General features: G+C 72.9%; 51 protein-coding genes, 1 tRNA gene and 6 pseudogenes (1 of these 58 only partly in view). 31 read left to right on the forward strand and 27 right to left on the reverse strand.

The window, feature by feature from the left end:
• Window positions 1-39: 39 nt before the first annotated feature.
• The gene (locus ACIQKA_RS26335) at window positions 40-417 is read right to left on the reverse strand and encodes an STAS domain-containing protein (RefSeq protein ID WP_383150376.1); all 378 of its coding nucleotides are present in this window, start codon (window positions 415-417) and stop codon (window positions 40-42) included.
• 176 nt (window positions 418-593) lie between these two features.
• Here ACIQKA_RS26335 and ACIQKA_RS26340 point away from each other — a divergent pair, with 176 nt between their 5' ends.
• Together ACIQKA_RS26340 and ACIQKA_RS26345 are read left to right on the forward strand one after the other, a co-directional pair.
• Window positions 594-1,043 carry an ATP-binding protein gene (locus ACIQKA_RS26340; RefSeq protein ID WP_402542633.1) on the forward strand — a complete coding sequence of 150 codons (450 nt, stop codon included), beginning with the start codon at window positions 594-596 and terminating at the stop codon, window positions 1,041-1,043.
• A gap of 151 nt (window positions 1,044-1,194) precedes the next feature.
• Window positions 1,195-1,491, forward strand: a complete 297-nt coding sequence (locus tag ACIQKA_RS26345; protein ID WP_402542570.1) for a hypothetical protein — start codon at window positions 1,195-1,197, stop codon at window positions 1,489-1,491.
• Between the two features lie 70 nt (window positions 1,492-1,561).
• On the opposite strand, the gene ACIQKA_RS26350 is transcribed toward ACIQKA_RS26345, so the two are convergent.
• The gene (locus ACIQKA_RS26350) at window positions 1,562-3,568 is read right to left on the reverse strand and encodes an ATP-binding protein (protein WP_402542572.1); all 2,007 of its coding nucleotides are present in this window, start codon (window positions 3,566-3,568) and stop codon (window positions 1,562-1,564) included.
• Window positions 3,569-3,824: 256 nt separating this feature from the next.
• Between ACIQKA_RS26350 and ACIQKA_RS26355 the strand changes: the two genes are divergently transcribed.
• On the forward strand, window positions 3,825-4,742 hold the full coding sequence (locus tag ACIQKA_RS26355) for an NADP-dependent oxidoreductase (protein WP_383150594.1): 918 nt from the start codon (window positions 3,825-3,827) through the stop codon (window positions 4,740-4,742).
• Window positions 4,743-4,818: 76 nt separating this feature from the next.
• Here ACIQKA_RS26355 and ACIQKA_RS26360 read toward each other — a convergent pair.
• A pseudogene (locus ACIQKA_RS26360) lies at window positions 4,819-5,946 on the reverse strand (YoaK family protein).
• On the opposite strand from ACIQKA_RS26360, the gene ACIQKA_RS26365 reads away from it, so the two are divergent.
• Window positions 5,872-6,429, forward strand: coding sequence for a hypothetical protein (locus tag ACIQKA_RS26365; RefSeq protein WP_383429587.1), 558 nt, complete (start codon window positions 5,872-5,874; stop codon window positions 6,427-6,429). The pseudogene ACIQKA_RS26360 and the gene ACIQKA_RS26365 sit on opposite strands and share 75 nt — an antisense overlap.
• Window positions 6,430-6,574: 145 nt before the next feature.
• Here the strand turns inward: ACIQKA_RS26365 and ACIQKA_RS26370 are convergent, their stop codons facing one another.
• The gene (locus ACIQKA_RS26370; RefSeq protein WP_402542574.1) at window positions 6,575-7,387 is read right to left on the reverse strand and encodes a hypothetical protein; all 813 of its coding nucleotides are present in this window, start codon (window positions 7,385-7,387) and stop codon (window positions 6,575-6,577) included.
• Window positions 7,388-7,720: 333 nt separating this feature from the next.
• Here ACIQKA_RS26370 and ACIQKA_RS26375 point away from each other — a divergent pair, with 333 nt between their 5' ends.
• The 5 genes from ACIQKA_RS26375 to ACIQKA_RS26395 all read left to right on the forward strand — a co-directional run bounded on the left by ACIQKA_RS26375 (window position 7,721) and on the right by ACIQKA_RS26395 (window position 9,204).
• Entirely contained in the window at window positions 7,721-8,002 is a 282-nt protein-coding gene (locus tag ACIQKA_RS26375) for an HU family DNA-binding protein (RefSeq protein WP_383150389.1), read from the forward strand.
• A 159-nt stretch (window positions 8,003-8,161) separates the two neighbouring features.
• Complete coding sequence (locus ACIQKA_RS26380) at window positions 8,162-8,362, forward strand: cold-shock protein (RefSeq protein WP_383150391.1); 201 nt, start codon at window positions 8,162-8,164, stop codon at window positions 8,360-8,362.
• A 65-nt stretch (window positions 8,363-8,427) separates the two neighbouring features.
• Window positions 8,428-8,501: transfer RNA gene (locus ACIQKA_RS26385), tRNA-Met, on the forward strand.
• An 86-nt stretch (window positions 8,502-8,587) separates the two neighbouring features.
• Window positions 8,588-8,827, forward strand: a complete 240-nt coding sequence (locus ACIQKA_RS26390; RefSeq protein ID WP_383150393.1) for a hypothetical protein — start codon at window positions 8,588-8,590, stop codon at window positions 8,825-8,827.
• Window positions 8,827-9,204, forward strand: a complete 378-nt coding sequence (locus ACIQKA_RS26395) for a fic family toxin-antitoxin system, toxin component (RefSeq protein WP_383150394.1) — start codon at window positions 8,827-8,829, stop codon at window positions 9,202-9,204. The genes ACIQKA_RS26390 and ACIQKA_RS26395 overlap by 1 nt, the downstream gene beginning before the upstream one ends.
• A gap of 425 nt (window positions 9,205-9,629) precedes the next feature.
• On the opposite strand, the gene ACIQKA_RS26400 is transcribed toward ACIQKA_RS26395, so the two are convergent.
• From ACIQKA_RS26400 to ACIQKA_RS26430, 7 genes and pseudogenes are all read right to left on the reverse strand, one after another.
• Window positions 9,630-11,399 carry an ABC transporter ATP-binding protein gene (locus ACIQKA_RS26400; protein ID WP_402542576.1) on the reverse strand — a complete coding sequence of 590 codons (1,770 nt, stop codon included), beginning with the start codon at window positions 11,397-11,399 and terminating at the stop codon, window positions 9,630-9,632.
• Window positions 11,400-11,575: 176 nt separating this feature from the next.
• Window positions 11,576-12,157, reverse strand: coding sequence for a snapalysin family zinc-dependent metalloprotease (locus ACIQKA_RS26405; RefSeq protein ID WP_390109109.1), 582 nt, complete (start codon window positions 12,155-12,157; stop codon window positions 11,576-11,578).
• Window positions 12,158-12,419: 262 nt separating this feature from the next.
• The gene (locus ACIQKA_RS26410; RefSeq protein WP_402542578.1) at window positions 12,420-14,342 is read right to left on the reverse strand and encodes a ricin-type beta-trefoil lectin domain protein; all 1,923 of its coding nucleotides are present in this window, start codon (window positions 14,340-14,342) and stop codon (window positions 12,420-12,422) included.
• Between the two features lie 243 nt (window positions 14,343-14,585).
• Window positions 14,586-15,989, reverse strand: a complete 1,404-nt coding sequence (locus ACIQKA_RS26415) for a hypothetical protein (protein WP_402542580.1) — start codon at window positions 15,987-15,989, stop codon at window positions 14,586-14,588.
• Window positions 15,990-16,203: 214 nt separating this feature from the next.
• Entirely contained in the window at window positions 16,204-17,562 is a 1,359-nt protein-coding gene (locus ACIQKA_RS26420) for a serine hydrolase domain-containing protein (RefSeq protein ID WP_402542582.1), read from the reverse strand.
• A 118-nt stretch (window positions 17,563-17,680) separates the two neighbouring features.
• Window positions 17,681-18,384: pseudogene (locus tag ACIQKA_RS26425) on the reverse strand (alpha/beta hydrolase); the annotation flags it as partial.
• Window positions 18,385-18,404: 20 nt separating this feature from the next.
• The gene (locus tag ACIQKA_RS26430) at window positions 18,405-19,946 is read right to left on the reverse strand and encodes an aldehyde dehydrogenase (NADP(+)) (RefSeq protein WP_402542635.1); all 1,542 of its coding nucleotides are present in this window, start codon (window positions 19,944-19,946) and stop codon (window positions 18,405-18,407) included.
• A 494-nt stretch (window positions 19,947-20,440) separates the two neighbouring features.
• Between ACIQKA_RS26430 and ACIQKA_RS26435 the strand changes: the two genes are divergently transcribed.
• The 6 genes from ACIQKA_RS26435 to ACIQKA_RS26460 all read left to right on the forward strand — a co-directional run bounded on the left by ACIQKA_RS26435 (window position 20,441) and on the right by ACIQKA_RS26460 (window position 29,355).
• Window positions 20,441-22,195, forward strand: coding sequence for an ABC transporter substrate-binding protein (locus ACIQKA_RS26435; RefSeq protein WP_402542584.1), 1,755 nt, complete (start codon window positions 20,441-20,443; stop codon window positions 22,193-22,195).
• 20 nt (window positions 22,196-22,215) lie between these two features.
• Complete coding sequence (locus ACIQKA_RS26440) at window positions 22,216-23,292, forward strand: ABC transporter permease (RefSeq protein ID WP_402542585.1); 1,077 nt, start codon at window positions 22,216-22,218, stop codon at window positions 23,290-23,292.
• The gene (locus ACIQKA_RS26445) at window positions 23,289-24,278 is read left to right on the forward strand and encodes an ABC transporter permease subunit (RefSeq protein WP_391096405.1); all 990 of its coding nucleotides are present in this window, start codon (window positions 23,289-23,291) and stop codon (window positions 24,276-24,278) included. The genes ACIQKA_RS26440 and ACIQKA_RS26445 overlap by 4 nt, the downstream gene beginning before the upstream one ends.
• Window positions 24,275-25,393: an ABC transporter ATP-binding protein gene (locus tag ACIQKA_RS26450; RefSeq protein ID WP_402542587.1), complete on the forward strand. Its 1,119-nt coding sequence runs from the start codon at window positions 24,275-24,277 to the stop codon at window positions 25,391-25,393. Before ACIQKA_RS26445 ends, ACIQKA_RS26450 begins: the two co-directional genes overlap by 4 nt.
• Entirely contained in the window at window positions 25,390-26,430 is a 1,041-nt protein-coding gene (locus ACIQKA_RS26455) for an ABC transporter ATP-binding protein (protein ID WP_383150414.1), read from the forward strand. The genes ACIQKA_RS26450 and ACIQKA_RS26455 overlap by 4 nt, the downstream gene beginning before the upstream one ends.
• Before the next feature lie 369 nt (window positions 26,431-26,799).
• Window positions 26,800-29,355, forward strand: coding sequence for a collagenase (locus ACIQKA_RS26460; protein WP_402542637.1), 2,556 nt, complete (start codon window positions 26,800-26,802; stop codon window positions 29,353-29,355).
• Between the two features lie 265 nt (window positions 29,356-29,620).
• On the opposite strand, the gene ACIQKA_RS26465 is transcribed toward ACIQKA_RS26460, so the two are convergent.
• Entirely contained in the window at window positions 29,621-30,226 is a 606-nt protein-coding gene (locus ACIQKA_RS26465; RefSeq protein WP_391096408.1) for a WHG domain-containing protein, read from the reverse strand.
• A 233-nt stretch (window positions 30,227-30,459) separates the two neighbouring features.
• Between ACIQKA_RS26465 and ACIQKA_RS26470 the strand changes: the two are divergent.
• Both ACIQKA_RS26470 and gabD2 read left to right on the forward strand, forming a co-directional pair.
• A pseudogene (locus ACIQKA_RS26470) lies at window positions 30,460-30,710 on the forward strand (aldehyde dehydrogenase family protein); the annotation flags it as partial.
• Window positions 30,699-30,932: pseudogene (gene gabD2 / locus ACIQKA_RS26475) on the forward strand (succinic semialdehyde dehydrogenase); the annotation flags it as partial. The pseudogenes ACIQKA_RS26470 and gabD2, both read left to right, overlap by 12 nt.
• A gap of 153 nt (window positions 30,933-31,085) precedes the next feature.
• Here the strand turns inward: gabD2 and ACIQKA_RS26480 are convergent.
• Window positions 31,086-32,420 carry a D-arabinono-1,4-lactone oxidase gene (locus ACIQKA_RS26480; protein ID WP_402542590.1) on the reverse strand — a complete coding sequence of 445 codons (1,335 nt, stop codon included), beginning with the start codon at window positions 32,418-32,420 and terminating at the stop codon, window positions 31,086-31,088.
• Between the two features lie 158 nt (window positions 32,421-32,578).
• On the opposite strand from ACIQKA_RS26480, the gene ACIQKA_RS26485 reads away from it, so the two are divergent.
• On the forward strand, window positions 32,579-33,505 hold the full coding sequence (locus tag ACIQKA_RS26485; protein ID WP_383150419.1) for a LysR family transcriptional regulator: 927 nt from the start codon (window positions 32,579-32,581) through the stop codon (window positions 33,503-33,505).
• Between the two features lie 264 nt (window positions 33,506-33,769).
• On the opposite strand, the gene ACIQKA_RS26490 is transcribed toward ACIQKA_RS26485, so the two are convergent.
• A complete protein-coding gene (locus ACIQKA_RS26490) occupies window positions 33,770-35,230 on the reverse strand; it encodes a catalase (RefSeq protein WP_402542639.1) in 1,461 nt (486 codons plus the stop codon).
• 264 nt (window positions 35,231-35,494) lie between these two features.
• Here ACIQKA_RS26490 and ACIQKA_RS26495 point away from each other — a divergent pair, with 264 nt between their 5' ends.
• Entirely contained in the window at window positions 35,495-36,463 is a 969-nt protein-coding gene (locus ACIQKA_RS26495) for an NAD(P)H-quinone oxidoreductase (protein ID WP_383150421.1), read from the forward strand.
• Window positions 36,464-36,901: 438 nt separating this feature from the next.
• Here ACIQKA_RS26495 and ACIQKA_RS26500 read toward each other — a convergent pair whose 3' ends face one another.
• Both ACIQKA_RS26500 and ACIQKA_RS26505 read right to left on the reverse strand, forming a co-directional pair.
• Complete coding sequence (locus tag ACIQKA_RS26500) at window positions 36,902-37,771, reverse strand: alpha/beta fold hydrolase (RefSeq protein ID WP_383150423.1); 870 nt, start codon at window positions 37,769-37,771, stop codon at window positions 36,902-36,904.
• 96 nt (window positions 37,772-37,867) lie between these two features.
• A complete protein-coding gene (locus tag ACIQKA_RS26505) occupies window positions 37,868-38,818 on the reverse strand; it encodes an aldo/keto reductase family oxidoreductase (RefSeq protein WP_402542591.1) in 951 nt (316 codons plus the stop codon).
• Between the two features lie 466 nt (window positions 38,819-39,284).
• Between ACIQKA_RS26505 and ACIQKA_RS26510 the strand changes: the two genes are divergently transcribed.
• Window positions 39,285-39,581, forward strand: coding sequence for a hypothetical protein (locus ACIQKA_RS26510; protein ID WP_383150427.1), 297 nt, complete (start codon window positions 39,285-39,287; stop codon window positions 39,579-39,581).
• A gap of 227 nt (window positions 39,582-39,808) precedes the next feature.
• Here the strand turns inward: ACIQKA_RS26510 and ACIQKA_RS26515 are convergent, their stop codons facing one another.
• The 4 genes from ACIQKA_RS26515 to ACIQKA_RS26530 all read right to left on the reverse strand — a co-directional run bounded on the left by ACIQKA_RS26515 (window position 39,809) and on the right by ACIQKA_RS26530 (window position 42,171).
• Window positions 39,809-40,666, reverse strand: coding sequence for a peptidase inhibitor family I36 protein (locus ACIQKA_RS26515; protein WP_402542592.1), 858 nt, complete (start codon window positions 40,664-40,666; stop codon window positions 39,809-39,811).
• A 75-nt stretch (window positions 40,667-40,741) separates the two neighbouring features.
• The gene (locus ACIQKA_RS26520) at window positions 40,742-41,173 is read right to left on the reverse strand and encodes a hypothetical protein (protein WP_402542594.1); all 432 of its coding nucleotides are present in this window, start codon (window positions 41,171-41,173) and stop codon (window positions 40,742-40,744) included.
• Window positions 41,174-41,479: 306 nt separating this feature from the next.
• A complete protein-coding gene (locus ACIQKA_RS26525; protein ID WP_383150433.1) occupies window positions 41,480-41,872 on the reverse strand; it encodes a VOC family protein in 393 nt (130 codons plus the stop codon).
• Window positions 41,869-42,171 (reverse strand): ArsR/SmtB family transcription factor, encoded by a 303-nt coding sequence (locus tag ACIQKA_RS26530; protein WP_383150435.1) that lies wholly within the window; start codon window positions 42,169-42,171, stop codon window positions 41,869-41,871. The genes ACIQKA_RS26525 and ACIQKA_RS26530 overlap by 4 nt, the downstream gene beginning before the upstream one ends.
• A gap of 183 nt (window positions 42,172-42,354) precedes the next feature.
• On the opposite strand from ACIQKA_RS26530, the gene ACIQKA_RS26535 reads away from it, so the two are divergent.
• The 3 genes from ACIQKA_RS26535 to ACIQKA_RS26545 all read left to right on the forward strand — a co-directional run bounded on the left by ACIQKA_RS26535 (window position 42,355) and on the right by ACIQKA_RS26545 (window position 43,610).
• A complete protein-coding gene (locus tag ACIQKA_RS26535; protein WP_402542596.1) occupies window positions 42,355-42,513 on the forward strand; it encodes a hypothetical protein in 159 nt (52 codons plus the stop codon).
• Window positions 42,514-42,573: 60 nt separating this feature from the next.
• Entirely contained in the window at window positions 42,574-42,849 is a 276-nt protein-coding gene (locus ACIQKA_RS26540) for a hypothetical protein (RefSeq protein WP_383442126.1), read from the forward strand.
• 215 nt (window positions 42,850-43,064) lie between these two features.
• Complete coding sequence (locus ACIQKA_RS26545; protein WP_402542598.1) at window positions 43,065-43,610, forward strand: DUF6193 family natural product biosynthesis protein; 546 nt, start codon at window positions 43,065-43,067, stop codon at window positions 43,608-43,610.
• A gap of 152 nt (window positions 43,611-43,762) precedes the next feature.
• Here the strand turns inward: ACIQKA_RS26545 and ACIQKA_RS26550 are convergent.
• Window positions 43,763-44,431 (reverse strand): annotated as a pseudogene (locus ACIQKA_RS26550) (GlxA family transcriptional regulator); the annotation flags it as partial.
• A gap of 143 nt (window positions 44,432-44,574) precedes the next feature.
• On the opposite strand from ACIQKA_RS26550, the gene ACIQKA_RS26555 reads away from it, so the two are divergent.
• The gene (locus ACIQKA_RS26555; protein ID WP_391096420.1) at window positions 44,575-45,066 is read left to right on the forward strand and encodes a hypothetical protein; all 492 of its coding nucleotides are present in this window, start codon (window positions 44,575-44,577) and stop codon (window positions 45,064-45,066) included.
• Between the two features lie 77 nt (window positions 45,067-45,143).
• Here the strand turns inward: ACIQKA_RS26555 and ACIQKA_RS26560 are convergent, their stop codons facing one another.
• Window positions 45,144-45,689 carry a hypothetical protein gene (locus tag ACIQKA_RS26560; protein WP_402542599.1) on the reverse strand — a complete coding sequence of 182 codons (546 nt, stop codon included), beginning with the start codon at window positions 45,687-45,689 and terminating at the stop codon, window positions 45,144-45,146.
• Between the two features lie 74 nt (window positions 45,690-45,763).
• Here ACIQKA_RS26560 and ACIQKA_RS26565 point away from each other — a divergent pair, with 74 nt between their 5' ends.
• On the forward strand, window positions 45,764-46,144 hold the full coding sequence (locus ACIQKA_RS26565) for a hypothetical protein (RefSeq protein ID WP_402542601.1): 381 nt from the start codon (window positions 45,764-45,766) through the stop codon (window positions 46,142-46,144).
• 11 nt (window positions 46,145-46,155) lie between these two features.
• Here the strand turns inward: ACIQKA_RS26565 and ACIQKA_RS26570 are convergent, their stop codons facing one another.
• Window positions 46,156-46,710: a hypothetical protein gene (locus ACIQKA_RS26570; RefSeq protein ID WP_383150448.1), complete on the reverse strand. Its 555-nt coding sequence runs from the start codon at window positions 46,708-46,710 to the stop codon at window positions 46,156-46,158.
• 200 nt (window positions 46,711-46,910) lie between these two features.
• On the opposite strand from ACIQKA_RS26570, the pseudogene ACIQKA_RS26575 reads away from it, so the two are divergent.
• The 4 genes and pseudogenes from ACIQKA_RS26575 to ACIQKA_RS26590 form a co-directional block, all read left to right on the forward strand.
• Window positions 46,911-46,973, forward strand: a pseudogene (locus ACIQKA_RS26575) (hypothetical protein); the annotation flags it as partial.
• Between the two features lie 178 nt (window positions 46,974-47,151).
• Window positions 47,152-47,376, forward strand: coding sequence for an FAD-dependent monooxygenase (locus tag ACIQKA_RS26580; protein WP_390109567.1), 225 nt, complete (start codon window positions 47,152-47,154; stop codon window positions 47,374-47,376).
• 341 nt (window positions 47,377-47,717) lie between these two features.
• Window positions 47,718-48,299 carry a maltose acetyltransferase domain-containing protein gene (locus tag ACIQKA_RS26585; RefSeq protein WP_391096424.1) on the forward strand — a complete coding sequence of 194 codons (582 nt, stop codon included), beginning with the start codon at window positions 47,718-47,720 and terminating at the stop codon, window positions 48,297-48,299.
• A 14-nt stretch (window positions 48,300-48,313) separates the two neighbouring features.
• A complete protein-coding gene (locus ACIQKA_RS26590; protein WP_383150454.1) occupies window positions 48,314-48,862 on the forward strand; it encodes a TetR/AcrR family transcriptional regulator in 549 nt (182 codons plus the stop codon).
• Window positions 48,863-49,177: 315 nt separating this feature from the next.
• Here the strand turns inward: ACIQKA_RS26590 and ACIQKA_RS26595 are convergent, their stop codons facing one another.
• Complete coding sequence (locus ACIQKA_RS26595) at window positions 49,178-50,248, reverse strand: TerC/Alx family metal homeostasis membrane protein (protein WP_391096444.1); 1,071 nt, start codon at window positions 50,246-50,248, stop codon at window positions 49,178-49,180.
• A gap of 416 nt (window positions 50,249-50,664) precedes the next feature.
• On the opposite strand from ACIQKA_RS26595, the gene ACIQKA_RS26600 reads away from it, so the two are divergent.
• On the forward strand, window positions 50,665-51,684 hold the full coding sequence (locus ACIQKA_RS26600) for a hypothetical protein (RefSeq protein ID WP_402542603.1): 1,020 nt from the start codon (window positions 50,665-50,667) through the stop codon (window positions 51,682-51,684).
• Between the two features lie 378 nt (window positions 51,685-52,062).
• Here the strand turns inward: ACIQKA_RS26600 and ACIQKA_RS26605 are convergent, their stop codons facing one another.
• From ACIQKA_RS26605 to ACIQKA_RS26615, 3 genes are all read right to left on the reverse strand, one after another.
• On the reverse strand, window positions 52,063-52,515 hold the full coding sequence (locus ACIQKA_RS26605) for a YybH family protein (protein ID WP_402542605.1): 453 nt from the start codon (window positions 52,513-52,515) through the stop codon (window positions 52,063-52,065).
• A gap of 340 nt (window positions 52,516-52,855) precedes the next feature.
• Window positions 52,856-53,974 carry a fatty acid desaturase family protein gene (locus ACIQKA_RS26610; protein WP_402542607.1) on the reverse strand — a complete coding sequence of 373 codons (1,119 nt, stop codon included), beginning with the start codon at window positions 53,972-53,974 and terminating at the stop codon, window positions 52,856-52,858.
• A gap of 7 nt (window positions 53,975-53,981) precedes the next feature.
• A complete protein-coding gene (locus ACIQKA_RS26615; RefSeq protein WP_402542608.1) occupies window positions 53,982-54,992 on the reverse strand; it encodes a ferredoxin reductase in 1,011 nt (336 codons plus the stop codon).
• A 130-nt stretch (window positions 54,993-55,122) separates the two neighbouring features.
• Here ACIQKA_RS26615 and ACIQKA_RS26620 point away from each other — a divergent pair, with 130 nt between their 5' ends.
• Window positions 55,123-55,568, forward strand: partial view of a PucR family transcriptional regulator gene (locus ACIQKA_RS26620; protein ID WP_383150463.1) — the start only. Its footprint extends 721 nt past the window's final position; only the first 446 of its 1,167 coding nucleotides appear in the window; the start codon lies at window positions 55,123-55,125; its stop codon lies off the right edge, out of view.

Consider the following 55,568-nt stretch of genomic DNA (forward strand, 5'->3'; position numbering starts at 1 on the left):
CCGTCCCACCCCGCTTTCTCGTCGCAACGGCCAGGAGCGTCAGGCGTCGAGGGCCTGGGCGAGGGTTTCGTGGCAGCCGATGACGGTGTCCAGGCCGACGAGGCCGATGGTGCGCAGGACGGGGTCGGTGGTTCCGGACAGGCGGAGCCAGCCGTCGGCCTCGGTGAGGGCGTGGTGGGCGGTGATGAGGACGTTGATGCCGCTGGAGTCCATGAAGGTGACCTCCCGCATGTCGGCGACGACACGGGGGCCGGGAGTGTCGGGGACGGCCAGCGCCTGGCGGAGGGTGTCGCCGGTCGTGTGGTCGATCTCTCCGCTCAGGGCGACCACGCGGACGCCCTCGATGTCGGTGGTCGCCGCCGACAGCCGTCCGGGCTGCCCGGCGTGTCCGGTCCCCGATGTCTCTCCCCTAGTCATGCGAGTGATCCTGGCATATGCATACCCGTGTGTGTAGGGCCGTTGGGCCCGGCTTGCGGGAGGACCTCCCGCGGCGGCGGACGGGGCGAAGTGCAGGGCGTCATCCGCGGGTGTGCGGGTGGGCGTCGCCGACGGGGAACGGGGAGTGAGTGACGGCTGTGACGGAATCGGATGCGGTGAGGGACCGGGGGACGGCGTGGGCGGACCGGCCCCCGCGGATCGCGTCCGCTCTGCGCGGGGACGGCGACGACATCGCCCGGGCCCGCCGTCTGTCGGCCGACTTCCTCGCCCGCGTCCGGACCGAGCACGGTCTGGACGTCTCCCACCGCGCGGTCGACCTGACCCGGCTGGTGGTCGGCGAACTGGTCACCAACGTCCGCAAGTACGCGCCCGGCCCGGCGTCCCTGGACCTGAGGATCGTCGGCGACGCGGTCGTGATCACGGTGCGGGACCGGGATCCGGTGCTGCCCGTCGCACGGGCCGCGGACGCCGGCCGGGTGGGGCAGCACGGCCTGGAGATCGTCATGGCGGTCGCCCGCAGCTTCGAGGCGCGCCGTGAGCCGGTCGGCAAACGCATCACCGTCACCCTCGCCCTGACCGACGACCCCGGTGACGCCCCCACCTGACGCCGGCCCGCGGGGGAGAGGCGGTTCTCCCGCACGGTCACGCCCCTTCCGTGCGACGGACACGGGGGAGGGGGTCGTCACCGGCTGGCCGGAACCGCCGTCCGCACCTCCTTGTCACCTCCTTGTCAGTGGCGGTTGAGAAGCTGATCGGATGGATGGTGACGAGCAGCTGCTGCGCGGCCGGGTCTACGGCCGTGACCACGACGACCCCGATCCCGGTCCGAGAGCGGGCCGGACCTATGCCGAACTCGTCGGCGGGCCGCTGGACGGTCTCCTGCTGGACATCCACGGGTGGCCGCCGGCGGAGGTCGACGACGGGGTCGCCCTGTCCACCGAACTCTCCCGGTGGCCGGGCGGGCGCGCGCTCTACGCGCCGCGCCCCGGCGAGCCGCGCTGTCCGGGCCCGGGCGTCGCCTGCCGCTTCCACCACACCGGAGACGTCCCCTGACCCGCGTCCTCCGGTCGTCGGCCGGCTCACGTCCGTCACCGCCGCTCCCGCCGGACGCCGGGCGGCCCGCTCACTCCGACAGGATCGCCTCCAGCGCGGAGAACGGATCCGTCAGCGTGGCCAGGCGGTACGCGTCGTCGTACACGGTGTCGCCGATCTGCTTCCGGGCCGACAGCTCCGCACCGCGCCGCAACGGCTGAAGCTCGGGAGTGCCCCGCTGCGGATGCCCCACCATCCGCCAGAACACCTCACCCGTCCCGTACGCCGAGGCCGCCTCCTCGCCCCGGGACAGCGCCGACAGCGCGACCGCGAGGAGGTCGAGCCCCAGGCCGAGGCCGAAGACGTCACCTATCAGGCGCTTGCCCCGCAGCATGGCCCGGGCATGGCGGGCGGCGTCGGCCGAGCGCCGTTCCCGCAGCGCTATCACCGCCAGCTGGTACTCGCTGTAGGACCGCGTCCACTGCTCGCCCGCCGACGCCGCGTCGCGCCGCAGCTCCTCGGCCCCCGCCCGGGCCTCTTCGAGCAGGCCGGACGCCGTCAGGGCGAAGACCCGCATCACCCGGCACCGCGCCACCGCGGGCATCGCCGCGCCCCGTTCCGCCAGCGCCCGTTCCGCGACCGCCAGCGCCTCCCGGGGATCGCCCCGCAGCAGCATCACCAGACCGCGCAGGTAGCCGGCGTCGACGAGGAGCGTCGCGTCCCGCGCCCGCACCGCGCACTCGTCGGCACGGCCCGCCAGCCGGGCCGCGACGTCGTACTCGCCCCGCAGGCAGCGCACCACCCCGAGCGCCCACACCAGCTTGCCCACGACGGCCTCCGGCCCCGAGACCAGCCGCACGCACTCCTCCAGGTAGTGGGCCGCCTCGTGCAGATGGCCCGAACACGCCCAGAAGAAGCCGAGCGTCCCCGCCAGTTCCGCGGCCGCCGGGGGGTCGGTGGCCAGCAGGTGCTCCAGCGCCGCGCACAGATCGCCGTAGCAGCCGACCAGCCGCGCGTAGGAGGCCGCCTGTCCCGGCCCCCACCAGGAGTCCTCGGCGACGAGCGCCAGTTCGTGGAAGCGCCGCGCGTGGCTGTCGGCCACGCTCCGCGTCTCACCGAGCTCCGCGAGCCACATCGCCCCGTACTCGCGGACGGAGTCGAACAGGTGCAGACGGCCGCCGGACAGGGTCACGACGCTCTTGCGGACCAGCCCCTCCAGGGCCTGCTCCAAGGCGTCTCCGGTCAACGGCCCGCCGCCGCACACCCGTACCGCGTCGTCCACCGCGGCGGCCGAACGGAACACCGACAGCCGCGCCCACAACAACCGCTCCCGCGGCTCGCACAGTTCGTGACTCCACCCGATCGTGGTGCGCAGCGCACGGTGGCGCGACGGCTGGACCCGGCTCTCGGGGCCCTCGGAGAGCGACAGCCTGCCGCGCAGGAGCCGCGCCATCGCGGGCAGCGACCTCTCCCGCAACCGCGCGGCGGCCAGCTCCAGCGCCAGCGGCACGCCTTCCAGCCACCCGCACACCTCGGCGGCGGCGACGAAGTCCTCGGGGCGCGTCCAGCGGACCCCGACGGCGCCGGCCCGGTCGGCGAACAGTTCCATCGCGTCGGAGTCGATCGGCAGCGGACCGACGGGAAACAGGAACTCGTCCTCCGTTCCCAGCGGTTCACGGCTGGTCGCCAGCACGACGAGCCCCGGGCAGCGGGCGAGAAGGTCCTTCACCAGCGCCGCGCACGCCGCGACGAGGTGCTCGCAGGAATCCAGCACCAGCAGGACACGGCGTGCCCCGATCCAGTCGGCCAGCGCGTCGACGGGATCGCCGGGCGAGTGGTCCGACAGGCCGCACGCGTCGGCGACCAGCGGGACGAGCAGGGAGCCATGGGCCAGCGACCACAGCGGGGCCCAGTGGACCCGCGCGAAGACGTCCGGCCCGCCACCGCCGGCGACGTGCGAGGCGAGCCGGGACTTCCCGATCCCGCCCGTGCCCACCAGCGTCACGAGCCGCCGTTCGCCCAACAGGGACGCCAGCTCCTCGACTTCCCCGGCCCGCCCGACGAACGTCCCGCTCTCCGGCGGCATCCACGTGTCCATTCTTCGTATTCTCCGGCAGAACGAGGAACGGACCGCACGCGTTCGGCGAAGCGCGGACCTTCCGGTACCCTCCCGCCGCCGCTCGTCGAACCGGCCCGACCCGTGGCGTGCGGCCGTGGCCGGTCCGGCGGGTCTCCCTCCCCGAGGGCGACACCGCGCGCGGGCGAGCCTCCCGGGGTCTCCCGGGTCCGCCGTGCTCAGATGGGGCGGCACGACCGACCGTTCAGGGAAAGGCACAGGGATGTCCGAGGACACCATGAGGGCGATGGCGTACGAGACCTACGGCGGGACGGAGGTCCTCGGCGAGACCCGGCTGCCGCTGCCGAAGGTCGCCCCCGGTGAGGTCCTCGTCAAGGTCCGGTGCGCCGGGGTCAACCCGGTCGACTGGAAGATCATGGCGGGCGGGCTCGACGGCCTGATGGACGTCGTTCACCCGGTGGTCCCCGGCTGGGACGTCAGCGGCACCGTCGAGCGCGTCGGCATCGACGTGCCCGAGTTCGCGGCCGGCGACGAGGTGATGGCCTACGCCCGCAAGGACTACGTGCACGGCGGCACCTTCGCCGAGTACGTCAGCGTGCCCGTCCGCACCCTCGCCGCCAAGCCCGCCTCCCTGGACTGGGCGCAGGCCGCCGGACTGCCGCTGGCCGGCCTGACCGCCTACCAGCTCCTCACGCGTCTGGGCACGGGCGCCGACGACACCGTCCTCGTGCACGGCGCGGCCGGCGGCGTCGGCTCTTTCGGCGTCCAGCTCGCCCGGGCGTTCGGCGCGCGGGTCATCGGCACCGCCTCCCCGCGCAACCACGACCGGCTGCGCGGGTTCGGCTGCGAGCCCGTCGCCTACGGGGACGGACTGACCGAACGCGTCCGCGCCCTGGCCCCGGACGGCGTCACCGTCGTCGCCGACTTCGTGGGCGGTGTCCTCGACACCACCCTGGCCGTCCTGGCCGAGGGCGGGCGGCACGCCTCCATCGCCGACGACTCCGTGCTCGGAGCGGGCGGCCAGTGGATGTGGGTCCGGCCGTCCAGCGAGGACCTCACGGTGCTCGGCCGGCTCGTGGACGAGGGCAAGCTCACGGTCGACGTCGCCGAGACGTTTCCGCTCTCCGAACTCGCGGCGGCCTTCACCCTCAGTCAGGAGGGCCATGCCCCGGGGAAGATCGTCATCGAGGTCTGAAGCCGCCCCCGGCCGCCGGTCGCCGGCCCCGGCCGTGCTCGGGCAACGGCCCCTGTCCGCCGACGGGCCCGTCGTGTCACCGGTGTGCCGCCAGTACGGCGGCGAGCAGGAGGGCCAGGGCCACGGCCAGGGTTCCCTCCACACCGGTGCGGGCGTGCAGGAGACCTCCCGCGAGAGCCCCCGCCGCGAGTACGACCACCGACGCCCCGCGCCGCACGGTGCCGGGGCCCGGCCGGTCGACGGCGAACCCCGTCAGCGTCCGCGTCATCACGGTGGTGGTCAGGTCCGGCACTCCCAGGCGGTGCACGACGGCGTTCTACAACCCCATTCCGCAGGCCAGCGGCACCAGGACCGCGTACCGGCCCCAGCCGGCCGCCTGGCCGGCGAGGGCGGACGCCACCAGCAGCGCCTGGACGGCGACCAGCGGCGCGAACAGCGCTCCGGCCTCGGCTTCCCGGCGCCACGCACCGCCCGCGACGGCCCCGGCCAGGAACCCCGCGAGCGCCACGGCCGATGCCGGGGCCGACAACGGGGCCGCCCCCGACAGCGCGAACCCGAGGAAGACCACGTTGCCGGTCATGTTGGCCACGAACACCCGGCCCAGCCCGAGGAAGCTCACCGCGTCCACCAGCCCGCTGACGAACGTCAGCACGAGCAGCGGGGGAACGAACCGCGCGTAGCGGTGGCCGTCGGGGAACAACCACCGCGCGACCGCCCCTCCACGGCTCACCGCGCCCCCTCCCGGCCGGTACCGCCCCGGCTCGCGAAGGCCCGTCCGAGTGTGTGGCCGTCCCCGCCGACGGTTCGTCTCCGTGTCACCCCTCCACTGGAACAGAGGCGATGAGGAAGGGCGAGCGTCCCACGCCGTGCGGAGGCGTCCCTCCGGGTGCGGGCGTCCCCCGGCGGCCGAGCCGCCGCACGGGAGTACCGGCCCTGGTGGACGGCCCTCCTGACGAGCGGTCTCCTCCGCGGAACCGGTCCGCGGCACGGCTTGCCGAGACAGGAACCGGTCGCACCGCTTGCGAAGCCGGACACGTGGGAAGAAAACCTGTGGTCCCGATGGCCCACGGATGCCACGCAGCGGCCTCGGACCATGATCGAACAACCACTGACGAACGGATTCCTCCGCGTGACGACTGCTCCTGCCGAAACCCTGACCACGCGTGTGCCCGGGCGGGCCTGGACCGTCCGTCTGACCGGCCACAGCGACCGCACCGCGAGCGTCACCTGCACCTCGCCGTGCAAGATGCCCGCCCGCTCCCGGGACCTGGCCTCCCTGCGCGCCTTCGCCGCCCGGCACGCCGCCGCCCACGCCAAGGCCGCCACCGTCCGCCCCAACGCCGCCTGCCACTGCCGCTCCGAGCACTGCGACGCGCACCCGGGGCACAAGACGCTCTGCGCGGGCGGGGTGGTGATGATCCTGCGCCACGACCCGGTCATCGGCCAGGTCTGGATCGTGGAGGAGGTCTGCGCGGCGTGCGCGCCGCACATCCCGCACGCCCGCGTCCTGGCCCGCGCCACGGCCCCCACCAGACCCACCGCCGCCAGGCCGGCCACCCAGGCCCCCGCGTCTCCGCACCCGGCCGTGCCGAACCTGTTCTCCTCCGCCCACGCCGCCGCCGACGCCGGGGCGGACACCGTCCGACGCCCGCGCAAGCCGCACCGCCGCCCCCACCGACAAGGCTGAGCAGCGCACGGCCGCGTCGGCCCGCGACGTCCCCCGGCGCGGGGAGGCGGCCCGGACGGCCGACCGTCCACGACGGCCAGGCCCCGAGAGCGCCTTCGCACCCCGCGCTCCGCCGAAGCGCGCGAGAGCCCGGCCGTCGGACCGCTCAGACCCCGGCCGCGACCGCCTCGGCGGGCTCGGCGGGCTCGGCGGGCTCGGCGGGCGATACGGGCGCCCCGGCACCGGCATCGGCGGCGTCCGTGGCCCCGGGCTTGGTGTACAGGGCGACGCCCTGCCGTGTGTCCTTCTCGATCCGGTCCTTCTTCACCAGGCCCTCCAGCGCGTTGCGGACGACCTGGACCGAGGTCGAACGCTCGGGGTGCGCCTTCGCGAACTCCGCGTGGATCTCGCTGACCTTCAGCGGCTCGCCGGGAAACCCGTCCAGCAGACCGTCGAGAAGCGTGCCGAGCGTGGGCGCGGACTGCGCCTCCGAAAGGCTGCCGGAGGGCTTCTTCTCCGCCGCCCTGCCCGCCGTCGTTTTCTTGGGCGTGGTCTTTCCGGCCGCGGTCTTCCCGGCCGCGGGCTTTTCGGCCGGGGCCTTCGCCGTCTTCGCGGCCGTCCTCTTCGCGGCCGTCCTCTTCGCCGCCGGGGCCTTCTTGGCCGGCGTCTTACCGGCCGCTGCCTTCCTGGCGGCCGGCTTCCTGGCGGCCGGCTTCCTGGCCGGGGCCGCCTCCCGGGTCTCCCGGGGCTGGGGCACGGCCGCCTCCTGCACGGCCTTGGCCGGCTCGGTCACGCCGCTTGCCGGTGCGATGGGTCCCGGCACCGAATCCAACGTCGTGATCAGCCACTTCTCCTCCGCCTGCAACTGCTCCAGACGGGCGGCGATCGACGCCTGCTCCGCGCGGTTTCCCGCGAGGTCGGCGGCGAGCTGCTCCGCGTACCTGGTGTGAATCGAGGTGCTGTTCAGCTCGTTCGGCACGGCAGTCCACACTCCCTAAACGATGGGCATTGCTGCCGGATGTTACTCGCGACTGGCCGAATCAGGCCTGTACAGCCCGAAAAAACCCTCTTAGGAGCTGGTGCGCCCGGTGGGTGAGCGAGGTGGAATGCCCATGCGTCAAGAGCCCGTTCGAACAATGTGCGAGGAGTGGCCGGGGGCGCCGCACCGAATTCCCCCTCGGGCATGCCCCATACGGGTCATGAGGAGTGTTGGTCGCCGGGTGGTGTCAGAGGGCGATGGCAGGGTAACGGGGAGATGTCCCGACCGCGATCAGACGGCCGGGGCGATCCACAGATACGGAGTGCTCCACCGATGAACCGCAGTGAGCTGGTGGCCGCCCTGGCCGATCGCGCCGAGGTCACCCGCAAGGACGCCGACGCCGTGCTGACGGCCCTCGCCGAGACCGTCGGCGAGGTCGTCGCCAAGGGCGACGAGAAGGTCACCGTCCCCGGCTTCCTGACCTTCGAGCGCACCCACCGTGCCGCTCGCACCGCTCGTAACCCGCAGACCGGCGACCCGATCGACATCCCGGCCGGCTACGGCGTGAAGGTCTCCGCGGGCTCGAAGCTCAAGGAAGCCGCCAAGGGCGCGTAACGCCTCCTCGCACCACTCGTTCCGGCTCCGCGCCGCGCGATCGGTCGACCGATCGAACCGCGCGCGGACCGGAGCGGGTTCCGGGTGTCTTCCCGCAGGGGGAAGGCGCCCCTCTCCCCACCCCGGCCGGAATCCCCGGCTTGATCGAAGGACAGCAGCATGGCCAGCGGTACCGTGAAGTGGTTCAACGCAGAGAAGGGCTTCGGATTCATCGCCCAGGACGGCGGCCCGGACGTCTTCGCCCACTACTCCAACATCTCCGGCAACGGTTACCGCGAGCTGACGGAGGGCGAGACCGTGACCTTCGACGTCACGCAGGGTCAGAAGGGCCCCCAGGCCGAGAACATCGTCCGCGCCTGATCCGCCGGCCCGCACGAAACCCCTTTTTGCCCCGCGTCGGCCACCGTGTACGGTGGTGTCACCGACGCGGGGTGGAGCAGCTCGGTAGCTCGCTGGGCTCATAACCCAGAGGTCGCAGGTTCAAATCCTGTCCCCGCTACGAGAAGAGAAGGGGCCCGGTGTCAGCCGGGCCCCTTTTCGTGTGCGCGCCCTTCCCCGTCTGGTAACGGCTGTTACCATCGAAGGATGGCGAAGACACAGCTGGGTGCGCGCGTCGACAACGAGATCAAGCGACTGGCGGAAGCCCGTGCCAGGGACCGGGGCCTGAGCCTCGGCGACTACATCGCCGTCCTCGTGCACGAGGACACCGAAGGGCTGCGGCAGCGCGGCCTGGAGGCCGCGGAGCGGTTCCTCGCCGAGCACCAGGGCGTCTTCGACGAAGCCGAGGACGCCGACCGCCGCACCTCCGGAGCGCACGCCGCGTAATGGAGCTGCACATCGACGTTCCCTGGATCCTGCGGGTCGCCGAGATCGCGGGAGCGGGGGATCCGGCCCCCGAGGACTACGGGGTGCCGGTGGCCGCGGTCGCCGCCCACCGGGCCGAACTGCTGGACCGCCCCGTCTACGACGGCCCCTACGCCCGCGCCGCCGCCCTGATACACGTCCTCGGCCGCTGCCGATGGCTGGAACGCTCCAACATGGCCGTGGCCGCCGCGACGGGCGTGATGTACCTGGAGGCTTCCGGGATCCCGGTCGAGCCCGCCAGGCAGGACGCCATCGCCCTGCGCGATCTGCTGCGGGATCCCGCCTGCACCACCGCGAGGATCGACGCCCTGCTGCGCGGCTGGCCCGGAAGCGCCTGAATTCCGGCCGGGGCGCACCCACGTGGTGACCCGGACGAGCCCTGGTCGCGCTGGGCCCGCTCGTCTTCGGGCCGGGCCCGTTCGGCGCCCGGCGCCGCAGGGCCTCCGCCGCCCCGTAGCCCGTAGCGGGTGGGTCGACGCTCGTCGTGCCTGTGCCCGCCGTCGTGGACGGGAACCGGAGCGCCCTCCGGCGAGTTATGCCGTTCATGACACAAGGGGGAAGCACGATGGGCGAAGACCCGACGTGGGCGGAGCTTCTGCTGGGGTTCGCCCTCGCCCTGGGGATCCCCATCGCCCTCGTGGGAGTGGCGGTCTTCTCTCTCGTGGGACTGACGCTGTGGGCGACGGCGCCCGAGCGCCGGTGGAGGCGTTAGGGCGTCTCCGGCGGGTCACGGCCGGGTCCGCGGCGTCCTGTCGGGCGGGCCTCACGCCGTCGCCAGGAACTGTGTCGCCGCCAGCTCCCCGTACAGCTCGTCGCCCTCCACCAGTTCCGCGTGCGTTCCCACCGCGCGGACCCGGCCCGCCTCCATCACGACGATCCGGTCCGCGAGCGTCACCGTCGACAGCCGGTGCGCCACGACGAGGACCGTGGTCTCCCGGGCCACCTCCGCCACGACGTCCCGCAGCGCCAGCTCGTTGACCGCGTCCAGCTGAGAGGTCGCCTCGTCGAGCAGCAGCAGCCGCGGCCTGCGCAGCAGCGCCCGCGCGATGGCGATCCGCTGCCGCTCTCCGCCCGACAGCTTGGAGCCGCGGTGACCGACCACCGTCTCCAGGCCCTCCGGCAGCCGTTCCACGAGCGCGTCCAGCCGCGCCCGTACGAGCACGTGGCGGATCTCCTCCTCGTTCGAGTCCGGCGCGGCGAAGGCGAGGTTCTCGCGCAGGGTGCCGGACAGGACGGGCGCGTCCTGCTCCACGTAACCGATGGAGGCCCGCAGTTCGGCCAGTGGCCACTCCCGCACGTCCCGGCCGTCCACCAGGACCCGCCCGCCGGTCGTCTCGTAGAAGCGCTCGATCAGTCCGAACAGCGTCGTCTTTCCCGCGCCCGACGGGCCCACGAAGGCCGTCATGCCCCGTCCGGGCACCTCGAAGGACACGCCCCGGTGCACGGCCGGGAGGTCGTCCCGGTAGCGGAAGGAGACGTCGTCGAAGACCACGGACGCCGGCCCGTCGGCCTCCGCCGGTGCCGCCGTCCCGGCGCCGGTCTCCTCGACCTCCAGGGCCTCGGCCTCCAGGATCCGCGCCACCGCCGCCGATCCCACCTGGAACTGCGTGGCCGCCTCGACCAGCTTGGATATCGGCTCGATCAGGTAGAAGAGGAAGAGGAGGAAGGCGATCAGGGACGAGATCGACGTCGCCCCGGACGCGACCCGCGCGCCGCCGATGCCGAGGACCGCCAGGAACGACACCTGTACCGCCAGGCCGATCGAGGAGCCCGCGAGCGACTGCCACTTGGCCGACTTCACCCCGTGCCGCCAGGCGTCGTGCGCCGCCGCGTCCACGACGGCCGTCTCCCGTGCCTCGGCGCCCGAGGCCTTGATGGTCCGGAAGGCGCCGAAGGCGCGCTCCAGGACGGTGGAGATCCGGCCGACCGCCTCCTGCGAGCGCTTGGTCGCCGCCGCGATCCGCGGCATGAGCGCGGCGACGGCCCCGCCGATCAGCACGATGACGCCGACCGTGACGCCCAGCAGCACGGGGTCCATGAAGCCCATGAGGACCAGCGTCGCCACGAACGAGAGGCCGCCGGTCGCCGCCGACACGACGGACTGGGTGGTGACCGCTCGCAGCAGGGTGGTGTCGGAGGTGATCCGCGACATCAGATCGCCGGGCTGGGTCTTCTCCACCTCCGGCAGCCGCAGGCGCAGCAGCCTCCCGCTCAGCGAGCGCCGGGCCGCGAGCACCACCGACTCAGCGGTCCGTTCCAGGACGTACGAGCCGAGCGCCTCGACGGCCGTGCCGAAGACGACGAGCGCCGTCAGGACCAGCAGGACCGGAACGACGGGCTCGTCGTGGCCGAGCCGGTCCACCAGGGCCTTCGCGGCGAGCGGCTGGGCGAGCCCGCTCGCGGCGCCGATCAGGGCGAGCACCGCCCCGCACGCGACGGCGGCCCGGTGCGGCCGGAAGTGGGTGTGGAGGGCCGACCAGACCTTGCGGGCGGGGACGACGGGGGTGGCGGGGGTTTCGAGGGCGGTGGTCACACCGGTCAGGACGCGAGGACGCCGCGCTCGCCTGACCGGTGTGACCACTCGGACGCCGGATCCGGATCGGCCGGACGCCCGACCGGCCGCACGCCGGGCCGGTCGGGCACGGGAGGGGCCGGAAGGGTCCGTACGCCGGCCCGCGCCGTCGTGCGGACCCGCTCCGTGAGGGCGTGTCAGGGGGCGTCGACGAGGATCCGGCCGTCGGCGGGCACGAGGGCGGCGACGCCGTTCGCGTAGGCGGACTGCACGCGGGACCGCTCGGTCGCGTTCGGGACGGCGTTGGTGCAGGCCGTCCCGGCGCTCGAACCCGACATCAGCTGCGAGCACGGGCCGGGCTTGGTGTCCGGCAGGCCGAGGCTGTGGCCCAGCTCGTGAGCGGCGATCCGGGTCTTGTCGTAGCCCTGGCCCACGGCCTGGCTGCCGAGTTCGACGCGGACCTGACGGCCCGGACGGACGGGGCCGAGGGTGGCCTGCGGCCAGCCCGTGGTGGCGACGATCACGATCTCGGCCCGGGTGCCGGGCGCGGCTTCCACCAGTTTGACGTTGCTCACGTTCGCGTTCCAGGAGGCGACCCCGGCCGCGATCGCGGCCTCCCAGCCTCCGGCGCGGCTGTCGTCGTAGCGAAGGGTCACCACCGCCGCCCGAGCGGCGGACGGTTCGTACGCGGGCGCGGGGGCCGCCGTCGCGGCGCCCGCCGTGGCGAGGACGAGCGCGGCGGCGGAGGTGCCGGCCCTGAGCCATGTACCGAGGGGCATTGCTGCTCCTTCATCCGTGGGGGGATCCGGCTCCGGTGGGGAGCCGGAGGCGTGAAGGGGCGGGCGACACGGGCGTCTGGTGGGGCCAGACATGACGTCGATCACCCCTCCGATCCTTGCGATGGTAAGCCCCGGAAGGATCCCATGTAATGTACCTGTCAGTCTTGTTCTTCCGTCGCGGTTGTGCTTCCCCGGGGCGGGCGCGTCCGGCGCCCCGGCCGGAGGGGTCCCGGATCCGCCGGACACCGCCCGCCCCCGGGGGTCAGGACGCCTGATGGGTCCACTTCTGGTTGGCCGCGCCGGTGCAGGACCAGATCTGGGTCCGGGTGGCGTCGGCCGAGGAGTTGCCCGTCACGTCGAGGCACTTGTCGGCGGCGGTGTTCACCACGTCGTGCGTGGCCGCGTCGTACGTCCAGCGCTGGGCACCCGTCCCGTTGCACGTGTACAACTGCGCCTTCGTGCCGTCGGCGACGGCGCCGCCGGTGACGTCGAGGCACTTGCCGAGCGCCCGGATCGTGCCGTCGGCGGCGAGAGTCCAGCGCTGGGCGGCGGTGCCGTTGCAGGTGTACAGCTGGACGGCGGTGCCGTCGGCGTTCGCCGCGCCGGCCACGTCCAGGCACTTCCCGGCGAGACCGGTCAGCGCGCCGCCGGGGGTGCCGCCACCGCCGGGCGTGCCCGACCAGGTGAAGGTGGCGGTGGTGCGGGCCGGGAGGCTGTAGGTGAAGGACTGGCCGCCCCAGTCGACCCGGACGGACTGTGCCGAACCGCCGCCGTTGTGCGCGATGAGCGCCTTGGAGCCGTCGGGGTTGCGCCAGGCCACGTTCTGCACGGTGGCGTTGTCCGTCGAGGCGATCCGGTACGCGCCGGGCCGGACGAACTTGGTGAGGTGGCCGGTCGTGTAGTACTCGACCGTGTAGTCCACCTGCCCGGCGCGGGCGCCGCCCTCCTGCACGGTGATCAGACCGGTGCAGGTGCCGCAGCCGCCGTTGTGCGGCCCCATGTTCTGGTTCAGGGCCAGGCTCCACTTGACCAGGCTGCCGCTCCAGTTGCGGGCGTACGAGACGATGTCCTTCAGGTCCTCGTTGTGCTGGTTGCCGATCCAGGTCCCGCCCGAGTGCTCGGTGCTGAACTGGCGCACCGCCGGGTACTGGGCGTGGACCTGGCTGCCGACGGCCGGGTCGCCGGCGTAGCCGTGCCAGGCGATGCCGCCGAACAGCGGGTCGTCGCGGACGCCCGCGTCGCCGAGGATCCCGGCGCCGAAACCGGCGTAGTCGCCGTAGTTCCAGTCGTGCACCAGGACCTTGGTGGAGATCCCGGCGGCCCGGAAGGCGGGGTAGACGTGGTTCTTGGTGAACTCGACCAGCCCGGACGGGTTCCAGCTCATGCCCGGGTAGTTCATCGCGGTCGGATTCCCGGCCTGGCAGCAGTTGGGCTCGTTCTGCACCGACAGGTAGTCGACCGGGACGCCGGCCGCCCGGTAGCTCTGGACGTACTTGACCAGGTACTGGGCGTAGGTGGGGTAGTGCTCCCACTTCAGCCAGCCCATCTGGTCCATCCGGCCGTTGTCCTTCATCCAGCCGGGCGCGCTCCACGGCACGCCCTTGACCCGCAGCGCCGGGTTGAGCTGCTTGGCCTGGACGGTGAGCAGCCGGACGTCGGTGTCGTAGCCGTTGGAGCCGAAGTCGCCGAGGTCGCAGCAGGTGTCGTCGAGGGAGACGTTCCCGGGCCGTGAGAGGTCGGAGGCGCCGATGGGGTTGCGGACGAAGGAGAGCCCGATGCCCTCGGTCGGCGAGAACAGCTTGCGCATGACCGCGTCGCGGGTGGCGGCGCTGACGGCGCCGCCGCGCAGGAGGTGGGCGGTGGTGTCGGTGAGGGACGCGCCGCCGCCCTCGAACTGCTGGTAGGTGGTGGACTCGTCGACGGTGATGGTGTGGTTCGCGCCGCCGCCGGACGGGCCGAAGGAGAGCGGTGCCTGCGGGGCGAGGCCCCGGGTGACGGTGCGGCCGCCGGAGTCGGAGGTGGTGGTCAGCCAGACGTCCACCCTCTCTCCGGCGGCCTGTGCGGTGCCGGGCGAGGTGAGGGCCAGCCCGGTCGCCACCAGGGCGCCGGTCAGGAGGGCGGCGAGCGAGCGGGGGCGGGAACGCGCCCGCCCGGCTGCGGTCGCCCGCAAAGTATTGAGGTGCACCTGACAATCCTCTCTGAGGGGGCGCGCCGCGCTGCCGTACGGGACCGGTCGGCCCGGTCCCGTACGCGTCCCACAGGGCGACAAGCCTTTTATCAAGCTGTGAACTTATGGACGGGGGATGCGCCCGTCAACCCCTGTCGCGTACGACTCCCGAAGAGGACGGGCCTCTTCGGGTTCTGACGGCGGTTCTCGGAGGCGGGTTCGTTCAGGAGGTGACGCGACGACCCGGTGGAGTCCGGCGACTCAGGCGCGGGGCACGCAGGGCGCGCAGCAGGCCGGCGCGGGTTCGACGCAGACGGCGACGGAGTCGGTGTTGTTCGCCGGGTCGGGGTCTTTCTCGGCGGCGGTGACGACGGCGGTGTTGGTGACGCGCACGGGCCTGGTGGCCTTCGCCCGCAGGGTGAGGACGGCGCGGGCGCCGACGGGCATCCCGCCGACCGACCACGTGCCGGTCTCCGGCGCGTAGGTTCCGAGGTCGGTGTCGGCGGACAGGAACACGAGCCCGCCCGGAAGCCGGTCCGCGACCGTGACCCCGGTCGCCGGGCTGGGACCGGCGTTGTGGACGCTCAGGCGGTAGACCACCGTCTGCCCGACGGTGACGGTGGTCGCGTCGGCCGCCTTCGTCACGGTCAGGTCGGCGGCCGGCCTCACCTCGGTCACGGCCTCGCCGGACGTGGACGTCAGCGGCTCCGGAGCGGGCCCGAGCCGGTTCTCGTACGCGGCGGCGGCGGTGTTGGCGACGCGGGTCCCCGCCGTCTCCGGGCCGAGCCTGACCCGGTACTCGACGGTGGTGCCGCCCGGCAGGACGGCGGTGTTGGCCAGGCTGCCGCCCTGCGACGCCGAGGCGCCGGTGCCGAGCCGGAAGACGACCGTGCGGGTCCCGGCGTCGTACGCGGCCTGGTCGTCACCCGCCCGGTCGGTCTTCGCCCCCGCGTGCGGACCGTCGACGATCCGCAGCGAACCGGGCACGTACGTCGTCCCCGCGGGCAGGACGTCGGTGAGCGTGAGGCGCTCGGCGTCCCCGCCGCCCTCGTTCCTGGCGGTGATCCGGTACGTGACGACGTCGCCGACGTCCAGCGGCCCCTCCGGCACGGCGGCCTTGACGAGCACCACGTGCGGGGCGGTGCCGAAGAAGATCCCGTCCAGGAAGTTGCCGACCCCCCGGTTGCCGCCGGCGGCCGAGACGGACCTGAAGGCGAAACGGGTGAGGGTCTGCCCCGCCGGGACGGTGTAGGTGCCGGTGTAGTGGCCCCACGCCGTGTTGCCGTCGGTGAAGGTGCGCTGCTCGACCGTGCCGCCCGGAGCGCCGATGTCCAGGGCCATGGTGTCCTGCCCCTGCCGGCCGCGGTGGTGGAGCCGCCAGTACAGCGTGGTGCCGGGCGTGGTCGGCAGGTCCTGGTAGAGGGTGGAGACCTGGTTGGCGTTGAGTTCGGCGAACTGCTCGCCCTCGGCCGAGGGGATCCCGTTGAAGCCGGAGTGCCACAACTCGATCATGTGGTCGGTCGCGGTGGTGAGCCAGCCCGGAACGTACCGGGAGGCCTGGGTCTGGGAGGCGTCCGGCAGGAAGGCCATGTCGGTGACGGACGGCTGCTCGAAGCTTCCGTTGACGAGGGCGACCCGGAGCGGGACGGGAGGAGGTGTGCTCATGGTGGCGATCTCCGATCGGTCGGCGGTGCGCCGTGGGCTCCGTCCCCTCCCGGACCGCGGGCGCACCGGGAGGGGGAGGAGCCGGAACGCTCGGTAGCTCACCGCTCCCGACGGGCCGCGTACAGCGGTGGCGGGGAGGTCTCGGCCAGCGCGGATCCGCTGGTTTGCCCGGACCCGCACCGCGGATCGCGGTCCTTCCGGCCGGCGCCGGGTTTCACGGGGAGTCCCACCCGCCCTGCCCGGCGCACCACTCGCGCGCGTACCGTCCGTGTTGACCGGATGGCACCTCCGCGTGGCGCCCGTGCGCCACGCGGAAGAATGAATCTACGGCTTCGAAGTTGACGAACCTCCGTTCCGGGCGGGAGGCCTCGGCGCGGGGGCCGCCGTCCCCGGCGCCACCGGGGCGCCAGGGCCCGGCAGCCCGGAGGTCAGCTCCCGCCGCCCTCGCAGAGCGCCGCCCGGAGCACCCCGTACCCCTGGGATATCGGCTGGTCGGACAGGCCCATCTGGGCGTCGGTGACCGTGGACGCGTAGCGGCCGTCCTCCGTGACGCCGGTGAGGGTGAAGCAGCCCGGCACTCCACCGTTGTAGGTCCAGAACGTGCCGCCGCGGGGCAGGAGGATTCGACGAGGCCCAGCCCCGCGCTGGACGGCGAGCCCGGCTGTGTCGGAACGCCGCGCTTCATCTCCGCCGTGCTTTCCGCCGACACCACGCGCCCGCCGACGAGCGCCCGGTAGAACGCGGCGACGTCGCGCAGGGTGGAGATCATCGCGCCGGAGGCGTAGAAGCGGCTCGGCTCGTGCGTCCCCGTGACCTCGGTGCCGATGAACACGGTGCCGATGAACCGGACCCCCGCGTAGCCGTTGATGCGCGGACCCGGGAGCGTACGGTCGCCCAGCGCGGGGAAGCTCGTGTTCGTCAGCCCCAGCGGCTGGACCACGCGCCGCGTGACGGCCTCCTCGACGCGCTGCCCGGTGAGCCGCTCGATCAGCATGCCGAGGATCTCGTAGGCGGTGTTGGAGTAGAGGAACCGGGCCCCGGGCTCGGCGGCCGGCGGCGCCCCGTCGAGGCCGTACTGCACCAGCGAGGCCAGGGAGTGGCCGCCACCGGGCTGCTGCGCGGGCGCGTTGACGGTGTTGGCCCGGGGAATGCCGCTGAAGTGCCGGAGCAAGTGGCGCACGGTGATGCGGGTGCCGTCGTAGCCGTTGACCGACACGACGCCGGGCAGGCGGTTCTCGATCGGGTCGTCGAGTTCGAGCCGGCCCTCGTCCACGAGCGTGAGGACCGTGGCGGCGGTGAACGTCTTGCTCTGGCTGCCGATGCGGAAGCGCTCGTCGGGTCCCGGCGTGTCCTGGGCGTTGAGGGTCGCGGTGCCGGAGGACAGGCTCCACGAGGTGGAACCGTCACCCGCGTGGAGGCCGGCACCGGGCGCGCCCGCGAGGTCGAACGTCCGCAGCGCGGCGGCACTGGCCGTGTGGTCGGCGGCGGGGGCGGCGTGAGCGGCCGAGGGCAACGCGGCCAGGGCCGCGGCCACACCGAGGACGAGGGGCAGGCGGACGGCTTTCGGGAACATGCTGGGAACTCCTGGTCGGGTGGAGAAGGGAGGGGAAAGGGTCGGGAGGGCGGACCGTCGGGCAGCCGGACGGAACGCCGGGTGACCGGACCAGCCCGCCGTACGGCCGTACGGCTCGTCAGGCGGCCGGGCGCAGATGGGCCGTGATGCCCGCCGGGTCCTGCCGGACGCGGGGGTGGCGCAGCACGTGGCCGCCCGGCTCCTCGTACGCCATGTGCGGGATGCCGGCGGCGTTCAACAGCGAACGGAACCCGCGGTGCCCGTTCCTGACTGCTGCTCCTGCACCGCGCTGAACCACGGGACGGCGTCGCCGTTCGTCCCGACCACGAGGAACACCCGCTTGCCGCGGTAGCTCTCCACGTGCTCCACCGGGTTGTCGGCGCTCACCCGCCTCTCGTCCCACAGCGGCACCCCGTACACGGCGGCGCCGCCGAGCTCGGTGGCCGACGAGACGTCGGCCCAGTGGCCGACGATGCCGTGGTCGCGCCGCAGGTCGGCCGGGCCCGAGTGCGAACTGACCGAGGAGAAGAGGCCGGGGTGCCTGGCCGCGTACTTGAGGGCGCCGAACCCGCCCATGGAGAAACCGGAGACCGCCCGGCCGTCGGCCCCGGCGTGGGTGCGGAACGTGGCGTCCATCCAGGGGATCAGCTGACCGACGTGGAAGCTCTCCCAGTCGTGCGGGCCGGTGTGGGAGCCGACGGGGTCCGAGTACCAGCCCGCGAAGCCGCCGTCCGGCATCACCACGATCAGCGGCAGCCCCGCGGCCCAGTCACGGACGCCCAGCCGGTCGAAGGTGGTCGCGTCGCCGCCGCCACCCCTCCCGCTTCCCGCTCCTCGGCGGCCTACGCGGTGAGGCGGGGGATCCGCAGCGGGTTGCCGTCGCGCAGCTCGGGGGGCAGCAGGGCGTCGGGGAAGGACTGGTAGCAGACCGGGCGCAGCCAGCGTTCGACGGCGAGCGTGCCGACGCTCGTCGTCGCGGGCGAGCTGGTCGCCGGCCACGGCCCTCCGTGCACCATCGCGTGGCTGACCTCCACGCCGGTGGGCCAGCCCCCCCACAGGAGACGGCCCGCGCGCTCCTCCAGTACGGGCAGCAGCGCCGAGGCGGTGCGCAGGTCCGCGTCCGTGCCGTGCACCGTGGCCGTCAGCTGTCCCTCCATGTCCTCGAGGAGGCACAGGAGTTCCTCCGTCCCGGACCAGCGCACGACGAGCCCGGCCGCGCCGAAGACCTCGCCCCCGAGCACGTCGGGTGCGGCGGCGTAGGCGTCCGCGTCGCACACGAGGACCGCCGGGGCGGGCGCGTGGGGGCCCTCCCCGTCCGTTCCCCGGGCCACCTCCCGCACCCCCGCGACGGACTCCCACCTCCGTACCCCCTCGGTGCAGGCGCGGGCGATGTCCGGGGTGAGCATGGTCTGCCCCTCCGTGCTCCGCAGCTTCCGGGCGACCGCCGCGAGGAACGCGTCGCCGGCCGGTCCGGCGGGCAGCAGCAGGAGGCCGGGGTTCGTGCAGAACTGGCCGGCGCCGTTGGTCAGCGACGCCACGTACGCGTCGGCCGGGGGCCCGGGTTCGGCGAGGGCGCCGTCGAGCATGATCACCGGGTTGACCGCGGACATCTCGGCGTGCACCGGGATGGGGACCGGGCGGGAGCGGCCGGCGGCGATCAGGGCGAGTCCGCCGGTCCGTGAACCGGTGAAGCCCACCGCGGCGATCCGCGGATCGCCCACCAGCGCGAGACCGACGTCGTACGCCCTCCCCACCAGCAGCGAGAAGACGCCGGCCGGCATGCCGGTGCGCGCGGCGGCGGCGGTGACGGCGCGGGCCACGGCCTCGCCGGTTCCCGGGTGCGACGGATGCGCCTTGACCACGACCGGGCAGCCGGCGGCCAGTGCGGAGGCCGTGTCCCCGCCGGCGACGGAGAACGCCAGCGGGAAGTTGCCCGCCCCGAACACGGCCACCGGGCCGACGGGGACGCGGCGCAGCCGCACGTCCCTGCCCGCGGGACCCGAGGGACCCGAGGGGAGGGAGTCGATCCGGGCGTCGAGCGCGGTCCCGCTCCTGACCAGTTCGGCGAAGAGGCGCAACTGGCCGCAGGTGCGGCCCCGCTCGCCGGTCAGGCGGGACGGCGGGAGTCCGGTCTCGCGGGCCGCGAGTTCCACGAGCGGGTCGCCGAGCGCCTCGATCTCCTCCGCGCAGGCGTCCAGGAAGGCCGCCCTGCGTTCCGGCGGCAGGGCGCGGAACGCCCGGGCGGCCGCCGCCGCGAGCCGGGCCGCCTCGGCGACCTGCTCCGCCGAAGCGTCCCGGAACACGGGGCCGAACGGCTCGCCGGAAGCGGCGGCGACGGCGTGCCAGGCGGCCCCCGTACCGGGGACGTCGCGGCCGGCGAGGATCGAACGGCCGGTGGGAACCGGGGGGTCGGCGCGGCGCGGGGGCCCGTCCGGGGCCGGGGCCGGGGGCGAGGCGGGAGCCGAGCTCAAGGCCGCAGCCGCAGCCGCAGCCGGGGCGGGGGCCGGGATCGGGCCCTGGTGGTCGTTCGCTGTCGGGTGTCCGGGCGGATTCACTGCGATGCGTCTCCCTGCGCGTGCCGGACGGCACGCCGTCGTCGGATGCCGGGTGGAAGGTCACCGGCCCGGTGGCGTTGCCCTCGGACACGGTTCGGTAACGGGCCGCTCTACTCCTTGGCTGTGCAATTTCACATTACTATGTTACGTGCCACAGCGCGGAGGCGGAGGCCGGAACGCCCTCCATGTCCCTTCGGGGCTCCCGCAGTTGTCCAGCGGCTCGCCCCACCCCACTCCACCCGGCCCCCTCGCCCCGCTCCGCCCTCTCCTTCCGGCCCGCTCCACGCCCGCCGGCTCCCTTTCCCGCACCGAGGAGTTGCCCCATGCCCCGCCGCCGTCCCGCCCGCACCCTGTGCGCGTGCCTCAGCGTCTCCCTGTCCCTGGCCCTGCTGGGCGCCTGCACCGCGCAGGGCGGCGGTGACCGCCGCACGCCGGCCGGAGGGCAGCCCGGCGTGGCGTCCGGCACCGTCATCGGCGGCACCCCGAAGCGGGGCGGCACCCTGACGGTCCTGTCCAACCAGGACTTCGCCCACCTGGACCCCGCCCGCAACTGGGTCATGCCGACCATGGACTTCGGCACCCGACTGCTCTACCGCACCCTGACGACCTTCCGGGCGGCCCCCGGCAAGGAGGGCGGCGAGATCGTCCCCGACCTCGCCACCGACCTCGGCAGGTCCTCGAACGGCGGCCGCACCTGGACCTTCACCCTCAAGCCCGGACTCGTCTACGAGGACGGCACCCCGATCCGGGCGCGGGACGTCAAGTACAACGTGGAGCGCTCCTTCGCCCCGGACCTCGCGGGCGGCCCGGACTACGCCCAGCGCTACCTGGCCGGCACCGAGGGGTACGCCGGCCCGCTCGGCGGCAAGCACCTGGACTCGATCCGGACCCCGGACGAGCGGACCGTGGTCTTCGAACTCCGCAGACCCGTCGCCGAGTTCTCCTCCACGGTCACGCTGCCCACCTTCTCGCCCGTGCCCGAGTCCCGGGAGGCGGGCGTCCAGTACGACCTGCGGCCCTTCTCCTCCGGGCCGTACCGCGTCGAGAGCTACGCGCGCGGCAAGAAGCTGGTGCTGGTCCGCAACGCCCACTGGAACGCGGCGACCGATCCGGTGCGCAAGGCGTACCCGGACCGCATCGTCGTGGTCCAGGGGCTCAAGGGCGGCCAGATCGACGACCGGATCATCGCGAGCGCCGGCGCCGACGCCTCCGCCGTCGAGTGGTCCGACCTCCAGTCCTCCAGCGTCGCGAAGGTCCTTCCCCGGCCCGAGGTCCTGAAGCGGCTGTCCGCGGAACGCACCGGCTGCACCGACATGCTCGCGCTCAACACCTCCCGCGCCCCGTTCGACGACCTGTCGGTCCGCCGGGCGCTGCTGTACGCCGTCGACAGGCAGGCGCAGGTGATCGCGAACGGCGGCCCCGCCCTCAACGACGTCGCCACCGGCTACCTGCCGCCCTCCCTCACGGGCGGAAGCGCCTCGAAGCCGGTCCACGACGGCCCGGTCACCGGCGACGTGGCGCGGGCGAAGCGACTCCTCGCCGAGGCGGGCAGGGCCGACGGCCTCGACACGACGATCACCGTGTCCACGGGGGACAAGACCCGCGCCGAGGCGCTCCAGCAGAGCCTGGCCCGCGTCGGCATACGGCTGCGGATCGACACCGTCGACCCCTCGGTCTACTACGACACCATCGGCGACACCGCCAAGGCCCCCGACATGGCCATCAGCGGCTGGTGCCCGGACTACCCGTCCGCCGCCACGTTCCTGCCGTTCGTCTTCGACGGCCGCACCATCAAGGAGAAGGGCAACCAGGGCAACGTCTCCCAGTTCCGCGACGCGGCCGTGGACCGGCGCATGGACGAGATCGCCGCGATGCCCGACGCGGCCGCCGCCGACAAGGCGTGGGCCGCCCTGGACGCCGAGATCCAGCGCAAGGTCCCGGCCGTCCCGCTGCTGTGGGAGCGCAAGCCCCTGCTCGTCGGCGACAACGTCGCCGGGGCCTTCGGACACCCGTCCTGGACCGGCCAGTTCGACTTCGCCGTGATCGGTCTGAAGGACCCGTCCCGGAGCGAGGGCTGAGGGGACGAGGAAACGCCGTCATGACTTCCACCGCGCAGAACGAAGCGCAGGACAACGGGCAGGACGCCATGGGCGGACCCGGGCGGAGCCGTACGCGGGACACCGGGCGGAACGTCACGCGCGGAGCCGGACAGGACACCGCGCCGGCCACCCGGCCTGACGTCCCGCCGCCGGCCGGCGGACCCGGCTCTCCGCCGCCGCCCGACTCCCTCGCGCGGACCGCCCTGCGGCGCCTGTGGGGCGGCCGCGGCAGCCGGGCCGCCCTGATCGCCGTCGGCCTGCTGGTCCTGATCGCCCTCACGGCGCCGCTGCTCAGCCGCCTGGGCGGCTGGTCGCCGACCGCCTTCGACACCGACGCCGTCGACCCCTACCTCGGCGGCCTGCCCCGCGGCCCGTTCGGCGGCATGGGGGCCGACCACTGGCTCGGCGTGGAGCCGGTCACCGGCCGGGACCTGTTCGCCCGCGTCGTCCACGGCGCCCGGGTGTCCCTCCTGATCGCCTTCGCGGCCACCGCGATCGTCGTCGTCACCGGCACCGCCGCGGGCGTCGCGGCGGGCTACTTCGGCGGCCGCGTCGACTCCGTACTGGGCCGGCTGACGGACCTCACCATGTCCTTCCCCTCCCTCATCTTCATGATCGCGATGATGTCGGTGGCCCAGGACGTCGACCGGGTGCTGCTGATGACCGTCGTCATCGGCGTCTTCGGCTGGCCCGGCATCGCCCGGGTCGTCCGCGCCGAGGCGCTCTCCCTGCGCCACCGCGAGTACGTCGAGGCGGCCCGCGCCTGCGGCGGCGGACCGTGGCGCATCCTCACCCGCCAGGTGCTGCCGGGCATCTCGGGTCCCGTCATCGCGTACACCACCCTGCTGATCCCCGGAATGATCAGCACGGAGGCCGCCCTCAGCTTCCTCGGGGTGGGGGTGCGCCCGCCGACCCCCTCGTGGGGCCAGATGATCGCCGAGGCCGTCGGCTACTACGAGACGTACCCGATGTACTTCGTCGTCCCCAGCCTCTTCCTCTTCGTCGCCGTGCTCGCGTTCACGGTCCTCGGCGACACCCTGCGCGACGTCCTCGACCCCCGGGGAGGCCGTCCGTGATCTCCTACCTGCTCCGCAGGTGCCTCGGCGTGGCCGGGGTCCTGCTCGCCATCTGCGCCGTCACCTTCGTCATCTTCTACCTGCTGCCCGCCGATCCCGCCGCGGCGGCGTGCGGCAAGACGTGCAGCCCCGAACGCCTCGCGGAGGTGCGCCGCTTCATGGGCCTCGACCAGCCCGTGTGGCGGCAGTTCGGGGACTACCTCGTCGGCGTCTTCGCGGGCCGGGAGCTGGGCAGCGGCCCCCACGCGCTCCAGTGCGGCTTCCCCTGCCTCGGCTACTCCTACGAGAACGCCCTGCCCGTGTGGGACCTGCTGATGGACCGCCTGCCCGTCTCGGCGTCCCTGGCGGCAGGCGCCGCCCTCCTGTGGCTGGTGCTCGGACTGACCGCCGGGGTGACCGCGGCCCTGCGCAAGGGGAGCGTCCTCGACCGCGCCCTGATGGTCGGCGCCGTCGCCACCGCCTCGCTGCCCGTCTACTTCACGGCCGTGATGCTCCTCTACGGCGCGGTGAGGCTGAGCGGACTGCTGCCCTACCCCACCTACGTCGCCCTCGCCGACGACCCGGTGGCCTGGGCGGTCAACCTGCTGCTGCCGTGGACCGCCCTCGCCCTGCTCTACGCCGCGATGTACGCCCGCCAGAGCCGCAGTTCGATGATCGAGACGATGGCGCAGCCCTACATCCGCACCGCCCGTGCCAAGGGCATGCCCGCCCGGACCGTCGTGGTCAAGCACGGACTGCGCTCCGCGATGATGCCGGTGGTCACCCTCTTCGGCATGGACCTCGGCGCGCTGCTCGCCGGAGCGGTCATCACCGAGTCGGTCTTCGGCATCCCCGGTGTGGGCCGGCTCTTCTACGACGCCCTGCAACGCTCCGACCAGCCGGTCGTGCTCGGCGTCACCCTGCTCGCGGCCTTCTTCATCGTGGCGGCCAACGTCCTCGTCGACCTGCTCCACGCCGTCGTCGACCCGAGGGTGAGGAACCGATGACGCCCTTCACCACCGCACCGGACCACCCCCTGCTGCGGGTCCGTGACCTGCGGGTGGCCTTCGACACGCCCGCCGGGACCGTCCAGGCGGTCGACGGGGTCTCCTTCACCGTGGAGGCCGGCCGCACGCTCGGCCTGGTCGGCGAGTCGGGTTCCGGCAAGTCGGTCACCTCCCTCGCCGTCCTGGGCCTGCACCGGGGCGCCCGGGTGAGCGGATCGGTCGCCCTCGCCGGCCGGGAACTCCTCGGCCTGTCCGAGAGCCGCCTCGGCCGGCTGCGCGGACGGCGGATGGCCATGGTCTTCCAGGACACGCTCTCCGCGCTGCACCCCGCGTACACGGTCGGCGAACAGATCGCGGAGGCCCACCGCCACCACTTCGGCAGCGGCCGGCGGGCCGCCCGCCGGCGCGCCGTCGACATGCTCGGCGAGGTCGGCATCCCCGAACCGGCCCGCCGGGCGGGGGAGTACCCGCACCAGTTCTCCGGCGGGATGCGCCAGCGCGCCATGATCGCCATGGCGCTGGCCTGCGAACCCGAACTGCTCGTCGCCGACGAGCCGACCACCGCGCTCGACGTCACCGTCCAGGCCCAGATCCTCGAACTGATCGCCCGGCTCCAGCAGGAACGGGGCCTCGGCGTGCTGATGATCACCCACGACCTGGGGGTGGTGGCGCGCGTCGCCCACGACGTCCTCGTCATGTACGGAGGACGGGCGGCCGAACAGGCCCCGGTGGACGAGCTGTTCCACGGTCCCGCCCACCCCTACACCCGCGCTCTCCTCGACTCCCTGCCCCGCCTGGACGACCCCGACGACGCGCCGCTGCGGGCGATCCCCGGCAGTCCGCCGTCACCGGCCGAGCCCGTCCCCGGCTGCCCCTTCGAGCCCCGCTGCCCACGGGCGGCCGCGGCCGGCGGCGCGGAGCGGGACCGCTGCGGCGGCCGGGTGCCGCCGCTGCGACCGTTCTCCGGCGACCACCGCCTGGTCGCCTGTCACCTGCCGCTGACGGCGGTACCGGCGGCGCCGCGCCCCGGGCCGCCCGGTGCGCTCCCCGGGCCGCCCGGTGCGCTCCCCGGGCCGCCCGGCGCGGCCCCCGCAACGGCCGAGGAGGCCCGATGAAACCCACCCCCTCCACGCCTCCCCGGCCGGACGGGCGTTCGCGGGAACCGGACACGGGCGGGGCGGCGCCCCTGCTGTCCGTGCGCGGCCTGGTGAAGACGTTCCCCGGCCGCCGGGTCCTCGGGCGCCCCGCCGCACCGGTCCGCGCGGTGGACGGCGTCGATCTCGACCTGGCCGCGGGGGAGACCCTCGGGCTCGTCGGCGAGTCCGGCTGCGGGAAGTCCACCACCGGGCGGATGCTCGTCCGGCTGCTGGAACCCACGAGCGGCACCGTCGAGTTCGGGGGCCGCGACATCACCCGTCTGTCCCAGCGGAGGATGCGGCCGGTCCGCCGCGACCTCCAGATCGTCTTCCAGGACCCCCACGCCTCCCTGAACCCGCGGCAGACCGTGGCCCGGATCATCGCGGAACCGCTGCTCGTGCAGGGGACGCCGGCGGCCGCCGCCCGGGAGAGGGCGGCCGAACTCCTGGACCTGGTGGGCCTGCGCGCGGAGCACCTGGACCGGCACCCCCACCAGTTCTCCGGGGGACAGGCCCAGCGGGTCGGCATCGCCCGCGCCCTCGCGACCGCGCCCCGCCTGATCGTCGCCGACGAGCCCGTCTCCGCGCTGGACGTGTCGGTCCAGGCCCAGGTCGTCAACCTGATGGAGCGTCTGCGCCGGGAGCTGGGGCTCGCGTTCCTGTTCATCGCCCACGACCTGTCGGTGGTGAGGCGGGTCTGCGACCGGGTGGCCGTCATGTACCTGGGTCGCGTCGTCGAGATCGGCGACAAGCACGAGGTGTACGACCGGCCGGCGCACCCGTACACCCGGGCCCTGCTGTCGGCGGTCCCCCTGCCCGATCCGGCCGCGGAGCGGCGCCGGGAACGGATCCTCCTGCTCGGCGACCCGCCGAGCCCCGCCTCGCCCCCGAGCGGCTGCGGCTTCCATCCGCGCTGCCCCAGGGCACAGGCGGTCTGCCGCACCGAGCGGCCGGCCCTGGAGGTCGTGGGCGCCGCCGGGCGCAGGGCCGCCTGTCACTTCCCCGAGACGGACTGAGGCACCGCCCTTCCGGCGAAACATCGGACACCACCCCGGGTGGGCCGCTCCCCGACGGAGCCGGCCCACCCGGGGCGCCCGCGTTTCCCCGGCGGCCGAGCGCCCCGGCCGCCGGGCCGACGAACCCGGTTCACCCGGGAGTTGTAACGAATTGGCTCACACGCCTTCCGTGTGACGTGTCAACTGTGCAATTTTACATGGCACAGGTTGTGGACATGCCAGTTCCGGTCGCCGGACCGCACCGCGCCCGTCGCCCGGCACGAGATCCCCCCGGCCCGCGACCTGTTCGTCCCCCTCGGTCACGCGACCGCGTGCCCCGATCCCCCACGGGAGGAACACCACGTGAGAACCACACTCGTCCGCCGAGGCGTGGGCGCCGTACTGCCCCTGGCCCTCGCCGGAGTCCTGGGCGCCGGGCTGCTCGCACAGCCCGCCCAGGCCCTGCCGGCCGCCCCCGTGGTGCCGAACGCGGCCCAGCCGTCGCACCACCCCGGCGCATCGGCCGACCCCGCGCCCCAGGCGCGGCTGTCGTCCGACCGGGACGCCGGACACACGTCCAAGGGCCGGCTGCCCGCGTCCCAGCTGCCCCCGCTGAGCGCCGACAAGTCACCGCTCCGGCAGGCGTACGACCACCACGGCACCGAGCCGGAACCCGCCGCGTCGGCGAAGGCGCCCGCACGGGCCGCCACCGCCGGTGCGGCGTGCGACCCGGCCGACTTCACCGGACGCACCGGAGGCGAACTGGTCCGCCAGATCAAGGCGTCCACCATCGACTGCGTCAACACCCTGTTCAACCTGACCGGCGACAACGCCCGGCTGGCGTTCCGCGAGTCCCAGATGACGACCGTCGCCCAGGCGCTCCGCGACGGCTCCGCGAACTACCCGGGCGACGCGAGCACCGGAATCCCGCAGCTCGTGCTCTACCTGCGCGCCGGCTACTACGTGCAGTGGTACAACCCGGACACCGTCGGCGACTACGGCAGCACCCTGAGGACCGCGATCCGTTCCGGCCTCGACGCCTTCTTCGCGAGCCCCCGCTCCCGCGACGTCACCGAAGCCAACGGCCAGACGCTGGCCGAGGCCGTCACCCTGATCGACAGCGCCCAGGAGAACGCCCGGTACATCCACGTCGTCAAGCGGCTCCTCACGGACTACGACTCCACCTGGAACGCGTCCTGGTCGATGCTCAACGCGGTCAACAACGTGTACACGGTGACCTTCCGCGGCCACCAGGTGCCCGAGTTCGTCAGCGCCGTCCAGGCGGACCCGAGCCTCGTCGACACGCTGTACCGCTTCGCCGCCGACCACATGGCCCTGCTGGGCACCGACCGGGCGTACCTGACCTCCAACGCGGGCCGCGAACTGGCCCGGTTCACCCAGTACGCCGGTCTGCGGAGCAAGGTCCGGCCGCTGGCCGCGGGCCTGCTCGGACAGAGCTCCATCACGGGACGCACCGCGCCCCTGTGGGTCGGCGTCGCGGAGATGGTCGACTACTACGACCGGGCGAACTGCGCCTCCTACGGCACCTGTGACCTCCAGGAACGCCTCAAGAGCGCGGTCCTCCCGATCCGCCACACCTGTAGCCCGAGCCTGCGCATCCTCGCCCAGCAGATGACCCCCGCCGAGCTGAGCGCCGGCTGCGCCAGCCTCCTGAAGCAGGACGAGTACTTCCACCGGGTCGCACGGGACAACGGCCCGGTCGCCGACGACAACAACACCACCCTCGAAGTCGTCGCCTACGACTCCAGCACCGACTACCAGACCTACGCCGGCGCGATGTACGGCATCGACACCGACAACGGCGGCATGTACCTGGAGGGCGACCCCGCCGCCGCCGGCAACCAGCCCCGGTTCATCGCCTACGAGGCCGAGTGGCTGCGCCCCGAGTTCCAGATCTGGAACCTCAACCACGAGTACACCCACTACCTCGACGGCCGCTTCACCATGTACGGCGACTTCACCGCCAACATGAGCACCCCCACCGTCTGGTGGGTGGAGGGCTTCGCCGAGTACGTCTCGTACTCCTACCGGAACCTGCCCTACACGGCGGCGATGACCGAGGCGGGCCTCGGCACGTACTCCCTGAGCACCCTCTTCTCCACGGACTACAGCCACGGCACCACGCGGGTCTACCGCTGGGGCTACCTCGCCGTGCGGTACATGCTGGAGAAGCACCCCCAGGACATGGACACGGTGCTCGGCCACTACCGCGCCGGCCGGTGGAGCGCGGCCCGGACCCATCTGACCTCCACCATAGGCACCCGCTACGACGCCGACTTCCGCACCTGGCTCGCGGGCTGCGCCGCCGGTGACTGCGGCGGCGGCACGGCACCCGGCAACAAGCCCCCCACCGCCGACTTCACCGCGGCGGTCCAGGGCCTGACGGTCACCCTCACCGACCGCTCCTCCGACGCCGACGGCACCGTCGTCTCCCGCGCCTGGGACTTCGGCGACGGCACCACGTCCACCCGGACCGACCCCAGCAGGACGTACACCGCCGCCGGCACCTACACCGTCCGCCTCACCGTGACCGACGACAAGGGCGCCACCGCCACCACCACCCGGTCGGTCACCGTCACCGGCCCGCCCGCCGTCGCCGAGTGCACCGGCGCGGACGTCCGCACCCTGGGCAAGAACTGCCGGCGCGGCAACCTCTCCGCCACCACCGGCAACTACGCCTACCTCTACCTGGACATCCCGGCCGGGACCACCCAGCTGAAGATCACCGCCAGCGGCGGCACCGGCAACGCCGACCTCTACTACAGCGACTACAACTGGGCCACCACGTCCTCGTACGTCAGCCGCGCCACCGGCCCCGGCAACGAGCACACCCTGACGATCACCAACCCGCGCGCGGGCCACCACTTCATCAGCCTCCACGCCGCAGAGGGCTTCACCGGAGCCGCCGTCACGACCGCCTACTGATCCCGGACCGCACCGCACCGCCCCGGGGCCGGAACCACCGGCCCCGGGGCGTCGGCGCGTCCCTCTCCACGGGCGGGTTCCGAAGGGTCCGGCCGGAGCGGCACGTGGACGGCCTCCCGGGCCCCGCCCCCGAGGCCGTCCGGTTCACCGGCCGCGCGCCGAACCCCACGCACCTGCTGAGCCGTCCGCGCCCCGGGAGGACGCTCACCCACCGGTGGGGCCGCCGCCCTGCCGTGCCGGCGCGGAGCGCCTCCGGCCCCGTGCGTCAGCCGGCCGTGATCGTCTTCCGGATCGCGGGGGCGACGGCGAACAGGGCGAACACGGAGGCCCGGACCCGATCGGCGACGGCCTCGGGCGTGGAGGTGTCGAGCTTGCCGTCGAGGTGCAGGAAGGCCAGGCCGTGGACGAGGGCCCACACCGTGGTCGCCAGGGCGTCGGGGTCGCCGACGCCGGGGAAGGCGTCCCGGACGACGCCGTGGACGTACGCGGAGATGGCGGCGGTCGCGGCGACCCGCTCCTCGCTCGTCGGGTCGCAGGGCTCGGCGAACATCGCCCTGAAGAGAGCCGGGTGCTCCAGGGCGAACCGGACGTAGGCCACGGCCACGGCGGCCAGGTCGTCCGGCGTCGACGGGGCGGGACGGGCCGCCGTCAGGTCCTCGGCGAGCTCGCGGTACCCCTCGGCGGCGACCGCGGAGACGAGCGCCTCGCGATCCGCGTAGTGGCGGTAGGGGGCCGTCGCCGACACCCCGGCGCGCCGGGCGACCGCGCGCAGCGACAGACCCGCGCTGCCGTCCTCCTCCAGGAGCTCCCGGGCGGCCCGCAGACAGGCGGCCCGCAGATCGCCGTGATGGTACGTGCTGTTCCGTGACATGCGTCGCACTCACTCTCCCGAGCGATGTATACTGCTCGCTCGCGGCCCTGATGTAAATGGTGCATACATCTTAAGTGATGCGCGGGGGAGAGGGAAACGGGATGCCCGGCGAGCCGTTCTCACCCCACTCCTCCGCTCCGGCCGGGTGCCGGTCGACCGGCTCGCCGAAGCGGTCGTGGAGGGGGACGCGGCCGGCGGCGGCCGGCTCCCCGGCGAGCGGGTGCCCGCCCTGCCCGAACGCCGCCCGGGTCACCACCACCGCCCCCTGCACCGGCGCCCCGCCGGCCGACCTGCCCGTCTCCACCCCCGAGGACGTCGAGGCCGCGTTCGCCCGCGCCCGCACCGCGCAGAAGACCTGGGCGCCACCCCGATCGCCGAGCCCAAGAAGGTCCTGCTGCGCTACCACGACCTGGTGCTCGCCCGGCAGAACCAGGCCCCGGACCTGATGCAGGCCGAGAACGGCGAGACCCGCAACGAGAACTTCGCCGCGGCCCGGGGAAGCGTCGACGCCCCCATGGGCGGCATGGGCGACTCCGGTCTCGGCCGCCGCCACGGGGCCGACGGCATCCTCAAGTACACCGAACCCCAGACCGTCGCCCACCAGCGGCTCCAGGGCTTCCACCCGCCGGCCCGCGTCAGCCCCGAAACCTGGACCGCCCTCCTCGGCACCGCGCTCCGGGTGATGAAAAAGGTCGGCATGCGCTGAGCGGACGCGGCCTCGACGTGCTCAGGGCCGTGCACCGGCCCGGCTTCCGGCCCGCCCGGCGCGGGTTCACCGAGACCGGTCAGCAGATCGGCCCGCCGCGCCCGCCACGCACGGACTCGCGGAGTCCGGCTTCACGGATCACGAACGGCCTGATCACGACCGGGCGGGCGCCCCCACGGGGCCGAGCACCCGGCGCAGGTGGGCGTTGGTGAAGGTGCCCCGCGGATCGAGCCGCGAGCGGACCGCCTGGAACCGGTCCCACGCGGGGTAGCGGGCGGCGAGGCCGTCCGCCTCCATCAAGTGCCGCTTGCCCCAATGCGGCCGGCCCCCGAACGCCAGGGCGATGTCCTGGACGCCCCGGAAGTACGGCTCCCACGGCATGCCCCGGTACATGTGGACGGCGAGGTACGCGGTCTCGCGCCCGTAGGCCGGGCTGAGGTGGGACAGCTCGTCCGGGGCCACGAACCGCACCTCGATCGGGAACCCGACGTCCAGGCGCTCGCGCTCGATCACCCGCAGGATCTCCCGGAGGACCTCGGCGCAGGCGGCGCGCGGCACGGCCCACTCCATCTCCGTGAACCGGACCGAACGCCTGCTGGCGAAGACCCGGTCGCTCCGGTCGACGTACGCGGAAGGGGTCATGAGCCGGGTGACGGCCCGGTTCAGGGCCGGGATCCGGGACGGGAAGCGGCGGCCCGCCCGGCAGGCCGCTTCGAAGACGCCGTTCTCGGCGAACTCGGTGATCCTCTTCGCCGCCTCGTGCGGCGGCCGGACGGCCTCGTCGGTGCGGTTGTTCAGCTTCACCAGGGCGGCTTCGGTATGGGGGAGCACGAAGAACTCGAAGTGGTCGTTGCCGTCGACGAGCTCGTCAAGCCGGTCGAGCGTCCGGGCGAGCGGCATCGTCCTGGTCTCGGCCCGCAGCGCGAACGCCGGTACGACGCGCAGGGTGTAGCCGGTGATCACGCCGAGCGCCCCGAGGCTCACGCGGGCCGCCCGCAACACCTCGGGATCGGCGTCGTTGCAGGTCAGCGTGGTGCCGTCGGCGAGAACGAGGTCGAGGGCCTCGATCTGGGTGGCGAGGTTGCCCAGTTTCCGGCCCGTCCCGTGCGTGCCCGTGGACATCGCGCCGGCGACGCTCTGCCGGTCGATGTCCCCGAGATTGGGCAGGGCGAGGCCGTGCTGCGCGAGCCGGAGGTTCAGATCGGCCAGCCGGGTGCCCGCGCCGACCGTGACGAGCCCCGCCTCGGCGTCGACGTGCCGCAGGCCGCCGAGCCGGTCCAGGTTCAGCAGCAGGCCGTCCGTGCAGACCTGGTCGTTGAAGGAGTGGCCGGCTCCGACGACGCGGACGGTCCGGCCCTCCGAGGCCGCCCGCCCGGTCGCGGCGGCGACCTCGTCCACCGAGCCCGGCCGCAGGACCTCGCGGGGCGCGCAGGACTCGTCACCCGCCCAGTTGGTCCAGGTGCCTGCCGGGGGAGTGCTCTTCCTCATCCCATGACCTCCTGCGTCTCGGGCCGTCGGGGCCGGGGCCGTTCCTGTGTTCCGGGCGCGCCCACCGGGCGTCCTCACGGATGGCTCATGGTGGCGGCGAGCCGGGTGTGAGGTGAAACACCAATCTCGGCACGATCTACAATCCCGAGATTGTGGATATGAATCTGCGCGGACTGCGTGCCTTCGTCGCGCTGGCCGAGGAGCTGCACTTCACCCGGGCCGCGGCGAGGCTCTTCGTCGCCCAGCAGTCGCTGAGCAAGCAGATCTCCCGGCTGGAGGCCGAACTCGGGACGCCGCTGCTGCACCGCACCTCCCGCACGGTGGAGCTCACCCCGGCGGGGGAGGTGTTCCTGACGGCCGCCCGCGAGGTGCTCGCCCGCTTCGACCAGGGCGTGGCGGAAGCGCGGAGGGCGGGCCGGGGCGAACGGGGCACGCTGAGGGTGGGCTTCGTCGTCGGCGCCGCACTCGAACTGACCACGCACATCCTGGCCGAGTTCACCGGGCGCCACCCCGACGCCCGAGTCGAGCTCCACGAGTTCGGCTTCGCCGACCCGTCCGCCGGTCTGGCCGGAGCCGACACCGACGTCGCGTTCGTCAGGCTGCCCAGCTCCACCCACGGCCTCGTGGTCACCCCGCTGTTCACCGAGCCCTGCGTCGTCGGGGTGAGCACGGCCCACCCCATGAGCCGCCGCGACGGCGTCCGCGTGGCGGAACTCCTCGATGAACCGATCGCCATCGGCCGCACGGACGACGGCGTCTGGCGCGACTTCTGGACCCTGGCCGGGCACCGCGCCGGCGGCCGCGCGCGAGAACTCGTCGAGACGCACTCCCAGAGCGAGGAGGTGGAGGTCGTCGCCGCCGGAATGGCCTGCGGCGTCACCCCGGCGGCGGCCCGCCGCTACTCGCCCCATCCCGGAGTCCGGTACGTGCCGATCGACGACCACCCGGGCTCGGTCGTCGCCGTGGCCCGTCGCTCCGGCCGCCCGAACCCGCTCGTCGCCTCGTTCGTCGACGCGGCGGTGACGGTCCGCGACCGCGAGACGGAGATCCTCCGCACGATCCAGGGCGCCTCCCGGACCGACTGACCGCGCTCGCCCTCGGGGCCCTCCGTGAGGGAGGCGCGGGGAAGGCCATGGCGCGGACGCGGGGGCTCCGTGCCCGGCGTCCGCAGGTCCGGCGGCGGTGAACCGGCGCCCGCCGGGCCCCGGGCCGCCGTACGGCACGATGCCGCTGGTGGCCCTTTCCAGGCCCACCAGCGGCATCGAAGCGCTCGTCGCGCGGTCGTACGTCCTCGTCCCGGCGGGCCCGGACTCCGTCCGCCCGGTCGCACGGCTCCCTTCCGGGAGGTTCTACGACTTCTGCCCGGCGCGGACTCCCTCGGCGATGCGGTCGCCGAGCGTCGCGTCGATGTTCCTCCAGTACGTGAAGGCGCGCTCCAGGACCGGTTCGCTCACCCCGTCGAGGAGGTGGCCGACGACGTTGTCCACGAGGCGGTCGCGCGCCGCGTCGTCGAGGACCTCGCGCACGAGCGTGCCCGGCTGCCCCCAGTCGTCGTCCTCCGGGTGCGAGACGTAGGCCGTCCGGGTGATCTCGCCGTCGACGGCCCAGCTCGGCGGGCTGCCGTACCGCTCGGTGTCGGCGGCGGGTCCGCCCTTGGAGTTCGGCGCGTAGACCGGATCGGACGTCTTCCGGTAGGCCATCGCGCCGTCCTTGGAGTAGGTGTGGACGTCGACGACGGGCGCGTTCACCGGCAGCTGCTGGTAGTTGGTGCCGATGCGGGCGCGGTGGGCGTCCGCGTACGAGAAGAGCCGGCCCAGCAGCATCCGGTCCGGGCTGGGGCCGATGCCGGGGACGAAGTTGTTCGGCTGGAAGGCGGCCTGCTCGATCTCGGCGTGGTTGTCGGTGGGGTTGCGGTCCAGCGTCATGCGGCCCACCGGGATGAGCGGGTAGTCGCCGTGCGGCCACACCTTGGTGAGGTCGAACGGGTTGAACCGGTACGTCGCCGCGTCCTCGTACGGCATGACCTGCACGTGCAGCGTCCACGACGGGAAGTCCCCGTCCCGGATGTGCTCGAACAGGTCCCGCACGTGGAAGTCCGAGTCGGCGCCCGCCATCCGGTCGGCCTCGTCCTGGGTGAAGAACTCGATGCCCTGGTCGGTCTTGAAGTGGTACTTCACCCAGAACCGCTCGCCGGACGCGTTGATCCACATGTACGTGTGGGAGGTGTACCCGTTCATGTGGCGCCAGGTGCGCGGGACGCCCCGGTCGCCCATCAGCCAGGTCACCTGGTGCGCGGACTCGGGCGAGAGGGTCCAGAAGTCCCACTGCATGTCGTGGTCGCGCAGGTTGTTGTCGGCCCGGCGCTTCTGGGACCGGATGAAGTGCTGGAACTTCATCGGGTCCTTCACGAAGAAGACCGGCGTGTTGTTGCCGACCATGTCGTAGTTGCCCTCGGACGTGTAGAACTTCACCGCGAAGCCCCGGGGGTCCCGCCACGTGTCCGGGCTGCCCCGCTCTCCGGCCACGGTGGAGAAACGGGCGACGAGGTCGGTGCGGGTCCCCGGCTGGAACAGCGCCGCCCTGGTGTACCGGCTGACGTCGTGGGTGACCTCGAAGTGCCCGAACGCGCCGCTGCCCTTGGCGTGCGGTTGGCGCTCGGGGATCCGCTCCCGGTTGAACTGCGCCATCTGCTCGATCAGATAGGCGTCCTGGAGGAGGACGGGCCCGCCCGGACCCGCGGTGAGCGAGTGTTCGTCGCTCTCCACCGGGGCCCCGGAGTCGGTCGTCGTCGCCGGTCGGATCTCGGTCATCGCGGTCTGCCTTTCGTCGTCGCGCATGCCCACGCTCATCCTTCTCGGCAGAAGCCGCTACCCGAAACTCACCGCTCCGGGCGGGCGGGAACAGGAGACGGTGATGTTTGCGCCGCTCACTTCTCTCGAGTAATGTCAGTGGTGCATACATGGGGCTCGCGGTGATCCGGCCCGACCGGATCGCCGTCCCCGGGACGGAAGCCGTGCCTTCCCCGGACGCGCGAGTTCCCGTTCCGGTGGTGGAAGCGGTGGAACGGAGTTGTCGTGAAGGCTGTGTCGATCAAGGAGCACGGTGGTCCCGAGGTTCTGGAGTGGGTCGAGGTCGAGGACCCGGCGCCCGGTCCCGGCGAGGTGGTCGTGGAGGTGGTGGCCAGCGCTCTGAACAGGGCGGACGTCATGCAGCGCCGGGGGCTCTACCCACTGCGGCCCGGCTGGTCGCCGTATCCGGGGCTTGAGGTCTCCGGGCGCATCGGCGCGGTCGGCGAGGGAGTCACGGGCTGGAAGGCGGGGGACGAGGTCTGCGCCCTGCTGACGGGCGGCGGTTACGCGCAGAAGGTCGCCGTTCCCGCCGGTCAGCTCCTGACGGTTCCCCGGGGTGTGGGTCTGGTGGAGGCGGCGGGCCTCCCCGAGGTCACCGCCACGGTGTGGTCCAACCTCGTCATGACCGCGGGCCTGAAGGCGGGCGAGACCCTTCTGGTGCACGGCGGCGCCGGCGGTGTCGGCACGACGGCGATCCAGGTCGCCAAGGCGCTGGGCGCCCGCGTCGTGACTACGGTGGGCGGCCCGGAGAAGGCGGCCCGGGCCCGTGGGCTGGGCGCCGACGCGGCGATCGACTACCGCACCGAGGACTTCGCCGGGCACGGCCCCTACGACGTGATCCTCGACGTCGTCGGCGGCGACTACCTGGAGCGCAACGTCCGCTCGCTGGCGGCGGACGGGCGCCTGGTCGTCATCGGCCTCCAGAAGGGCCTGGAGGGACGGCTCGACCTCGCCGAGATCGTCTTCAAGCGGGCCTCGGTGCACGGCACCACCCTGCGGACGCGTTCCAAGGAGGACAAGGCCGAGATCGTGGCCCGGGTCCGGGAGAACGTCTGGCCCATGATCGAGAGCGGCGTCGTGAAGCCGATCGTCGACCGGACCCTCCCGATGGCCGAGGCCGCCGAAGGCCACCGCCTGATGGAGGCCGGCGGGCACCTCGGCAAGATCCTGCTCGTGAACGACGAGAACGCGTGAGGCGGCGAACGCGCGGCGGAGGGCCCGCCCCGCGGGTTCCGGGCGGCGCCCGTACGGAAGCCCGCACTGACGGGGCCCGCATCGGCGGAGGCCGTACCGGCGGAGTGCGTACGGACGAAGCCGTGCCCGTCGCGGCGGTCCGGCCGGCGCTCTCGGAACAGTCGGTGTCGCAGGCGCCGGTCGGGTTCGTCCTGCTGGACGCCGACATGCGGTACCGCCTGGTCGACCCGGCGCCGGAGCGGAACGACGGAGTGCCGGCCGCCGAGCGCACCGGACGCCGCCACCCGCACCCGCACGGGAAGGGCTGCGGAGCGGGTGGGGGTGGCGGCACATGCGCCGGGAGGCCCCAGGTGCCCGCACGGTCGTGCGCACCGGGCTCTCATGACGCCCGGGGGCGAAGCACCCGGCACCGAGGGAACTACCGGGTCGGGGGCCGGCTCACGAAGTACCGTCGAGGACCTGGCGCAGCCGGTGCGCGAACTCGTCCGGCTTCCCCGGGTATCCGAACTCCCCGTCGCAGAAACCGCCGTGGTGGCTCGGGAACACGGTCACCCGTTGCCCGAGCAGCTCGGCGGTCGCGACGGAAGTGCGTCCCGTCTGCACGTTCACGGACTCCTCGCCCACGGCGATCACGATGCGGGTCGGCGCGGCGGCGAGCGCGTCGACGTCCGGCCGGTAGCCGCTGACCGCCCACGACCGGTCGGACAGCAGCGGATCGTCGCGCGAGCCGTCGTCCTCCGTGGGCATCCCGAACGCGGCGGGATCGGGCTGCGGCTGCGCGAAGTACGCGTCGGTGAACTCTCCCTCCCACGACGTCATGGCCACGAACGCGGCCATCCCGGCCCCCCAGCCGCGCCGTTCGTAGGCGTCCCGCACCTCGGCCCGCGCCCGCACGGCCGCCGGGCCGTCCGGCGTGAGGGTGATGAGCGGCGGCTCGTGCGCGACCAGAGTGGTCACGTCCGCGGGACGGGCCGCCACGACCGCGAGCGCGGTGACGGCTCCGCCGCTGCTGGCGAACATCTCGACCGGTCCGGCCCCGAGGGCCTCGATGACGGCGTGCACGTCGTCGGCCTGGACCTGCGGCGTGTGGTCGTCCCGCCCGTCCTTGCGGGTGCTGCGTCCGAGTCCGCGCGGGTCGTAGGTGACCACGGTCCGCTCGGGGAAGCGCGCGGCGAGCGCGGCGAAGCCGCCGGCGTCCATGGGCTGCCCGATCATGAACAACGGCGGTCGTCCGTCCGCGGTCGGCAGCGGCCCGCGAACGTCGTAGACCAGGTCCGCGCCGGCCGTCTCCAGTGTGTGAGTTCTCATGCCCGTGCAGACCGGTGCCGCTCCGGAAACTCATCGGTGGTGCGGGGGAACTTTTGGAGGGCCGTCCGGCGCGCGGCCGTCCGGGGCGGAACGCCCCTACGGCAGGGCCGCCCCGCGGGCCGTGATCCAGAGGCCGTACCACTCCTCGTGGGTCAGTCCGGGCGCCGTGGCCGCGGCGTCGCGGCAGGCGCGGATGCGATCCGGGTTGGTCGTGCCGACGACGGGGACGGTACGAGCCGGGTGGCGCTGGAGCCACCACAGGACGATCGTCTCCGGCGTCGTGCCCTTGGCCTCGGCGAGCTCGGCGACGAGGGCGGCGGTGGCCCGGTCCTCCTCGGTCTGCGGCCGTCCGCTGTAGCGGCCCTGGGCCAGTGGGCCCCAGGCCTGGAGGGCGATGCCGTGGGCCAGGCAGTGCTCGACCGTGCCCGTGGGGAAGCCGTTCGCGGTGGAGGCCGGTGTGTTGACGAGGACGTCGCCCTCCAGCCAGTCACGTCGCAGCAGGCTCATCTCCAGCTGGTTGGCCGCCAGCGGCAGGCCGAGATGTGCTTGGAGACGGGCCATCTGCGGCGCGTTCATGTTGGACACGCCGAAGCGCCGCACCAGCCCCTGCCGGTGGAGGGACTCCAGGGCGGCCCCGACGTCGGCGGGGTCGGCGAGCGGGTCCGGGCGGTGCAGCAGGAGCATGTCGAGGTGGTCGGTGCGCAGCCGGGCGAGGCTCTCCTCGACCTTCCGGACGATGGTCGTGCCGCGCAGGTCGTACAAGCCGGGCCGGTCTCCGTCGGCGAGTTGGATGCCGCACTTCGACTGGAGGGTGATCCGCTCGCGCAGCCCCGGCGAACGGCTCAGGACCTCGCCGAAGACCGCCTCGGCCTTTCCGTGCCGGTAGATGTCGGCGTGGTCGAACCCGGTGATCCCGCTCTCCAGGGCGGCTTCGATCGCGGCCTCCGCGGCGTCGATGTCCGCGGGGGCGTACGGGGAGGTGTCCCAGCTGCCGCCCAGGCCCATGCAGCCGAGGAGGAGGCGGTCGGTCGTCTCGTGTGCGGTCACGGATGCACCCTCCTGCGGGCGGTCGACTACCGGGACCGATCGACCGGCCCCCGCTCATGACCGGATTATGTCAGCGGGACGAGGCACGCCGGTCCGGCCGTGGACGAACGCTCCCGACGCCGCCGCCTGCCCTTCCGGCGGCCCGGCCTTGGCCGTACCCCCGATGACGTCCATGAGCGCGGCGGTCGGCAGGGGGCCGTACGGCCGGAGCAGAGGGGGCGCACGGGCACCCGGCCCGTGCGTGGGGACGTGCCGCTGTGCCGTACGGGGTCCGTGCCCCCTCCACCCGACCGTGGCGCGTGCGCCCGAGGGTCCGCCGTGCGACCAGCCGGTCCTGCCCGGAACCGACGGGCGGTGCCGGCCGCGCGTACCCCCGCGTCGGCCTCGTGCGCCCTGTGCGGCGTGAGGGCGGCGCGCCATAGTTCGTGGGCCGCCATCCCGGCGGTGAACCGAATGGGGAGGTCTCATGCGTGCGTTCAAGGGATCGCGGGTGGCCGCCGCGCTGGCGCTGGCCGTGGCCGCCGTGACACCGGTCACCCTGGCGACCCCGGCTTCGGCGGCGGTCGGCAACTGCAGCAAGGGCTACAACAACGCGAACACCGCGTGGGGAACGTGCAAGACGGGCAGCGGGAGCTGGAGCCTGACGGTGCAGTGCTACTTCTGGGCGGCACACACCTCGTACGGCAACGGGCCCGGCAGCATCTACTCCAGCTGCCCGGCGCAGTCGCACATCACCAACATCATCCTCACCGTCAACCAGTGACCCGACCCCCGCGGCGCCGGACCGCACCGCGCGGCGCCGCGGGGCCAGGCACGGACCGGCTCGGTGCCGCCCACGCCCACGCCACCGGACCCGTCGGCCTCGGCCCGGCCTCCGCCTCGTCCGGCAGCAGCCGCAGTCCACCACCCGCCCACCAGCCCCTCCGCGGACGGTCCGCGACCGTCCGGGCGAACGGGCCTCCGCCCGGAGGCGGAGGCCCTTTTCCACGCTCAGAAGGCGCCGTTCAGATCGTCCCGGCTGCCGCCGAGCCAGTCGCCCGCTCCGAGACCGCCCCTGCCCGTGCCCGGGTACTGGTACAGCAAGCCGGAGTCGCGCTCCGTGGCGAGGAGGTCCGGTCGCCCGTCGCCCGACCAGTCGCCGTTGGCCATGAGCGACGTCATGCCGTTCCAGCCGCCGCTGCCGACCAGGACTCGCGAACCGAACGCGCCGACCTTGCCCGGATAGAGCCACAGCCTGCCGGTGGCCTGCTCGCGGGTGATCACGTCCTCGCGTCCGTCGCGGCTGAAGTCGCCGTGCCGGACCATGGCGTTGAAGACGTTCCAGCCGCCCGTGCCGATCAGCCGCCCACTGCCGTCGCCCGGCAGGAACCACGGGCGTCCGACCAGATCGCGGACGAGGACGTCCGACCTCCGGTCGTTGTTCATGTCGCCGAATCCCGTGGGCTCGGGAGAGGTCTCCGTGAGCCAGTGGGGGCAGGCGTTGTCGGCGCACTCCCGGATCGTGGGGACGATCTCCACCGAGCCGACGGACTTGCCGGTGATGGTGGTGGTGCGGCCGTCGTTCCCGTACCGCCCGGCGGAGTCCTCGTAGTTCGGCTCCTCGAAGGTGCAGGCGAATGGTGACGTCCGGTTCATGATCATGCGGAACTTGTCGTCCCACGTGCCCAGCGTCGCCCTGCTCGACCGCGTCTTGAACATCGCGCCCGTGCCTTCGCCGTCCCCCCCCCAGGCGCAGAAGTAGCCCGTGGGGCAGTCGCTCACCGCAGCCTGCGCGGGCGCCGCGCCGGAGCCGAGCAGACCGAGCGAAGTGAGTCCCAGGAGGAGGCCGAGGACGTTGCGGGCGGTCACCACGTGGGTTCCGTGGTCCCGGGCCGTGACGCGGAGCGGGGACAGGCGGTCGCCGCGTGTCCGTGATCGTGGGCGCTACTCGGACTCCGGGTGCATCTGCACCCACCGGCCGTTCACGGACTTCATCTCAACGCCGTAGTACGGCTGGGATCCGGCCGCCGGGGTGCCGCTGCGCGGGGACGCGGCCTTGGTCCTGACACGGGGACGGGGCTGCGCCTTCGCCGCCCGGGCCTTCTTCTCCTCGTCGCGCTGCCGCAGTTCTTCGATCCGCTTCAGCAGCTTGGCACGGCTCATCTGCTTCTGCTTCGGCGCCTGGGGCAGACCGGCGAAGGGAGAGGGAGATCCGGTGCCGCCACGGATGCCGGTGAAAGTGACCGTGACGGTGCTGGTGTCGGGGCCGGGGGCGGGGCGGCAGGCCCGGTGGGCCGGCTTGAGGCCGTTGACGGTGGTGAGCTTCTTCTTGCTCACCGGCAGATGGCAGACGACGCAGCGCTTGAGCGCAGCCATGGCAATTCCCCCCTGGACCCGGTGTCTCGTCGGGCGGAACGATAGCCCTTGAACCCTCAACCTTCGTATCGAACCACGGGAACCGGTCGGGTGCCGTGCGAAGGGTGGGCCCTTCGCGAGCGCTCAGGGAGCAGGCTGATCAAGGAATCCCCGCGGTACGGAAGGACGAGGCTCCTGCTGGACGGGTTCACGACCGGGACCCGCGGTCTCCACGGCGTGAACTCCCTTCCCTCGCCGTCCCGTTCGGTCGGAAGCTGGCGACGGCCACCCTGACCGTCGCCACGGCCGCCGTACGGGGCCGATCGCCTACTGGGGCTGCGTCGCGATCTGGATCAGGTTGCCGCAGGTGTCGTCGAAGACGGCGGTGGTGACGGGGCCCGCTTCCAGGGGCTCCTGGGTGAAGCGGACGCCGAGGTCGCTCAGGCGCGCGTACTCCGCCTTCACGTCGTCGACGGCGAACTGGGCGAGCGGGATGCCGTCCATGGCGAGCGCGTCGCGGTAGGGCTTGACGGCCGGGTGGCCGGCGGGCTCCAGGAGGAGCTCGGTGCCGCCGGGCTCGTCGGACGAGACGACGGTCAGCCACCGGGCCCCGCCTCCCAGCGGGACGTCGTGCTTCTTCACGAAGCCGAGGATCTCGGTGTAGAAGTCCAGGGCCTTCGCCTGGTCGTCGACGAAGATGCTGGTCAGGTGGATCTTCATGGAGTGCTCTTCTCCGGTCCTGAGGCTTCGGGTGCGGGCCACCGCTCGGCGATCCGCCGCAGCGGGGTCGTGTCCAGGTCGTGGAACTTGTAGCGACCCTCCCGCCTGGTCTCGACGAGCCCGGCGGTCTCCAGTACGGCGAGGTGCTGGGAGACGGCCTGGCGCGAGATGCCGAGCCGGTGCTTCACGCTCAGTCGTGAGCAGATCTCGAACAGCGTCTGCCCGGACTTCTCCGCGAGTACGTCGAGGATGGTTCGGCGGGTGGGGTCGGCCAAGGCTTTGAAAAGGTCGTCGGCCACCACCACAGGATAGGCAAGTGTTCGCTTGCCTATCAAGTCGGGGGCGACGTCCCGCGGAGAAGACCGTCCGTCGGTGACTGGTCTCAAGGCTCGTCAGGCGAGCGGGGCGAGCGGGACGATCCGGAGGCGCGGGAGGCGGGTGACGCGGGCGGGGCCGGCGCGAACCCGGTAACGGCACCCCTGGTGGAGAAGCCACTGTCGCCCGACCCCGGGCACCGGCAGGCCGCCCAGCAGGCCGGCGGCCCGCGCGACGGCTGGAGCCGATGGCACGGCATGAACGCCCCCGGCCCCGCCCGCGCCCTGGCGGTGGGGTCCCCGGCGTCGTACCGGCAGCACCTGTGACTCCTCGACCGCGACGGGCGGCCGTGACGGCGGGAACTGACCGGGGACCCGCACGCCGCCGTGGCGAACGGGGACTGGTCGGTGTGGGAGGACGACGGGCCGGCGCCCGGCACGGCCCTGCCGGCCGACATCACCGCCACCGGAGTCCCGTGGACCCCGCACCGGCTCTACGCCGTCGACCGGGACGGCGGTGCCCGGCAGCGGGCGAGGGGTTGCCGGCGTACGGCGGAGGCGAGGGCGATCGGCCACCGCCCGCCCCGCTTCGCCCTCCGGGACGCCGACAACGGCGCTGTCTGCGGGCCGGTCGACGGTACGGCCGGAGAAGCGATCCGGTGATCGGAAAGCGGCGGTCATCGGGCCGGGTGGTTCGGCGACACTGGTGTGATGGACTTCGGAGCGGGGCTTGGCGGGGGCGGCTGGGACGAGGGCGGGGTCCTGAGGGCCGCACTGGGCCGTACGGCCGAGGGGGGCTCGGGCTCGACCTGCCCGGGTCGGACAGGGAGCGGGGCCGCCTCGCGGAGTACGTCGACGCGAGGAGCGGTCGGCGGGTCGTGGTGTACCCGCCCGGCGAGGACCGCCGGACTTTCCGGGTGCACCTCCAGGACGACGGCACGCCCCTGGCCGGTGGACGGACCGCGGACCTGGCCGAGGTGGTCAGGGCGACGGCGGCCTGGACGGGCGGCGCGGGTCTTGAGGAGACCGGGGCACGCGCCCCGTTCGTCCGGTTCAGGCCCTGGGCCCTCGTCCACGAGCGGGAGCCGTTCGACGCCGTCGAGCTGACGTGGCGCATCAAGCTCGACCGCCTCCACATGCCGCTGCACGACGGGCGCACGCGCCCCCACGCGTTGCTGGCGGCGGCGTACGCCCGGCCGGTGCTCCGCCGGCTGATGCCGGTCAACAGCCACTTCGCCCTCTGGTTCTCCACCCGCGTCGAGGAGCCCTGGAAGACGGGGGTCGGATACGCCGTCCGCCCGTACGACGAGGGGCTGTACGGGGTGCGGGGACGGGGCGGGGTGATCGCGCGCACCGAGACGCCGGAGGAAGCCGTCGCCGTCGTGGTCGCCGCCCTCCCGGAGGGGACCGGACCGGCGAGCTGAGGCTCGGACCGTGGAGGAAGCGGCCCGAGGCCCGGGGCGTCGCGCGTGTTCGCACCGTGGGCGAACGGGGATACCGGCAGTCCGTCGCGCTCCGCGACCAGGTCGGTCTTCGATCCCGACCCGCCGCGACCGATCGGGTCCGAGCCGCCGGTTCAGCCGAAGGCGCGTCGGTAGGTCCGCGGGCTGACGCCGGTGGTGCGTTTGAAGCGGTCGCGGAACGTGGTGGGAGAGCCGAAGCCGACCTGGTCGCCGATGTGCTCCACGGAGTGGTCCGTGGTTTCCAGCAGGTGCTGTGCCTGGCGGACGCGGGCCCGGTGGAGCCACTGGAGCGGGGTGGTGCCGGTCTGGTCGCGGAACCGCCGGATCAGGGTCCTGGTGCTGGTCCCGGACCGCGCGGCGATGTCGGCCAGGGTGAGGTCGCGGGCCAGGTTCTCCCGCAACCAGGTGAGCAACGCCTCCAGTTCGGAGCCCTGGGGCGTGGGGACGTGGTCGTGGACGATGAACTGCGCCTGGCCGCCCTCGCGTTCGAGCGGCATCACGGACAGCCGGGCGGCGTCGGCGGCGACCGCCGAGCCGTAGTCCCGGCGGATCATGTGCAGGCACAGGTCCAGGCCCGCGGCCGCGCCGGCCGAGGTGAGGAACTGGCCGTTGTCGACGTAGAGGACGTCCGGGTCGACGTCGACGTCCGGATGGAGGGCGGCCAGCAGCCCGGCCGCCTGCCAGTGGGTCGTGGCGCGCAGCCCGTCGAGGAGTCCGGTGGAGGCCAGGGGGAAGGTGCCGGTGCAGAGGGAGGCGATCCGGGTCCCTCCGACGGCGACCGCCCCGCCTGGAAGCAGTCCATCGCCAAGCCCGTGCGACTCGACGTGACGGTCGACGGCGGTACCCTCCGGGGCACCTCCAAGGCCGGACGTCTTCCGTCCTCGAAGGTCACCGGCGAGCGCCGAACCGTCCCGGGGTGCCAGGCGTGAACAAGCTCTTCCTGTCCCTGCACGTCCTGGCCGCCATCATCACCGTCGGCCCCGTCACCGTCGCCGCGAGCATGTTCCCCGCGACGCTGCGCCGCGCCCTCGGCCATGCCGGTGCCGGTGGCGGTTCCGGTGTCAGTGACGCCCGGACGACCCTGCGTACACTGCACCGCATCTGCCGGGTCTACGCGGGCATCGGCACGGCCGTACCCCTCTTCGGCTTCGTCACGGCCAGTGGCCTCGGCGTCCTCGGCGACGCCTGGCTGATCACCTCGATCCTGCTGACCGCGCTCGCCGCTTGCGTCCTGGCCCTGTTCATCCTGCCCGGCCAGGACCGCGCCCTGGCCGAGGTGGCGGGCCTTCCCACGGCATCGGCGCCGACCTCCCCGCAACCCGGCCGGCTCGCCATGCTCACCGGCGTCTTCAACCTGCTGTGGGCCACCGTCACCGTCCTGATGGTCGTCCGCCCCGGCTCCACCACGGGGGTGTGACCATCTGGCGCAGGCCTCCGCGCCACCGGGGCTTCGCGGTTCACGCCGAGCCGGTGATCACCGGCATCACCTGTCGTCTACCACCGCCACCAGACCGCTTCGGGCGCGTTGTCGCGCGCGACGGAGTGGTCCTCGCCGGCGACGAAGAACACGGCTGCTGTGACGATGTGGTCGCCGGCGCGCTGGGCGCCGATCTCGAGCTGGAAGCGGTCGCAGGAGACGTCGCCGCTGGGACTGAACCGCAGACCGGTGTCGTACTCGATCGCGTGGGCTTCCATTTCCCGCGCGAGCTGCGACGGCACGCGGCCGATGAGTCGGATTCCCTCGCAGGTCACCTGGGGGCCGAGCCGTCCGTCGACGTGGACGTAGGCCAGCTCTCCGTCCGCGTGGAAGTAGCACTCCACCGGCGCCTGGCTCGTGGGGGCGTCATCCTTGGCGAAGCACACGGTTTTCCACCCCGGGCCGTACCCGCCGGGGCGGGCGGTGAAGCCGTGCACGGCCAGGGCCGCGACGACCTCTTCCCGGTGCGTGTCCATGCGCAGAGGCCCCAGGGTCCGCCCGGGGAGGTAGTCCCACTGATCCCGCTCCACGTCCGGAAGCACCGGCCACGTACCCGTATCCATCGCATGATGATCACCCATCAGGGTCACGCCCCGTCCACCAGGGACCGGAGCTGCCCCAGAAGATCGTGAAGCCGGTGCCGGAACCGGCGGGCGTCCTGCACCCGTCGCCGCCACCCGGTGCCGCCAACGCCGTCCACGGCCACCACACGCCCGATCTGGTGCGCTGCGACAGCATTCCCGGGGCCGTTCCCGTCCCCGTCGAGCGGGAGGTGGGGGAGCACACCTGTCAGACGGTGACGGGCGGCAGAGCGGGCAAGCCCATGCCGGCACGAGTCGCCTTGGGCGGCCCGTACTTCCGCTGCGGGGCAGAGAGCGAGGTCCACGCATGCGGCTACGCGCACGAAGCGCCCGCGGCCTTCGTCGCCGGGGCCGAGGAACTGTTCGACGGCGGCGACTTCGACCTGTTGCCCGACGACGCGGGCGGAGGACGAGAACGGTCCGGCCGGTCGCGGTGACGCGGCGGGCGTCAGGAAGACGGCTGCGGTTGCGGGCGGGTCGTCCCGGGAAGGCAGGTGACCGCGGGGTTGTACGTGGTGAACTGTCCGGCGGGGTTCTTCTTCCACAGCCACAGGTGCAAGGTGTAGTGGACGGGCTGACCGGGGAAGTTGCCGCGGTTGGGACCTTTGAAGGGCACCCCGAACATGCTCGGCCGGTCGTCGTCCGTCTTCAGGTTCTGGTCGCGGTCGTGGACGGTCCACTGCACGCCCACGAGACGCTTGCCGCCCTTGCCGTCGTCCTCGTAGAGGAGGGCGGTGGGCTTCGCCGGGTCCGTCGAGTTGTCGTAGGCGTGGTTGAAGTGCGGGTAGCCGAGCGCGCCCGTGCCGCCCGCCCGGTCGAAGACGCAGTACTGGTCGGGCTTGTAGCCGGCCCGCACACCGTTCGCGTGGTGCTGGTACGCGGCGGTCGCCCGGTAGGCGACCGCCTTGTCCGCAGCCGCCCTGCCGGGCTCGGGTCCGGCGACGGCGGGCGCCACGGCGAGCGCGGTGGCGCCGGCCAGGACCAGGGCGAGCGTGCGGGCCATGCGCGGACTCCTCGACGACGGTGGCACTCGGATGTTCCACCAGCCCTTCCCGTACGTGCCGGACTCCTCCCGCGAACGGCCCGGACGGAGGACACCCGGACGGGTGCGTCGCGCACGTCCGCGCGGGATCGTCCTGCCGCCGTCGTACTGCGGCGCGCCGAAGGGGTCGGGGCGGCAACGGCGGAGGGGGCGACCTCGACGTGCGCGGCGCGGACGGGGCGGTCGTCACCCGTCGTGCGGCCTACGTCGTCGGAGCCGACGGCCGCCGGAGCGCCGTGCGGCAGGCGATCGGCCCGGGCTTCCCCGGGCCCCTCCGCCGTCGAGTCGCTGATCCTCGCCGACGTCCGGTCGGCGGAGAGGCCCGAAGGGGTCCCCGCCGTCAACGCCCGCGGCGACGCCTTCGCGAAGATCGCCTCCTTCCGCGACGGCCGGTACCGGGTCATGGGCTGGAACCGTCGCGACGAGGTCCCCGACGACGCCCCGGTCGACCTCGACGGGGTCAGGGACGTCACCCGCCGTGCCCTGGGCTCCGACCACGGCGTGCACGAGGCCCGCTGGCTCTCCCGTTTCCACACCGACGAGCGCCAGGCGCCGCACCACCGGGTCGGACGGGTCTTCCGCGCCGGGGGCACTGCCCACATCCGCTCCCCGGCCGGCCGTGCATGAACACGGGCCTCCAGGACGCCGTCGGCCCGAGCCGGAAGTCGGCCACGGCCGGCCGCGCCCGGGACGCACGAAGGCCACGTTGCCCATGAGGAGCAGCTGACCGTGGGGTACCGGGCGAACGACCGTCCTGGTACGGCCCGACGGATGCGCGGCCTGGGTGGCGGAGGACGCGGACGAGACCGAGGCCGAGGGGGGCGGTGGCTCGCCCGGTACCCGGGCCGACGAGCCCGTCGGTCCGGGTACCGGGAGGCGTCCCGGTGACCTGTGCCCAGCAGGGCCGCTCCGGCCTCTCCGGCGACCGGAGCGTACGAACGTACCTTCCGGAGCGTACGATCGTACGCATGCAGACGGACCACTTCGCCGACGACCCGCGCACCAACCTGGAGCGGATGCTCGCGGGCGATCTCTACATCGCCGACGACCCCGAGATCGCGGAGAGGCAGCGGCGCGCCATGCGGCTCGCCGAGCGCTACCGGACCGCGTTCCTGGACGACCCCGGCGCGGCCCGGTCCCTCCTCGGCGAACTGCTCGGCTCCGCGGGCGAGGAGATCGAGGTGCGGCCGCCGCTGTACGTGGACTACGGCAGCAACATCTCCGTCGGAGCGCGGACCTTCGTCAACTACAACCTGACCGCGCTGGACGTGGCGGCGATCACCATCGGCGAGGACTGCCAGATCGGCCCGAACGTCCAGCTCCTCACCCCCACCCACCCCCTGGAGCCGCAGCCCCGGCGCGACAAGCTGGAAGCCGCGCTTCCCATCAGCATCGGGAACAACGTCTGGCTCGGCGGAGGCGTCATCGTCTGCCCCGGCGTGAGCATCGCCGACAACAGCGTCATCGGCGCCGGATCGGTCGTCACCAAGGACGTCCCCGCGAACGTCGTCGCGGTCGGCAGCCCCGCCCGGCCCGTCCGGGACCTTTGAGGTCCCCGGCTCCCATGGGCACCGGACACGCCGATCCGCAGCGCCGCGAGCGCATCCTCGCCGCAGTACTGGACCACATCGCCGACGAAGGCGTCGCAGGCGTCTCCCACCGCAAGGTCGCCGCCCGCGCCGGTGTGCCCCTGGGGTCGATGACCTACCACTTCCACGGCATCGACGAACTGCTCCGCGAAGCCTTCACCCGCTTCGCCGACCACGTCGCCGATCTCTTCGAGCGGCGCCTGAACGCGGCCGACAGCCCCGAGCGGGCACGCGAAGCGGTCACCGATCTCATCCACGAACTCTCCGAGGGGCCGCGGCGCGACCTGATCCTCACCCACGAGCTCTACACCCTCGCGGCCCGGCGCCCGGAGTACCGGGAGCTGACCCGGAAGTGGATGATCCGCAGCCGGGAGCTCCTGGAACGCCACTTCGACGCCGACACGGCCCGTCAGCTCGACGCGCTCGTCGAAGGGCTCGCCCTTCACCGCGCCCTCGACACCGCACCGCACGACCGACGGCTCACGAGCGAAGCCGTCAGGCGCATCACCACCACCCATTCATGACAGCCCGGTGAGCCACCGGGGAATCGGACAGGCCGTGCAGGTCGAGCGCCCCGGCTGCGCAGAAGATTCGGATCAATGCCGGGCCGGGGGGTGTTTGTGTTTGGGGTCCAGCCGGTAGTCGGGACAGTCACGGTTCCGGCATGCGCCCGGTCCCGCTACGGGGACGAATACGCCGAGGTTCTTGTGGCGGTGCAGTACGACGGGCACGGACTGCTTGCAGGCCGGACACTCGTACGCTTCGGTTTCGAGCTTCCTTTTGACCATGTCTTTACTGTAGGCCGGGAGGGGTGAGCGGGAAAGTTTTCTGGCTTTTTACTATGGCTGGGGAGGTCGGGGATCCCGGCCCGGCCGGCCGGCAGGGGGATCGGGATCATCCGCCACGGGCGGCGAGTCGGGCTGCCGCGGGTGTGGGGGAGCGGCCGACCTTTCGCCGGCTTGTTCCGCGGTGTCCGCGGGAGCGGGCTTTTTGATGCTGAGCACCACGGAACCCGTCAGCACGACGACGATGACGGCGAGGCTGACGGGGGAGGGGATTTCCGGGATGTCGGAGCTGATCATCTTGTGGGACGCCTGGAGGATGAGTTTGACGCCGATGAAGGCGAGGATGACCGCCAGGCCCTTGCTCAGGTAGTGGAAACGGTCCAGGAGCCCGGCGAGCATGAAATACAGGGCTCGCAGACCGAGGATGGCGAACGCGTTGCTGGTGTAGACGATGAACGCGTCGTCGCTGACCGCGAGGACGGCCGGAACGCTGTCGACGGCGAAGATCAGGTCGGCGGCCTCGATCGCGGCGACCACCGCGAGCAGCGGAGTCGCCACCCGCCTGCCCGCTTCCCTGACGAAGAACTTCGCCCCGGCGTACTCGTCCCGCACCGGGACGATCTTGCGGAGCATCCGCACGGCGAAGCTCTTGCCCGGGTCGAAGTTCTCCTCCTCGTCCTTGAGGAGCTTGTAGGCGCTGTAGAAGAGCACCGCGGCGAAAGCGAACAGCACCGCGGTGAAACGGCTGACCACGGCCACGCCGAGGGAGAGGAAGATCCCGCGGAAGACGAGCGCGCCGATGACGCCGAAGAACAGCACGCGGTGCTGATAGGCCCGGGGCACCTTGAAATACGCGAAGATCACGGCGAAGACGAACAGGTTGTCGACCGACAGGCTCTTCTCCAACAGCCAGGCCGTCGTGTACTCGGTCCCCGCCGTCGTCCCCAGAACGAGGAAGACGACCGCGCCGAAAATCAGCGCGAGGCCCACCCACAGGCCGCTCCACGCGGCCGCCTCCTTGAAACCGATGACGTGCGCGGTGCGATGGGCCAGCAGGTCCACCGCCAGCGACACCACCACCGTCGCGGCGAATGCCCCCCACAACCAGAACGGGACATCAAGCACGCCGAACACCCTCACGTCGGACTGTGCGAAACAACGCGGGTCCTATAACAGGAGTGTCCGGCATTACGCCCCCAAGAGCATGCGGAGCCGGTGAAAGCTCCCGCAGTGATCAGGCCTGAACACCTCGACCCGGACGAGCCCGATACCGAGCCACGGCGCGCGGACGAGGCGGACCTCGCTGTCGGCGTCGGCTCGGACGGCCTGCGAGATCCTGCCCCGGGCGCCGTCCGCCGACCACCTGCGGCGCCTGTCACGCGGCCCCTAGGACAGGCTCAGAGGCGGGCGGGCGGTCCGGCGGGGACGGAAGGGCCGGAAGGGCCGGGAGGTTTGCCCGAAGGACTGCCCCGCCGTAGCTGGCGGGGGCGGCGACGGGCACGTTCCATGGGCGGTGCCGCTTCGTGGAAGGAATCACCCCGTTGACCCAGTATGAACGTCCCGCCGACCGGGCCGTCGACAGGCACGCCCCGGCTCCCCGGACGCCCGTTCCCTCCAGCCGGGCCGGCATCCTCGGCCTCCAGCGCTCGATGGGGAACGCCGCCGTGCTGCGCATGCTCCAGCGGAGCGGACACGCGTACGCCCAGCCCCCCGCCCAGCGTCAGGCGCAGGGGGAGGAGCAGCACCGGCACGGTGCCGGGTGCGGGCACCAGCAGGACGTACAGCGGTCCGCCGCGGCTCCCGGGGGGCCGCAGATCCAGCGGCTCGTCTATGACTCCGTGGACAACGGCGCGGCCGAGGAGCTGTTCCTGGAGAACGAGGCGCAGGCTCGCGCGTATTACGAGGGCCGGGGCGTTCCCGAGGAGGTGGTGGACCGGCTGGCGGCACTGGCGGCGGACGACGACCAGTTCCTGACGCAGGACCAGGCGATGACGATGTCGCGGAACGCCGTCACCGGAGCGATCAACGTCATCACCCCGCAGGAGGCCCACTTCCTGGTCGGTCTCGCGGGTGACCGCATGGGTGGTGTGTCGGCCTACGACCCGGACATGACGGGTGTGGCGCAGGGGATCCTCGACAGCATCTCGCTGAGGAACGGGCTCGCCGCCGGGTCGGTGGTGGCGAACAGGGATTCCATCACCGAGTTCGGCCACCACCGGTCGCACACCGACATCTTCGTGCCGCACCCGGGCCCCTGGGTCCACCTGGCGCCGCCCCACGACCTCGCCAGCTGTCTGGAGCACGTGATGGGGCCGTCGAGCCACGCCTCCGTGCTGACCGACAACGAGCCCACCCAGGGGTTCGGGCAGACGCTCGTCAACAACATCGACGCGATCAACGCGGCCCACGCCGGCGATCCGGACTACATCCCCCTGACCTACACCGTGACCGAGGAGAACGTCCAGGAGGGCCAGCCGGTCGACCTGGGGATCCGGTCCACCGTCTCGTACAACACCGTCCACCGGCCCGAGTACCGGGTGATCCGGGTCTCCCGTGCCTGAGCGGCGGCACGGAAGACGGGTCCGCTGCCGTGCCCTCCGTGCCGCCGGCGCGTCGGCACGAGCACGGAGCGGAAGAGGTGGTCCAGGGTCCGGCTGAGGTGCGAGCGGTGCAGGAGGCCCGTGCCGCCAGACCTGGGGTCCAAGGCGGCCGAGAACCGGAACGGCACAGGGGAAGGCGGGCGCCTCACGTTCGTCCTCCGCCCGGTCGGCCGGAGCCCGGCCGAGTCGGTGGAGGCCGAGACCAACGCCGTCGGCCCGGCCGACGGCGTGCGGGACGGCGGCCGGTTCCTCCCCGATCCCCCGGTTCCTCCCCGATCCCGTGCTCTGCCTCACCGGCACCCTCGATGAGCCCGGAGCGCCACGTCCACGGCCCCCGGCTCAGGCCGACCCCTTCGTCTCGCCCTCGGCCTCACCCTCGCTCCGGGGTGCGGAGCCGCTCAGGTCCGGGAAGGAGTGGTGCTCGTGTGCGACCACCCAGCGGCCCGCCTCCTTGCGCAGGCCCAGAGTGAGCCGCATCCGGAAACCGGGGCGGGCCGCGAGCTCCTCCTCGGTACCGCACCGCACGAGCGCGTGGGCGAAGGCGACGTCCCGGCCCGCGGTGACCTCCAGCTCCTCGACGTCGAAGACGGCGCCCTGAGCCTGCCACTCGAAGAACGCCGGCCAGACCTCCCGATAGGAGTCGATGCCCCGCACGCCCTCGTAGGGCGGCGGAACGTCGAACATCACGATGTCCTCGGAGTGATCCTCCACCACCGTGTCGAGGTGACCCCGGTGCACCGCCCCGGCCCACCGTTCGACGAGTGTCCGGATCTGCTCGCTGTCGTTCCCCATGGCTCCTCGGTCCCTCCGGTCCGGGCCGTGCGATCAGGCACGCGTTCCCGTGGTGCCATTGCCCGGAATCGCGGGTTCTCCCCGGGACCGGGGCCGTGCGGCGTCGCAGGACGCGTCGGCACGGCAAGGAACCGGCCGGGGCGGCCAGCGGCGTGTACGACTTCGGGCCCGGCGGTCCTCGCCCCGAGCGCGCCGCCCCGTCATGCGCGTGCGGGCCCGCCGGTACGCTCCGGACCCCGTGTCGTACGATCCGACATGGCGGTCGTCCCCGTCCATGACGGACCCCGCCGAACCCGGCCGCGCTGCCGGGTCGGCCGGGAGACCCGAACCGGCAACCGCATCAGGCGGCGACGAGGTCCCGCTCGCGGGCCGGCGTTTCGACCGCGGACTTCTTGTTCGGCAGCGAGAGCCGGAAGACCTTGCGCCACGCGGAGAACACCTGCTTGGGCAGCGGGCCGGTGACGTACTCCAGCTCGTACTTCTCGAACAGCGCGCGCACCCGCACCGCGACCTCGGCGTACCGGTTGCTCGGCAGGTCCGGGAACAGGTGGTGCTCGATCTGGTGCGACAGGTTGCCGGTCATGAAGTGCATGGCCTTGCTGCCGCTGATGTTCGCCGAGCCCATCATCTGGCGCAGGTACCACTGGCCGCGCGTCTCGCCCTCGATCGACCGGCGCTCGAAGACCTGTACGCCCTCGGGGAAGTGCCCGCACATGATCACCGAGTGGGACCAGACGTTGCGGACCAGGTTCGCGGTGAACGTGGCGGCGAGCGTGGGGAGGAACGACGGCCCCGACAGCAACGGGTGGATCACGTAGTCCTTGAGGACCTGCTTGCGGATCTTGCGGCCCACGGCCCTGGCCCGCGTGCGGAACTCCGGGTTCCTGCGCCGGCGCTTGTCCAGGTTTCTGCCGAGCTCCAGGTCGTAGGCCGCGATGCCGTACTCGAAGAAGCAGGCGTTGAGGAAGTTCCACAGCGGCTGGCCGAGGTGCAACGGGTGCCACTTCTGGTCCTCGTCGACGCGCATGATGCCGTAGCCGAGGTCGTTGTCCTTGCCGAGCACATTGGTGTACGTGTGGTGCAGCTCGTTGTGCGAGTGCTTCCACTGCTCGGACGGCGAGACGTGGTCCCACTCCCAGGTGGTGGAGTGGATCTTCGGGTCCCGCATCCAGTCCCACTGGCCGTGCAGGACGTTGTGGCCGATCTCCATGTTGTCCATGATCTTCGCCACGGACAGCCCGGCGGTGCCGAGCAGCCACGCGGGCGGGAAGATCGAGAACAGCAGCACGCCCCTGCTGACCAGCTCGAGCTTGCGCTGCGCCGAGATGACCCTACGGATGTAGGCGGCGTCCTTCTCGCCGCGGTCGGCGATCACCTCGTCGCGGATCGCGTCCAGCTCGCGGCCCAGCTCCTCGATCTGCTCCGCGGTCAGGTGGGCGGTGGGGTCGATGGCGGTCAAGGTGTTCCTACCGTTCGATGTCGCAGGCGCCCGCAGCGGCGGACACACAGGTCTGGATGAGGACGCCGGGCTCGGCCTCGGTGATCTCGCCGGTGCGCAGGTCGCGGACGGCGCCCGCCCTGAGCGGCGTGACACAGCCGAAGCAGATGCCCATGCGGCACCCGGAGGGCATGAGCACGCCGGCCTCCTCGCCGACGTCCAGCAACGGCGTGGCGCCGTCCGCGTCGACGGTCCTGCCGGTGGCGCTGAACGTGACCTCGCCGCCGTCGCCGGTGACGACGATGCCGGGACGGAAGCGTTCGGTGTGCAGGCGTTCTCGGACGCCGTGCTCGCTCCAGTGCCCTTCGGCGGCGTCGAGCAGGCCCGCGGGCCCGCAGGCCCAACTCTCGCGCTCGGTCCAGTCGGGCACGAGCTCGTCGAGACGGGCGATGTCGAGCATGCCGTCCGTGTCGGTGTGCACCTCGGTGAGCCGCAGCTTCCCGTCCGCCGCCAGGGCGTGCAGCTCGTCGCGGAAGATCACGTCTCGCGGCCGTGGCGCGCAGTGGACCATGACGACGTCGTCGAGCTCGACGTCACGCAGCATGCCCATCACGGGCGTGATGCCGCTGCCGGCCGTCAGGTAGAGCACCTTGGCGGGCTTGACCCGCGGCAGCACGAAGTCACCGGTCGCCTGGTCGAGCCGGACCAGCGTGCCTGGTTTCGTCCTACGGACCAGGTGGTTGCTGACCCTGCCGTCCGGGATCGCCTTCACGGTGATCGTGACGCGGCCGTCTCGGCGGTTCGTCGGCGAGGTGATGGAGTAGGCACGCCACAGGCGCACCCCGTCGACATCGATCCCGATCCTTACGTACTGACCGGCCGCGTGGCCGCGCCAGCCCCGTCCCGGTCTGATCACGACAGTCGCGGCGTCACCCGTCTCGGGGCGCACGGCCTCGACGCGCCCCCGGAGGTCGGCGCCCGCGCGCAGCGGGCTGACCAGGTCCAGGTAATCCGACGGCAGCAGCGGCGTCGTGATCATCTCCAGCATTTTCCACGCCCCGCTGCGAAGGGCTGCACTCGTCATCACTCCAGCTTGCTGCGCCTCGGGGCGTAAAGTCCTGACCGCAGGACGTGAATCTGATCGACTGAATTGTTCGCAGGGAACAAAAATGAGCCATGCCATCCGGAGGGCCGGCGAACTGGCCCTGGACGAGAAGACGGTCACCGCGCTTCGGGCGGTGCTGAGGACCACCGCCGACGAGGTCGTCCAGGCGATCATCGACGAGGTCCCTCCCTATGCCAACGCCCTTTCGGGCCGCATGGGCGGCACCATCCGCCGAGCCGTCCGCACCGCCCTGGGGCACTATCTGGACCTCGCGAGCGGAAAAGCCACAGGCGGCGACGCCGGTGAAGCGGCCTACGAGCTGGGCCGCGGCGAGGTGCGCGACGGCCGCTCGATGGACGCCCTGCTCGGCGCCTACCGCGTCGGCGCCCGCGTGGCCTGGCGGTGCCTGGCAGCGGGTGCCGTGCCCACGGGGCTGCCCGCCGCCGAGGTCGCCAAGTTCGCCGAGCTGACCTTCGCCTACATCGACGAGCTCTCCGCCGCGAGCGCCGC

The sequence above is a fragment of the Streptomyces sp. NPDC092045 genome (assembly GCF_044756005.1).
In the GTDB taxonomy this organism is placed as follows: Bacteria; Actinomycetota; Actinomycetes; order Streptomycetales; family Streptomycetaceae; genus Streptomyces.

Bases quoted from the DNA above. Each gene is read 5' to 3' on its own strand.
- ACIQKA_RS26485 (WP_383150419.1), top strand. From the start codon at position 32,579: ATGAATCTGCGCGGACTGCGTGCCTTCGTCGCGCTGGCCGAGGAGCTG.
- ACIQKA_RS26405 (WP_390109109.1), bottom strand. From the start codon at position 12,157: ATGCCCCTCGGTACATGGCTCAGGGCCGGCACCTCCGCCGCCGCGCTC.
- ACIQKA_RS26585 (WP_391096424.1), top strand. From the start codon at position 47,718: ATGCAGACGGACCACTTCGCCGACGACCCGCGCACCAACCTGGAGCGG.
- ACIQKA_RS26395 (WP_383150394.1), top strand. From the start codon at position 8,827: ATGGAGCTGCACATCGACGTTCCCTGGATCCTGCGGGTCGCCGAGATC.
- ACIQKA_RS26345 (WP_402542570.1), top strand. From the start codon at position 1,195: ATGGATGGTGACGAGCAGCTGCTGCGCGGCCGGGTCTACGGCCGTGAC.
- ACIQKA_RS26335 (WP_383150376.1), bottom strand. From the start codon at position 417: ATGACTAGGGGAGAGACATCGGGGACCGGACACGCCGGGCAGCCCGGA.
- ACIQKA_RS26440 (WP_402542585.1), top strand. From the start codon at position 22,216: ATGACTTCCACCGCGCAGAACGAAGCGCAGGACAACGGGCAGGACGCC.
- ACIQKA_RS26580 (WP_390109567.1), top strand. From the start codon at position 47,152: ATGGGCTGGAACCGTCGCGACGAGGTCCCCGACGACGCCCCGGTCGAC.
- ACIQKA_RS26350 (WP_402542572.1), bottom strand. From the start codon at position 3,568: ATGGACACGTGGATGCCGCCGGAGAGCGGGACGTTCGTCGGGCGGGCC.
- ACIQKA_RS26355 (WP_383150594.1), top strand. From the start codon at position 3,825: ATGAGGGCGATGGCGTACGAGACCTACGGCGGGACGGAGGTCCTCGGC.
- ACIQKA_RS26465 (WP_391096408.1), bottom strand. From the start codon at position 30,226: ATGTCACGGAACAGCACGTACCATCACGGCGATCTGCGGGCCGCCTGT.
- ACIQKA_RS26375 (WP_383150389.1), top strand. From the start codon at position 7,721: ATGAACCGCAGTGAGCTGGTGGCCGCCCTGGCCGATCGCGCCGAGGTC.
- ACIQKA_RS26570 (WP_383150448.1), bottom strand. From the start codon at position 46,710: ATGGCCCGCACGCTCGCCCTGGTCCTGGCCGGCGCCACCGCGCTCGCC.
- ACIQKA_RS26490 (WP_402542639.1), bottom strand. From the start codon at position 35,230: ATGACCGAGATCCGACCGGCGACGACGACCGACTCCGGGGCCCCGGTG.
- ACIQKA_RS26380 (WP_383150391.1), top strand. From the start codon at position 8,162: ATGGCCAGCGGTACCGTGAAGTGGTTCAACGCAGAGAAGGGCTTCGGA.
- ACIQKA_RS26525 (WP_383150433.1), bottom strand. From the start codon at position 41,872: ATGAAGATCCACCTGACCAGCATCTTCGTCGACGACCAGGCGAAGGCC.
- ACIQKA_RS26455 (WP_383150414.1), top strand. From the start codon at position 25,390: ATGAAACCCACCCCCTCCACGCCTCCCCGGCCGGACGGGCGTTCGCGG.
- ACIQKA_RS26520 (WP_402542594.1), bottom strand. From the start codon at position 41,173: ATGGCTGCGCTCAAGCGCTGCGTCGTCTGCCATCTGCCGGTGAGCAAG.
- ACIQKA_RS26450 (WP_402542587.1), top strand. From the start codon at position 24,275: ATGACGCCCTTCACCACCGCACCGGACCACCCCCTGCTGCGGGTCCGT.
- ACIQKA_RS26435 (WP_402542584.1), top strand. From the start codon at position 20,441: ATGCCCCGCCGCCGTCCCGCCCGCACCCTGTGCGCGTGCCTCAGCGTC.
- ACIQKA_RS26415 (WP_402542580.1), bottom strand. From the start codon at position 15,989: ATGAGCACACCTCCTCCCGTCCCGCTCCGGGTCGCCCTCGTCAACGGA.
- ACIQKA_RS26420 (WP_402542582.1), bottom strand. From the start codon at position 17,562: ATGTTCCCGAAAGCCGTCCGCCTGCCCCTCGTCCTCGGTGTGGCCGCG.
- ACIQKA_RS26605 (WP_402542605.1), bottom strand. From the start codon at position 52,515: ATGGGGAACGACAGCGAGCAGATCCGGACACTCGTCGAACGGTGGGCC.
- ACIQKA_RS26615 (WP_402542608.1), bottom strand. From the start codon at position 54,992: ATGATCACGACGCCGCTGCTGCCGTCGGATTACCTGGACCTGGTCAGC.
- ACIQKA_RS26590 (WP_383150454.1), top strand. From the start codon at position 48,314: ATGGGCACCGGACACGCCGATCCGCAGCGCCGCGAGCGCATCCTCGCC.
- ACIQKA_RS26500 (WP_383150423.1), bottom strand. From the start codon at position 37,771: ATGAGAACTCACACACTGGAGACGGCCGGCGCGGACCTGGTCTACGAC.
- ACIQKA_RS26390 (WP_383150393.1), top strand. From the start codon at position 8,588: ATGGCGAAGACACAGCTGGGTGCGCGCGTCGACAACGAGATCAAGCGA.
- ACIQKA_RS26560 (WP_402542599.1), bottom strand. From the start codon at position 45,689: ATGGATACGGGTACGTGGCCGGTGCTTCCGGACGTGGAGCGGGATCAG.
- ACIQKA_RS26480 (WP_402542590.1), bottom strand. From the start codon at position 32,420: ATGAGGAAGAGCACTCCCCCGGCAGGCACCTGGACCAACTGGGCGGGT.
- ACIQKA_RS26510 (WP_383150427.1), top strand. From the start codon at position 39,285: ATGCGTGCGTTCAAGGGATCGCGGGTGGCCGCCGCGCTGGCGCTGGCC.